Genomic DNA, 56,586 nt, shown 5'->3' with positions numbered 1-56,586 from the left:
CTCGGCATCTGCCACCGGTGGGGCATAGTCTTCGTAGCGCACCAGATTGACCGCCTGCTGGCGGTCCCAGGACTCGACCTTGAACGGGCCGGTGCCTGCCGGGGCGGCGCAATTCGCCGCCTGGTCGCGCTTGAGCCCTTCGGGGGACTGGATTGCCGTCCACGGCATGGACAGCGACTCGAGCAGCGCGTTATCCGGGGCGGAGAGCTCCAGCTGCGCGGTCAACTCGTCGACGATCTTGATTTCGGAGACCTTGCCGACGGCAAGATAACCGGTAGAGGACGCGGTATTCGGATCCTGCAGGTGCTCGATATTGGCCTTGATGGCTTCGGCGGTGAGCGCGGTGCCGTCGTGGAAGCTGATCCCCTCACGCAGCGTGATGGTACGGGTCAACCCGTCCTCGGAGACCTCGGACTTTTCGGCCAGCCACGGGATGATCTCACCCTTGGCGTCCTTGCTGAACAGCGATTCCATGAACTGCGAGGCCACCAGCGCCTGCGGATAGTTTCCTCCCACATGCGGGTCCAGGCAGTTCGGCTCGGCGTCACCCGAGGCGTAAACCAGCGTCCCGCCGGCGACGGGTTTCAGATCCTCGGTGGCCGAGGGATCGGAGGTGGTGGAGCAGCCTGCGATGAGGGCTCCGGCCAGCGGGAGAGCTAGTGCTCCGGTGAGCAGGCGGGTGGCGCGCTGTGTTCGTTGCATGAACGGTGAGTGACCTTTGAATAAGTGAGCGATGACGTAGACAACCTTAGTCAACCAAGGCCGAAAGGTCAGATCGTTTCCCTGCCAGAGGAAGCGAGAGCCGAGCCATCGACCTTGGCTGACCGGTTGGCCGGCGTGTTACTTTTCGCTGGCGACGGTGAAGCGGCGGTTGTTGTGCGCCGGGGTGTCGATTTCGTCGAGGATCGCTACCGCGAAGTCCTGGGTGGAAACGAAGTCGCCGGCAGGGGAGTTGGCGCCGAGCGTGTAGTTGCCGGTGCGGGTGCCCGGTGCGATCACCGGGGCAGGTGCTGCCAGGGTCCAGGTGATGCCCGACACCGAGGTGAACATGTCGTAGACCGCGCCGCAGGTGACCGCCTCTGCCTTGTATTCTTCTGGGAAGCCCGGGGTGTCGAACAGCCGCACCCCGTCGATCTCGGTGGCGCCGGCTCCGCCGACGACGACCAGGCGCGCCGGAATAAGGGTTTCGGTGATCTCCTCGAAGGCGTCAAGGTATTCCTGGTGGTCGCCACCGGTGCGCGATGGCGGCACGGAGATCACGACGACGTCGTGGTTCTTTCCCAGGTCGCGGTAGGCGGCGGTGTCGCTGAGCTCGGCAGTGGCCGCGCTGGTGCCTTCGACGGTTTTGCCGCTGCTGCTGACGGCGGTGACCTCGTGGCCACGGCGCAGCGCCTCGGCGGTGATCTGGCTGCCGACCATTCCGGTGGCCCCGTAAACTGCAATCTTCATGATGATCCTCTCGTAGCTGTGTTCTTCACCCTTATAGTATCCTTTAGATACCGACTACTTCAAAGGAACTTGGTTACCAAATGGATAGCGCCCTCACCTACAACGTGCTTGTGCAGGACTGTCCCTCACGTGAAATTATGCAACGTTTGGGGGATAAATGGACCCCTTTAGTGATGCTTACCTTAGCCCGGGGGCCGCTACGTTTCTCCGCGTTACGCCAGCAGATCGGTGCGGTGACGCCCAAGGTGCTGACCAGCACGCTGCGCATCCTGGAGCGCGATGGCCTGGTGGCTCGCACCGTCACGGCTCAGGTGCCGGTCCGGGTGGACTATGAATTGACCGATCTGGGTCGCAGTCTGCTCGAACCGATGGATGCCATCCGCATCTGGTCCGAGGCGCATGCGGCCAAGGTGCTGGCCGCCCGAGAAATTTTTGACGATAAGTAGGTCTTCTGCCGGCGCGAATTCTGCTGTTCGATGAGTTCCTTGATCGTGGCGGATTTCCCGCGAACAATGAGTGCGAAGAGCTCGATTCGCTGTGGCGCGAAGCGCCGCACTGTGGGAAGGAAGATCCATGACCAACCAGGCCGTATCCAGCCGACCAGCTTTCCTTGACCAGCTTCCGGCGCAACTTTTCATCGCCGGGAAATGGCGCGAGGGGCGCAGTTCTTCCGTTCTGGTCACCCGCAACCCGTTCGACGACGCGGTGCTGGCAGAAATCCGCCAGGCTTCCAGCGAGGATGTGGACGAGGCTTATGCGAGCGCGGCCCAAGCCCAACGCGACTGGGCTGCGCTCATTCCGGCAAAACGTGCTGCGGTGCTCACCAAGGCTGCGGACTATCTGCAAGCCAACTACGATGACCTGGTTGCGCTGCTAGTGGCCGAATCCGGTTCATCGGTGCTCAAGGCGAACGTGGAGGTTTCTGGCACGATCGCCGCAACGCGTGAGGCCGCCACCTTCCCGACCCGGGTGCACGGCCAGATCCTGCCTTCGAACAGCGTGGGCAAGGAAAACCGTGTTTATCGCGAACCGGTGGGCGTGGTGGGCGTGATTAGCCCGTGGAACTTCCCGATGCTGCTTTCCCAGCGCTCGGTGGCCCCTGCGCTGGCGCTGGGCAACTCGGTGGTACTCAAGCCGGCCAGCGATACCCCGCTGGTTGGCGCGCTGGTGCTGGCCAAGGCCTTCGAGGCGGCGGGAATCCCGCAGGGCGTGTTCAGCGTGGTTGTTGGATCGGGCACCGAAATTGGGGACCACTTTGTGGCGCACAGCGTTCCTTCGCTGATTTCCTTCACTGGGTCCACCCCGGTGGGGAAAAACGTCGGCAAGCTCGCCGTTTCGGGCAAGCATATGAAGCGGGTCGCGCTGGAACTTGGTGGCAACGCACCATTTGTGGTGCTCGCCGACGCCAACCTCGAACAAGCGGTCCGCGCCGCTGCCATGGGCAAGTTCCTGCATCAGGGGCAGATCTGCATGGCAATCAACCGGATCATCGTTCAAGGCCCGGTATACGACCAGTTCGTCGAGCAGTTCGCCGCCCATGCAGCCACCATCAAATACGGTGATGCGGCGGAGCCCGCAAATGTGGTGGGGCCAATTATCAACGACGCGCAGCTGGCCAGCGTGCAGGGAAAGATCGCGCAGGCTCGAAGCGAGGGGGCCCGCGAGGTGCTCTCCGGAGAGGTCGTCGGCCGCGTAGTGCCGCCGCATGTTTTCGCCGATGTCACCAGCGAGATGGAACTGTTCCGTGAGGAGATCTTCGGCCCGGTGGTTGGCATCATTAGGGCCGAAGACGAGGCGCACGCGCTCGAACTGGCGAACGACACCGAATTCGGATTATCCAGCGCGGTATTCACCACCGATATTGAAAAGGGTGTGCGCTTTGCCCGCGGGATCAAGGCGGGAATGACTCACATCAATGACATCACCGTGAATGATGAACCACATGTGATGTTCGGCGGGGAGAAGAACTCCGGGTTGGGCCGCTTTAACGGTGAGTGGGCTATCGAGGAATTCACCACCGACCATTGGATCGGGGTGCAGAGCACCGATAAGCAGTACCCCTTCTAGGGATTGCCAAGGATCCTTCGAATGGCCAAGGCGCCCCGGAGCGATGCCTCGTGCTCTCCGGGGCCTCGACGACCAGGCATATGCGCTCTGCAAGGAATCCGGTAGGCAATATCGGCGTGTGAGAATTCCCGGGGGAGCTTGTGGAAACCGGACTCCTGCCCAGTCGCCCGGGGGTTCGGGCAGTGCTGCTGCACCAGCCAAGGGGTACCGGGCCTGGTGCGGCTAGAGGGTGCGTTCCTTCTTGGAATCCGCGGCCGGTGGCATGCGCTGGGGCCGGACCGTGACGATGGGAGTTTGCGAGCTCATGGCGGCATCAACGGTTTCAAGTGCTGCGAGGTTGCGCAGAGTTGTGCGGGTGGGGGTCATCAAGCCCAGCTCGCCGCGCTCGTAGGCGGAGAACAGCACGGCGGGCTGGATCCATTCGGAGTTTGAGGCCTCGGTGGTCTGGTGCACGGGGGCCTGTCCGGGCTGCACCTGAGCCACGTAGAAAAAGGTGTCGAAGCGTTTGGGATTATCCGGAGGCGTGATCCAATTCGCCCAAGGACGCAGCTGGCTCACGTCCAAGCGCGCCCCGGTCTCTTCGAAGATCTCGCGGCGCGCGGCGGCCAGCAGGGTTGCCGCATCGAGGATGGCCTGCTCTTCTCCGTCTTCCCAGATGGAGGAGTCTTCCCAAAGCCATGCGTGCTCGATGGCCAGCGCTAACGGAATATTCCCCGCTTGCGCCTCGGCCAGATCTTGAGCATCGACCCGGCCGCCGGGGTAGACAACCATGCCAGCTGCGAAGTCCATGGTGGAAACCCGGTGTTGGATGAAGACCTCCAGGCCTTCGTTTCCCTCGCGGATCATCAGGACGCTTGCGGCACGTCGCGGCGTCACCGGCTGCATATTCGGGTCAGTAGAGGCGGAATCCATAAGTCCAAGTATGGCCGAGAACCGAGGCGGAACCGCGCACTGTGACAAATGGGGCGTTCGCTGGAACCGCTTTGGGCGGCGCGAGGCGAGTTCTTTGACCCACGGGCCATGCGTCGCATTTCGAGCGCAGTTCTCGGAATTCCCGCCCGCTGCTGGCATCCTAAACTCTTCGCAATGGCTGTAGTGTGGGTCACAAGTAGCGGTGGTCAGATAGGGGTTAGTGATGTTTGGACTAAATGAGGAGCAACGTGAGCTGGTGGAGGCAGTCCGCGAATTTGCTACGGAGAAAATCGCTCCGCATGCCCTCGAGTGGGACGAGAAGCAGCATTTCCCCGTCGATGTGCTCGCCGAAGCCGGCGAATTGGGGATGGGCGGCATCTACGTCAGCGAAGCCTATGGCGGGTCCGGGCTGAGCCGCAGCGACGCGGTGCTGATCTTCGAAGAACTATCCAAGGCTTGTCCCACCATTGCGGCCTATATCTCCATCCACAATATGGTGGTGTGGATGATCGACAGCTTCGGCACCGAGGCGCAACGAGCCCAGTGGCTGCCGGGCATGGTGGCGATGCAGGATCTGGGATCCTATTGCCTGACCGAACCCGGGACCGGATCGGACGCTGCGGCGCTGACTACCAGTGCGGTCCGGGACGGCGATGAATATGTGCTCAACGGGGTCAAGCAGTTCATCTCCGGCGCGGGTTCATCCGCGCTCTATCTGGTGATGGCCCGCACGGCCGATACGGGCGGGCGGGGGATCAGCGCTTTCTTGCTGCCCGCCGATGCGCCGGGATTGTCTTTCGGGGCCAAGGAAAAGAAGATGGGCTGGAATGCGCAACCTACCCGTCAGGTCATCATGCAAGACGTGCGGATCCCCGCCGGCAACCTGCTAGGTGCCGAAGGCGATGGTTTCTCCATAGCGATGCGCGGGCTCAATGGCGGCCGGCTGAATATCGGTGCCTGCTCGATCGGCGGCGGGCAGCTGGCCCTGGAGAAATCCGTGGCCTACCTCAAGGAGCGCGAGGCCTTTGGCGGTCCGCTCACGCGCCAGGAGGCGCTGGTCTTCAAGCTAGCCGATATGGATATGGAATTGGAAGCGGCGCGCACGCTGCTGCGCCGGGCAGCGGCAGCCCTGGACGCGCAAACTTCCGACGCGCTGCGGCTGTGCGCGATGGCGAAGAAGGTGGCTACCGATGCCGGGTTCAACGCGGCCAATACCGCGATCCAATTGCATGGCGGTTATGGCTACCTCAGCGAGTACGGGCTGGAAAAGATCGTCCGTGATCTGCGCGTGCATCAGATCCTGGAAGGCACAAATGAGATTATGCAGCTGATCGTGGGGCGCGGGCTGGTCGATTCCTAGGTCCTGAAATCACAGGCATCACCGGGTGCCGCCGCGCACGACGGCTTTGCAAAAGCGCACACCTTTTTACGGTTTCCGCGCATCGGATCCGTTGACTCCTTCGAGAGGTCGCCATAGTTTGGGATTGTAACCAGAATCGCGGTTCGGGTTTGGTGCAAACGCGCACCGCACAATCTGGCTTCGGGGCCAGCTGCTATTAGCGGCGCCCCACGAGGAAAGGCGTCACTCGTGAATCGAACCGGCAAGGTTTTGGCTGCGCTGTCCCTCGGCGGGGCACTGGCCTTGACGGCCTGCGCGCCCACCGCGGAAACCGGGAACACCGACGGGGGTGAGTCGGGAGCAGTCGAAGACTCGGTGAACGTTGGGATCATCTACTCCAAGACCGGCCCGCTTGCTGCCGAGGGAGACGCCTACTACGAAGGCCTGCAAGCGGGACTCGACTACGCCACCGATGGTACGGGCCAGCTGGGGAACTTCGAACTGAACATCACCTATCACGACGACGGCGGCGACCCGGACCAGGCAGCCGCGGTGGCCGGAGAGCTAATCGGCGAGGACTACAAGATTCTGGCCGGAACCGCCTCTTCGGATATCGCCCTGACACTTGCCGACCTGGCAGCCCGGGACAAGGTCCTCTACATTTCCGGCCCGGCCGTCTCGGATGCCATCTCCGGCGCCAACAAATACACCTTCCGCTCCGGAGGCCAGTCCATGCAGGACGCGGCCACCGCCGGCGCCTTCCTAAATGACTTGAACGGCAAGCAGATCACCGTTTTCGCCCAGGACAACACGTTCGGGCAGGGACATCTCGCAGCGGCAGAAGCAGCCCTTGGACTGCAGGGCGCCAACGTCAGCAACCTTCTCGTGCCCGAAGACGTCACCGATTTCGCAGCCTTCGCCCGGCAGCTGGTGGATGCCAAACCCGACCTCATCTACGCGGCCTGGGCCGGAGCATCCTCAGATTCTATGTGGCAGGCATTGGACCGGCAGGGCGCCTTCGACATTGCTCCCATCGTCACCGGGCTGGGCGAGGCAGCAACCTATGGTGCCTACGGTGGCGCGGGCGAGAAGATTTCCTTCTTCAGCCACTACTTCCCGGGCGCTGCAGGCACCGACGTCGAAAAAGAGATGATCTCCTCTATTGAGGATGCGGGCAAGGAAGTCGGTCAGTTCTCCCCGGATGGATTTGTGGCAGGGCAGATGATTGCCCGGGCCGTGGGCGAAGGCGGCAACGACGTGGAGCAGATGGTCACCGCCTTGGAGGGCTGGCGCTTCGAAGGACCTCAGGGCGAAACCACCGTGCGTGCCTCGGATCATGGACTGGTGCAGAACATGTACCGGGTGTCCTTGGCCAGGGAGGGCGAGAAATGGATACCGGAAGTGGTGGAGACCGTGCCGGGCGAGGACATCGCCCCGCCCGAGATCGTCAACTAGTCTTCGTGAGCCACGCAGCAGCCTGCTCGGAATCAGACCATCCGGCGGGTTGAATTCGGTTCTCCCGAAGCACTCCGTAGCCACGGCATGGACATCGCGGAAGGAGTGTTACCAGTTGAGCAAGTAGCGCGGTCCCGAGGTCCCCGATGAGGTGATTGAAGAAAAAGCGAATTTATTGTCCATGCGTTGGAGTCACTCAACGCACAACCGACCGTGGAGGGTTGAGCCAGATGACCGAAACAAAGACGAAGCACGGGCGGGTGCGCGGCGGATTGTCCGGACGTACCGCATTGGTCACCGGGGGTGCTTCGGGAATCGGGCTGGCCTGTGCCAGAAGGCTGGGCGCCCAAGGTGCAGTTGTCACCGTCGCGGATCTGAACGAGCAGGCAGCCAGCGCGGCGGCACAGGAGCTGGGCGGCAAGGCCTGGGCGGTTGATTTGGCTGATACGAAGACGCTGGAAGAGCTCAGCTTGGATACCGACATTCTGATCAATAATGCCGGGGTGCAACGCGTTGCGCCGATCCACGAGTATGATCCCGAGGCCTGGCGGCTTATTCACCGGCTGATGCTCGAATCGCCTTTCCTGCTCATCCGTGCGGCGTTGCCCGGAATGTATGCACGCGGTTTTGGGCGCATCATCAACGTCTCCAGCGTGCACGGCATTCGAGCCAGCGCATTCAAGAGCGCCTATGTGTCGGCCAAGCACGGGTTGGAAGGACTATCCAAGGTCACCGCGTTGGAGGGGGCCGAGCATGGGGTGACGAGCAACTGCGTCAACCCCGGCTACGTGCGCACCGCCCTGGTGGAGAAGCAGATCCAGGATCAGGCCCAGCTCCATGGCATCGCCCCGTCCGAGGTGGTGGAGAAGATCATGCTCACCGAAGCGGCGGTTAAGCGGCTGGTGGAGCCCTAGGAGGTGGCATCCTTGGTGTCCTGGCTGGCCCAGGATGAGGCGGGGATGGTCCCCGGCACCTCCTATGCCATGGACGGCGGGTGGAGCGCCCGGTGAGTGCCGCCAGCCGCCGTGCTCGAAACGATGGCTGGCCCACTACGCGGTCGGGACGCACCGCTGCGGCGGCGAATCCGAAGTGTTCTGATTTGTGGCTGAACACAGCAAAAAGCGAGGCCTTGCTCCCGTTCTCCGGGGAGCCGAGCCTCGCTTACTTGCTGCCTGGCGAGTGCTACTTTCGCACGAGCTCGGCAGTGGTACCCAGCTGCGCGGTTGGCACCCGGTAGGTTTCCTTGGCGGTCAGCGCCGAGATCGCCGCGATGAGCGCGATTCCCGCGGTGAAGAGGCTGATCTTGACCCAGCCGCCAGGTTCCAGGCCGCCCATGGCCGCCACGATGGACGGTGCGAAGCCGGCCATGAGGAAGCCGAGCTGGGTGCCGATGGCCAGGCCGGAGAAGCGCACCTTGGAGGAGAACATCTCGGCATAGAAGCTTGGCCAGACCGCGTTGGCCGCGGAGTAGGCGCAGGAGAAGACCACCAGGGACAGCACGAACTGCAGCACCGTGTTGTCGGTTTCCATGCTGCGCAGGTAGAACGGCATGGCTGCCGCCGAGGCGAGCGCACCGTAGATGAACACCGGCTTGCGGCCAATGGCATCGGCCAGCATGCCGAACAGCGGCTGGGTGAGCAGCGCGCCGATATTGCCGGCAACCACCAGCCACAGCGTGATCGAGGCATCGATATTGCCGATGTTCTTGCCGTAGGAGATGGCCAGGGTCCCGTACACGGTGGATACCGCGGCGATGAACGCGCACAGCACCACGCGCAAGACGTCTTTCCAGTGGAACTTCAGCAGGACCGCCAGCGGCAGCTTTGCAATGTTGTTGTTCTTCTTCGCCTCTTCGAATTCCGGGGTCTCGTGCAGCGAGCGGCGGATGAAGAAAGTGACCAGGACAACTACCGCGGAGAGCCAGAACGGGATGCGCCAGCCGATGCCGTACTTGATGTCATCGGGCAGTGCCACCACGGGAATGAAGATCAGGGCCGCGAGGATCTGTCCGCCCTGGGTGCCGGTCAGGGTCCAGGAAGTGAAGAAGCTGCGTCGGCGATCGGGTGCATGCTCCAGCGTCATCGAGGAGGCTCCGGCCTGCTCTCCGGCCGCCGAGAGGCCCTGGCAAAGTCGGGCGAGGACCAGCAGGATGGGGGAGAGCCAACCGACTTGGTCGAAGGTTGGCAGGCAGCCGATCGCGAAGGTCGAAGCGCCCATGAGCACCAGCGTGAACATCAGCACCTTCTGGCGTCCGATGCGGTCCCCGAAGTGGCCGAGGACGACCGCGCCAATCGGCCGGGCGATGTAGGCGAAGCCGAAGGTGGCCAGCGACATCACCGAGGCATTGGCATCCGCGTCGGGGAAGAAGATGTGCGGGAAGATCAGTGCGGCGGCGGAGCCGAAGATGAAGAAGTCGTAGTATTCAACTGCGCTTCCCATGAAACTGGCAACGGCCGCCTTGACGGGGGTGCGTTTCCCGGTGCCGGGCACCTCGGACGCCGACGGTTCACGTGTGGATGGCATCGGAAAACTCCTTTGTTTGCTGAAGGGCGAACGCTGAAATCAAAAACAGTGTGCGCTATCCGTACAGTTGTACGGAATGTGTACGTTGATATAGGGTAGATGCAAATCACAGCTGAGGCAATATCTGCGTCAAGCATGACGGAAAGTTGGGTAATTCGGTGAGTACTCTTGCTCAGTCATTTTTAGTCGGACTCATAGGTGACGGCGTCCTGCCCTCGCTGACCCCGCCCATGCACGAACGAGAAGCAGACGCCCACGCGGTGCGCTACCTGTACCGGCCGATCGACCTGACGGTGCTTGGCCGGCCCGCCGAAGACGTCGGCCAGCTGTTGAAGTCCGGTGCCGAGCTGGGATTCAACGCCTTCAACATTACCCACCCATGCAAACAGCTGGTCATCGGGCAGCTGGATGAAATCAGTGAAAATGCCCAGGCCATCGGCGCGGTCAACACGGTGCTCATCAAGGACGGAAAATTCCACGGCTACAACACCGATGCCTCCGGGTTCGGCTGGGCGCTGAACACCGGGCTTCCCGGGGCCAAGCTGGACAAGGTGCTGCAGCTCGGTGCCGGAGGTGCCGGCGCGGCCGTCGCTTTCGCCCTGCTCGACGCGGGAGTCAAAGAACTATTCCTGGTCGATCCGGATATCTCCCGGGCCAGCGAACGAGCCAAGGAACTGGCCCTCCACTTCCCGCAGGCCAGCATCACTCCGGCCAGCGCCGAAGAGGCGCCGGCGCTACTGGCACAGGTCGATGGGCTGCTCAACGCCAGTCCCATCGGAATGCATCACCACCCGGGGCTGCCACTTGATATTTCCGGGCTCCGCTCCCGGCATTGGGTTGCCGACTGCGTCTATCGTCCGGTGGATACCGAACTGATCACCGCGGCCCGCGACCTCGGCTGCGAGGTGCTGGACGGCGGACATATGGCCGTTGGCCAGGCGGTGGACGCCTTTGGCATCATCACCGGGCTGACCCCAGACGCGGCACGGATGCGCGCCCACCTGCTAGAGATGCTGGATGCGGGATTCTAATGCGCACCTCGATCGCCACGGTGTGCCTCTCGGGCACGCTGGAAGAAAAGATGCTTGCCTGCGCCAAGGCAGGTTTTGACGGAATCGAGATCTTCGAGCAGGATCTCACCGTCAGCCCGATGTCTCCCGAGGAGGTCAAGGCGCTTGCCCACCGGTTGGGCCTGACCCTGGATCTGTTCCAGCCCTTCCGTGACTTCGAAGGCGTGGAAGAAGAGCTGCTGCTGGCAAATCTGCGCCGCGCCGAAGCGAAGTTCGAGCTCATGCAACGGTTGGGCATGGATCTCATGCTGCTCTGCTCGAACGTGGGAACGGCGACCATCGATGATGACGGACTGTTTGCCGAGCAGATTCGCCGGTTGGCGGATGTGGCCGCACGCTACGGGGTGCGCATCGCCTACGAGGCGCTGGCCTGGGGCAAATATGTGGACACCTACCAGCATTCGTGGGAGATCGTGAAGCTGGTGGACCGCGAAAATGTGGGACTGTGCATCGACAGTTTCCATATTCTTTCCCGCGGGGACGATCCGGCGCAGATCGCCCAGATCCCGGGGGAGAAGATCTTCTTCGTCCAGCTTGCGGACGCCCCGGTGCTGACCATGGATATCTTGTCCTGGTCCCGCCACTACCGCGTGTTCCCCGGTGAGGGCGGCTTCGAGCTGGATGCGTTCCTGGGCCACCTGGTGCGTTCGGGGTACTCCGGAATTGTTTCCCTCGAAATCTTCAATGATGTGTTCAGGCAATCGAATGTCGAGCGGACGGCCGTGGACGGGCTGCGTTCGCTGATCTGGCTGCAGGCCCGCACGGCCGCACTGCTCGGCGCTACTGCGCAGGACTACCCGCTGGAACTTGATGCACTGCCCGGAGTCCAGCAAGCCATCGGATTCGACTTCGCCGAGATCCGCACCGAAGACCCGGAACTGATCGCCGGAATGCTCGCCCAACTGGGGTTCGCGTTCCTCGGCCAGCATCGGCGCAAGCCGGTGCAGCTCTGGCGCGCCGGAAACGCAAGGATCATCGTCAACTCGCAACGCAGCCGCGGCGTGACCGCAACCGTATCCGGCCTCGGCGTGCAGGTCCCGGACCCGGACGCCGGGCGTGCGCGCGCAACCGACTTGCTGGCCAAGCCGGTGCTGCGGCACCACACCAGCGACGAACAGGAGCTCGCGGGCTTCAGGGCCCCGGATGCCACCGAAGTGTTCTTCGGATCGGTTTCCGGGACAAGCATATGGGAAACCGAATTCGGCGCGCACCGCCACTCACCGGAGGAAGCGCAGCACGGCGGTATCACCGGGATCGATCATATAAACCTCGCCCAGCCGTGGCAGGCTTTTGACGAATCGGTGCTGTTCTACACCAGCGTGCTGAATTTGCAGGCACGGCCTGGAACCGAGGTGCCGAGCCCCATGGGCCTGGTCCGCTCCCAGGTGCTGCGCACCGACGATGGCTGCGTGCGCCTGGCACTGAATATTGTGCCCAAGGGGCTCGAAGCGGCGATCGAAAGCCACCATGAATACCCCGAGCACGTTGCCTTGCATACCGATGACGTGGTGGTCTTGGCGCGCCGGGCACAGCGGGCCGGCATGGAATTCCTGCAAGTCCCGGCCAATTACTATGAGGATCTAGCCGCTCGCTTCAGCATTGATGAGCGGTCGCTGGCCACGCTGAAGGAACTGAACCTGCTGTACGACAGGGATGAGCACGGAGAATTCCTGCATTTCTACACGGCCACGGTCGGCAACATGTTCTTCGAGGTGCTGGAACGCCGTGACGGCTACGATGGCTATGGGGCTCCTAACGCCCCGGTTCGCCTCGCAGCGCAATTCGAACACAACCGTTTCGACCGGCACTAGGCATGTGGGCGGCAAGATAACCGAGTGAAAATGGGGACCCCTATCGTGGCGGAGCAGCCTGACTATTATGTTAAGTCAGCAGAGAAGACCTTGGCGGTGCTTCTTGCATTCAAAGGCGAAAGTTCGGCCCTGACGGTCTCCCAGGTGGCAGCGGCTACCGATCAGACGCGTGCCTCTGCCCGCAGGTTCCTGCTCACCCTCGCTGACCTGGGATATCTCGCGGTCGTTGGGAATACCTACCGGCAGACTCCACGAGTTCTGGATGTCGGGGCCTCCTACCTTTCGAGCCTCACCTTGCCGCGGGCCGCGATTTCGCACCTGCAGCGATTGGCACGCGAGCTGGATGAAACCACCTCCCTATGCGTCCTCGAAGGCCAAGACATCTTGTACGTGGAGCGGGTCTCGGCTCCGCGCCTGCATCAGATGAACGTCTCGATTGGGAACCGGCTCCCGGCCTGGGCCACCTCGATGGGTCGCGTGCTGATCGCGAACCTGACCGCCGGAGAACGCGAAGATTTCTTGCAGGGCATTGAACTGCGCTCCTACACCGAGCATACGGTGGGCAGCCTGGAGGAGTTGCGTGCGGAGCTGGATCGAGTAGCCGAGCAGGGCTGGTCGCTGGTCAACCAGGAACTTGACGAAGGGCTGCGTGGGCTGGCGGTGCCGGTGCGCCGCGGGAATCAGCTGCTCGGAGCGCTGAACGTGTCGGTGCAGTCGGGCCGTGCCGACGCGGCAAAGATTTCCGAATCCATGCTCCCGGCCTTATATCGGACGGCGAAGGATATTGCAGGCGACTTCGGAGGCCGGGTGGACTAGCCACGTTCACTGGCATCAGCCGTCGGCAAATATTCTGGGCAATGGGCAATGGGCAATGGGCAATGGGCATCCGTAGCCGCGCTGGAAGCCCAATGCGATCTGCCCGGGGCAGCGGGACGGACCGCGGGCCTATGCGGGCGGGTAGAGTACGGTTCCACCAGCAGCAACACAGACGATGATCAGCGTGCCGACCAAGCCCAGGAGCAAGGCTTGGCCACCGGATTTCACGATGCTGCGAAGGTGCACACCAAGGCCGAGCGCAAACATCGCGGCTGCGAGCAGCAGCGTCTGTACGCTCTGCGCAATCGCGAGGACGGAATCTGGGATCAGCCCGGTGGTGCGCAACAGCATGGCAGCGATAAATCCCAGGACGAACAGTGGCACGAGCGGAGGATTCTTGCCGCTTTCCACCGAGTGCCTGCGGCGCATGTAAATGCCGAGCCCGGCGATGATCGGAGCCAGCAGGGCAACGCGTGCGAGCTTTACGGTCACTGCCACCGCTAGGGCCGCGGCACTCACCGAACCGCCCGCGGCTACAACCTGGGCTACCTCATGCGTTGAAGCGCCGATTAGCATTCCGGTGCTGCGATCGTCCAGACCCAGCACGGTTCCGAGCAGTGGCATGGCAGGAATCATCAGCGTTCCGAAAAGCACGACCAAGCCAATTGCGGTGGCCACTTGAGCCTGCTTGGCCCGTGTCACGTTCTCGGCCGCCGCAACGGCAGCAGCGCCGCAAATTGAAAAACCGGTGGCGATCAGCAGGCGTTGCGGTAGATCCATGCCCATCTTCCCGCCAACCCACAGTGTCAGCGCAAAGGTGACGGAGACGGAGAGGAAAACTACCAGCAGGACTCCCGGGCCCAGGCCGAGAATCGTCCCGAGCGAGAGCTGCAAACCCAGCAGCACGATACCCAATCGCAGGAGTTGTTTTGAGGCGATGCCTACGCCCGGATCCAGCACCTGCGGTACCGGTGCGACATTGCGCCATACCGCGCCGAGGATGATCGCCAGCAAGAGAGCGCTGAGCCCGCTGAGGAATTGGCTGAGGAATATGCACAGCAAGCCGGCGGCGAGGCAGACCGCGAGCCCAGGGAGCACCATCCGGAGTTTGCTTGCCCCCGATGACTGTGGGGAGGAGCCTGTGGCAGGTTGCTGCGCATTCATCCCTGGGGCCTGACTGTTCTTTGGCATATATTCAACTTCTCACGCGAGCCTTGCGGCCGGTATTCCTTGATTCGCTATCACGGGCATATGATCATGATATGGATCAGCATTCGAATGTCATGCAGGATATCGCCCAATGGATCCAGATCTCATCGCTGACCTTGCTGGTAGGCATCGCGGATCACGGCAGCCTCAGCGCCGGGGCGCGGGCTACCGGGATTGCGCAGCCCAACGCCACACGGGCGCTGAAAACACTCGAGCGCCGCCTGGGCTATCCGCTGGTCATTCGAAAAACTACCGGCTCAACGCTGACAGCCGAGGGCGTGCTCACGGTGCAGTGGGCCCGTGAGGTGCTCATCTCGCTGGAAAACCTGGCTGCCGGAGCCCGCACGCTCGCCACGCCGGGAGAATCCGAGCTCGCATTCGGCGCCAGCATGACCGTGGCCGAATACCTCGCGCCAACGTGGATCGGCACGCTGCACCGGAAGTTTTCAAAGGTCAAGCCGCGGATGCGGATCATGAACTCGCAAGATGTCATCTTGGCGGTTCAAAACGGAGAAATGAACTTCGGCTTTGTCGAGACACCAGAAGTTCCGCGGTCTCTGCGCTATCACAAGGTATGGAGCGATGAAATGGTGGTCGTCACCGCGCCATCGCACCCATGGGCGCAACGCACAACGCCACTCGGTCTCCATGAGCTGCAGAGCACGCCGCTGATCGAACGCGAGGATGGCTCTGGTACGCGGGCGTTTCTGGACTATATCGCCCACGTTGAACGTCCCGAACCGATCGCTGAGTTTAACAGCAACTCAACGATCTGCCAGTGCGTGGCCGCGGGCATGGGGCCGGCGGTACTGAGCCAGCTCGCCGTCGATAGTCAGCTGAGACTTGGAAATCTGGTCGAGATCCCCTTCGACGGGCCGAGCTTGCTCCGTGAATTTCGTGCGATATGGGTACGTAGCCACTCGCTGAGCCCCACGGAGCAAGCCTTGCTGGACATCGCCAGCGCCTAGCGTCCCGGCGGATCCAGAGCTACTTCTGCAGCTTCGAAATCTCGGTTTCCAGCAGTGCCGACAGACGACGCACGCCCTCGGTGATCGTCTGTTCATCCACTGCGCAGAACGCCAAGCGTAGCTTGTGGTGCGCCGATTCCGAGGAGCTAAACGCGGCACCGGGAATGAAGATTACGCCGGCTTTCACGCCTTCCTGCAACAGCTCATAGGTATCGATCCCGGCCGGAAGGGTCAGCCAGATGAAGAACCCGCCCTCGGGGTGCGTATGGGTGATTCCCGCCGGAAGATATTTGGCCAGGGCTTCGAGCATTGCATCGCGCCGCGAACGGTAGAGCTCGTTGTAAGTCTGGATCTGCCCGCGCCAGTCATGTTCTTCGAGATAGGCGCTGATGATCATCTGATTGAGTGTTGGCGGGCACAGCGCCACCGCCTCGCCAGCCAGGTAGAAACGGCGGAACAGGTGGGTTGGTACCGCGGCCCAGCCGATGCGCAGCCCGGGGGAGAGGATCTTGGAGAAGGAGCCCATATAAATGACGTTCTGCTCATCCAGGCTGCGCAGGGTTGGGGCGGCTTCGCCTTCATAGCGCAGCATCCCGTAAGGATTGTCTTCAAGGATCAGCACGCCTTCTTCGCGGCAGATGTCCACGATTTCCGGGCGCCTCTCGGCCGCCAAGGTGATGCCAGAAGGGTTGTTGAAGTTCGGGATGGTGTAGAGGAATTTGATCTTTTCGCCGGCAGCGCGCAATTCTTGGATCTTCGTCCGTAGCGCGTCCGGAACCAATCCGTTTTCGTCGGTGAGCACCGGGGCTGCCTTCACCTGATAGGCCTCAAAGGTGTTCAGCGCTCCCACATAGGTGGGGTCTTCGCACAGTACCGTGTCGCCGGGGTTGCAGAAGACCTTGCAGGCCATATCCTGCGCCGACTGCGAACCGTTGGTGATGACAACGTCTTCCACCGAAACGTTGGCAATTCCCTCGGCTTCCATGACTTCTAGAATCTGCGACCGCAATTCTGGAGTGCCCAGTCCCGAGCCGTACTGCAATGCGACATGGCCCTGTTCGGTGATGATCCGCTTGGAGATTTCGCCAATCTTTTCAAGCGGCAGCACCTGGAGGTAAGGGTTGCCGCCGGCTAGCGAAACCAGCGAAGGATCCAACGACAGCTCGAAGACGTCACGTACCGCGGACTGCTTGATCCCGGCAGCCCTCTCGGAGAAGAGCGTTTCGTGCGTCGTGCGCAGTGCGTCGACTGACTGATTCGTTGACATGGTCCTCCTCGACCGGCGTCTGCCCGTGGATAACGGGAAGAACAATCCCGCATGCGATGGCTTGCGGGCAAAGTTTTCTATTAGACTACTTTGGTATTCCAGCAGGAAATTTACCAGATGACAAGAAGCGGTGCCTTATCTTTGGCGCTATTCCTTGTTTTCGGACCCCGCTGCCGGGCGCTGATCCAGCCAAGCTTGGACGGCGCTAGGTCGAATGCGACGGTGCGTTCCGCGATACTCCACCGGAATAATGCCCGAATCAGCCAATTTGCGTAGATAGGAATTCGAGATTCCGGCCATCTGCGCGGCCTGCGAGGTGTTGAGCAATAACTCGGTGGTCCCGATACTGACGGCCTCACCTGCCGCGAATCGACTAAGCACCTCAAGCAGCGCGTCATGGGCGTCCTTGGGTAGCTGCAGTGCCGTGCCATTGACGAAGACCGTGGTGTCGCTGGACTCCGCTAGGGCGCGATGCAGCCGCTGCGTAGTTTTCTCATCCAGCGCTTCAAAGGTGCGAACCCGGCCAAGGGCGGAAGTAGGTGATGCCATGTATTCATCTTGCCCGAGGAAACGTCAAGATGCATAGATTTCGGTAAAGGACTGGGTCGCTGGAACTTCGGGCGAATATTAACCGAATGCGACGAACGGGGGTTGTGCCACGTTCAACGGTTCCCGTATGGTGGAAAACGTAGGTCTAAAGAAAGTACTGACCAACCATCATTCGGCACACCGCGACGGAGCGTTTCGCCTTACCTGGCAACGACGCCGCGGGAATTGTGTATATGGAAGCCTGATGTCCACCTTAAATGCGTTGGTTCGGGTTCCTTTGCGGTCGGATGAATGGTCATGCGCGTTCCTACGCTATGCCACAAGTTTCGTGGGTACTGCGTTTTCGTCATTCAGAACTTTCTTGAAAGTAGAGTATTTCAATGTCTATTGAAGCCAGCAAAGACCTAAAGACCATCACCGACGAAGAGATCTTCAACGCCCATCTCGGCGGCAAGCTCACCGTCCAGTCGAAGATGCCGCTGAATTCGAAGCGCGATCTTTCCATTGCCTATACCCCGGGCGTAGCCAAGGTTTCCCAGGCGATTGCCGATGACCCAGCCAAGCACACCACCCATACCTGGGCCTCACGCATGGTCGCCGTTGTTTCGGACGGCACCGCCGTCCTCGGCCTCGGCGATATCGGTGCCGCCGCATCGCTTCCAGTAATGGAAGGCAAGAGCGCATTGTTCAAGGAATTCGGCGGCTTGGATTCGATCCCACTGGTGCTGAACACCACCGACGTAGATGAAATCGTCGAAACCGTGATTCGCCTTCGCCCAAGCTTCGGCGCGGTCAACCTCGAAGACATTTCGGCGCCACGCTGCTTCGAAATTGAAAAGCGTCTGATCGAAGCCCTGGATTGCCCGGTCATGCACGATGACCAGCACGGCACCGCTGTGGTGGTGCTGGCGGCCCTGATCGGTGCTGCTCGCCAGACCAAGCGCGAAATCAGCTCGCTGAAGGTTGTAGTTTCGGGGGCCGGGTCGGCCGGTGTCGCGGTTACCAACCTGTTGCTGCAGGCAGGTGTCGATGATGTGATCGTGCTCGATTCGCGCGGCACCATCCACCGTGACCGCGATGACCTGAACTCGGTCAAGGCGGAACTGGCGGCACGCACCAACCGTGAAGACATCATGGGCGGCCTCGCCGAGGCATTGGACGGAGCCGACGTTGTAGTCGGGCTGTCCTCCTCGCAGTTTGATGAGGCCGCGGTGGCCAAGATGAACGAGAACGCCATCATCTTCGCCCTGTCGAACCCAACCCCGGAGATCATGCCGGAGGTCGCCAAGCGCTACGCGGCCGTGGTGGCCACCGGACGCAGCGACTTCCCGAACCAGATCAACAATGTGCTGGCCTTCCCCGGGATTTTCCGTGGTGCCTTGGATTCGGGCGCAAAGAAGATCACCGAGGCGATGAAGGTAGCCGCGGCTCACGCGATCGCCGATCTGGTCGGCGAGGACCTGGCCGCAGATTACATCGTTCCTTCGGCGATCGATGACCGTGTAATGCCGGCCGTTGCCGCCGCAGTGGCCGCGGAAGCGAAGAACGCGCAGTAAGCCAGCTGTTCAACGCGGCGCACCTGCTCAGACCGAAAAGGCGAGAGCAGGTGCGCTGCGTCGATTAAGGCTAGTTATCGCTGGTCGGATCGTGGTGAATCCCGCGCCAGGAGCAGCCCTTGAGGATGGACACCATCTAGCTCACCCATAGGTGGCTTGTTCCATCGGCGGGAGAGACCCCTTGTTCGAAAGACTAGGCCTGTTCGGATTCGCTGCTGGCACCGGGAGACTACGTAAAGCCGAACCAAACGGTGACTGGAGGCCCGAAAACGAGCCGGAGGCGGCATGCGCAGCATCCTGTGGGTCATCGAGGTTGGCCAACCGGACTCGGGAGATGCGCCAACGATGCGCATCCAATGAGTGCTCCTTCTCGGCACGAAACCGTTCAGGAGTTTCTTGCACGGCAACGGAAACTCGTTCCCGCGCACCGAGTCTGTGGGAACCAGCGGATCGGATATAGATGCTCACGCTAGCTGATCGGACCACCGTCCGAGTACATCACCGAATAGTGGGAAATGTCCTTGCCTGTGGAATGCCAGATGGTCAGGCTGGCCACTCCCGGGTCGTAGTTGGTGATTTCGGGGCCGGCACCTTGTTTCACAGAACCTGCCTTGACGCAGACGGCGGTGATGACCATGCCCTCGGGGGCCATGATGGTTGTCGTTGCGCCGCCGGAACCGTTGATATGCCCGGTGTCCCAACTTGGGCATACTGCGCCAGCCGGCGGGGCCGCGCCAGCCGGCGGGGCCGCGCTGGCCGGTGCGACCGCGCCTAGTGCGGAAAGTGCGGTCACTGCGGCCACTGCGAGTAATCGTTTCATTGTTCACTCCTGTATCGGTAGCGAGTTGGTGGCCGTGGACCGAAGGCCCCTGGCCTCTGCGTGCCGGTTGGCGAAGCTCGGAGCGCCTGCCTCGAGGCGTGGCGCAGGAATTCCCTACGCGTTTCCCAACTTCCACTCAGCACGTGACAGGCGGGCAGTGCCACAAGGTGCCCGCGAATACGCAATGAATTGCTAGGCCCTAAGCTAGACGGAAAAATACTCGCTTGGTGCGTATGCCGGACACGTGATTCGCTGCTTTTCTCGGAGAGGGACTACTTGATCATGGTGCGAAGCGAGGTGCGCTGGCCGCCCCGGCACATATGCAGCGCCAGGGAGATGCCGGCCAGCCGCCGCTGTGGTTCGCGTAGCCGGTAGTTGTGCTTGGGATCAGCCGCTTAGCCAGTGAACGGTGCACTCGAATTCGAAGCGGGATGCTGGCGGTCGAAAGCTGTTCGGCGATGGAGCCGAAGTTATCCACAAATTTCGTGTTTGTGATTGCCAAGCTCGGCTTCGGATCAACACTTGAGGTGTCAATAGGACGAAGCCCAGGGAGACTAGTCATGTGCCTGCAATGTGATGGATTTTCAAATGAAGAGGTCGAACTGTAAATCACGAATACGATTCGCATGTATGGCAATGCGGTGCAATTCATCGAAAACCCCGACCCCACTAAGACCTTTGGTTACACCGTTGGACTGACCGCACACGGACACCCGGAATTCTTGGTGCGAGGTTTGGATATGGCGACAACCTGCGGGCTGCTGAATCCATTGGCCCATCGGGTCATTAAAACCGGTGAGATCTTCGGGCACCAGCACACTGCGCACTACCTCGGGCAGCAGCTGCTCTATTTTATGCGCATGCCCGACGCTGGCAGGCACCTGTTGGAAGCCGCTGCGCGGTACGGTTCCGCGATGACGGCATTGGAAATTCGCATCATCGATTCCTGGCCGCCGCCACCTGAAATGTTGGCCGAGGCCGCCCGGAGAGGAAGCGAGGGTGCCGGCTCCAGCATGCCATGGTGGGCTCGACCCTCATCAAACTAACGGGAGTTCGCAGCCCTGTATCCATCGGCGAGCAGGTTCTCTTCGGCGACCTTTTCTGCGTGTGCGGCGCGCAATTTCTGGTGTTCCTGAGAGCGTCGCATCTTCACATAGAAGACTCCGACTGCGAGGAACCATAACGGCGTGGCTAGGAGCGCCATGAGGGTGTCGGCTTGAGTGGTCAAGGCCCAGAGGACGAAAGCGAAAAAGGCCAGCACCATGTAGGGCGCGCCCAACCCTCCGGGCACCTTGAAGTTCGACCGGTCATGAAGCTGTGGCCGACGCTTTCGGAAGGCTAAATAGCTGAACAGGATGATCGACCAGACGAACATGAAACACAGCGCAGAAACGGTGGTGACCAGCGTGAACGCCTGCGCGATGGAATCACCTGCATAGAGCAATACGACTGCGGCCAATAAGAACACGCACGAGAAAAGCAATGCATTGCGTGGAACCTGGGATTTGGAAAGACTGCCGAAGCGCTTCGGTGCGTCTCCTGCCTTCGCTAGTGAATACACCATGCGGGACGTGGAATAGATCCCTGAATTCGCGCTGGACGCGGCAGCGGTGAGCACCACGAAATTCACCACGCCAGCGGCCCCGGCTAGGCCTGCGAGGGCGAACATCCCCACGAAGGGGGAGGCCTCGGCGGAGAACCTTGTCCATGGGGTGACCGACATCAGCACGGCCAAGGCACCGACGTAAAACAGGATGACACGCAGCGGGATCGAATTGATGGCCCGTGGGAGGTTGATTTCCGGATCCTTGGTTTCCGCTGCGGCGGTTCCCACGAGTTCGATTCCGACGAAAGCGAAGACCGCAATCTGAAATCCTGCAACAAAACCCATGGTTCCGTGTGGGAACATCCCGCCATGCGACCACAGGTGCGTAAATGATGCGGTGTCGCCAGTCGAGGAGGTAAAGCCTGTAACAATCATGACAAGCCCCACAACGATCAACGCCAGAATCGCGATGATCTTGACCAGCGAGAACCAGAATTCGGTTTCGCCAAAGGCCTTCACGCTGGGCAAGTTCAGTCCCACGAGCAGCAGAATGCAGATGAGCGCAGGGATCCACAGCGGCAGATCAGACCACCAGAAGGCTATGTATTGTGCGATCGCGACCACATCGGCGATCCCGGTCGCCACCCAGCAGAACCAGTAGGTCCATCCGGTGAAGAACGCCGTCCAAGGCCCGAGCAGGTCCCCGGCGAAGTCAGAAAAGGTCTTATATTCCAGATTGCTCAGCAGGATCTCGCCCATGGCGCGCATGACGAAGAACAGCATGAATCCAATGATCATATAGACAAAGATGACCGAGGGCCCCGCTGCGGAGATAGTTTTCCCCGACCCCATGAAAAGCCCTGTGCCGATCGCGCCGCTGATGGCCAGTAGTTGAATGTGGCGGCTTGAAAGACCGCGTTCGAGCGTCTCGCCGTTTTCGTTCATGGTGAGTTTCGTCGGCTGCTGTGCCACGCGGTGCTTCTTTCGTGAGCTGCTCTCCCGTGCAGAGAGGAACGTATTTGGGGGACTGAAAATAGCCCGCAGGGAAAAGGTTAATTGGTCTGACCACAGCAAGTGATATTCGGCGTCATATTTGGGCGGTGTTGCAAGTAATACTTGCGGATGAGTGTCGGTGGAAGGCCGGCCAAAAAAGTGAGTAGGCTTGTATTTATGGCTTTCCGAAATCGTCGCGCTGCGGCTCTCCCAGCAAAATTATCCCGTTCGTGGCTTCTGGTTAACGCCGCCAAAGAAGAAGACTTCGGACCCGGCCTAGCTTGCGAAGCGGACTCGGTAATTTTCGACATGGAAGCAGCCGTTCCGGACGACAAAAAAGCCTTTGCCCGCGACAACGTGGTGCGCGCTCTATCCAACGGCATGACCGCCTGGGTGCGCGTGAACGGCACCGACACGGACTTCTGGGCCGATGATCTAGCTGCTCTCGCGGAAACTCCAGGCCTACGAGGTGTCATGCTGGCCATGACCGAAAAACCCGAGCAGGTCACCTACACCGCGATGCGCCTGCGCGCAGGCACACCGGTGCTCGCGCTGATCGAAACGGCCGTAGGCATCGAAAACGCCACGAACATTGCCTCGGCTCCGGGCACCTTCCGACTGGCCTTCGGCGTGAACGATTTCCGCAAGGACACCGGCGTTTCCGATGATCCGCTTGCCTTGGCTTATGCCCGAGGAAAGCTGGTCATTGCCTCCCGTGTGGGTAAGCTGCCCGGTGCAATCGACGGCCCGCCACCTGCCGGTGCGGACGCCGCGAAGGTCACTGAAGATACCCTGGTGACCGCATCGATGGGCATGACCGGAAAACTCTCGCTGTCCCCGGATCATGTCGATGGCATCAATGCCGCGCTGGCCCCAAGCGAAGACGAGCTGTCTTGGGCCATGGAACTGCTCGAAGCCCACGCGGCCGGTGCCTCGGTGGGCGATGGCTCCTACCTGCCGCGACTGGCTCGCGCACAGAAGATCGCGGACCTGGCCGACTCCTACGGCCTGTGGAACGCATAGTCTCCACCTACTGATCAAACGCATTTGGCTGGTCCCGCAACGGTGGGGCCAGCCATTTGCGTATGCGTTGAGCAGCTAAAAAAGACTGCCGCCGCATTGGCCCTTTCGGGCCGATGCGGCGGCAGTCCTCGTAGTGCGCGGTGCGGTTGCCTAGCGCCGGGGCTCCGGACCATCCTGAACTTCGTGTGCTCCGCGATGGTGCGAGGAGCCAACCACGTTGCCGGCCTTCCACTCGGCCCAGCCTGGGCGATGAGCCATGAAGTCCTCGATCTGGTCCTTGTTGGCTTCCAGCTTCGGGTCATTCTTCAGGTACCAGCGGGTTTCGCGGGCCACCATGCCGGAGAGGATCAGCAGGCCGATGAGGTTTGGCAGCGCCATGAGGCCGTTCATCATATCGGAGAAGTTCCAGACGGCGGTCAGCTCGGTGGTGCAGCCCACGTAGACGACCAGCGAGAAGATCACGCGGAATGGCATGACGCCCTTGCGGCCGATGAGGCGCTCGATGTTGCGCTCACCGTAGTAGCACCAGCCCAAGATGGTGGAGAAGGCGAACATGACCAAGCCGAGGGTCACGATCCAGTGGCCCCATTCGCCCGGCAGGCCGTTGGTGAATGCTTCACCGGTCATCAGCGAGGCGGCGATTTGTTCGCCGGTTGCCTCATCGATCAGCTTCCAGGTGCCGGTGGTGATGATGACCAGGCCGGTGCAGGTGACCACGATGATCGTGTCGATAAAGGTCTGGGTCATGGAAACCAGGCCCTGGCGAACCGGGTGCGTGGTCTGCGCCGCGGCTGCGGCGATTGCTGCCGAGCCCATGCCGGATTCGTTGGAGAAGATGCCGCGAGCCACACCGAACTGGATGGCGATGATGATGGCCGAACCGACGAATCCGCCGACCGCCGAAGAGCCGGTGAAGGCGTCGGTGAAGATCTGGCCGAAGGCAGCTGGGATGCCGCTGACGTTGGAGATCAAGATGAAGATCGCTGCGGCCACGTAGAACACGATCATGACCGGAACGAATGCCGCGGTGACCCTGCCGATGGACTTGATGCCGCCGACCAGAACTGCGATCGACAGGATTGTGAGAACCACGCCGGTGACCCATGGGATCACGTTGAAGGAGTTCTCCAAGTTGGCTGCAATCGAGTTGCCCTGGGTCATATTTCCGATGCCGAAGCTGGCTAGGGTCGCCGCAACTGCGAAGAAGAGCGCCAGGAACTTGCCGAATGGCCCCTTGATGCCGCGTTCCAGGTAGTTCTGCGGACCGCCGGACTTTTCACCAGCCGTGTCGGTGCCGCGGAATCGGACACCCAAGTAGGCTTCGGTGTACTTCGAAGCCATGCCGAGCAGGCCGGTGACCCACATCCAGAACAACGCACCGGGGCCACCGATGCCGATGGCCGTGGCAACGCCGACGATGTTGCCCGTACCGACTGTGGCTGCCAGTGCGGTGGTGAGCGCCTGGAACTGCGAGACGTCGCCATCGGCGCCCGGGTCCTTGCGCCTGAAAATTCCTAGCCTGAGCGCCGGGATGAGTTTGATGAACTGCAATCCGCCGAGGCGAATGGTGAGGTAGAGACCGGTGCCCAAGAGCAACGGGATGAGGACAAACGGTCCCCAAATGACCGAGGAGATATCTCCGAAGAGCGTTCCCAATGAGTCCATGAGTTCTAGATCCTTCGATGCGAGTGAGAAGCGATGATGACTGCCATCGTAGGTGACATTCCCAGTCATCCTACGTGATGGTGAGAGTCAAGTCACAAACACTGATTCGTGTCGCAAGCGAGGTTGAGGCGGTTCCCCGAGCCGGTGGATGCGGCTCGGGAAACTGGAAGCCAGAAAGTCCTAGGCTGAGGTGAACTTGACCGCCGAGGTGCCGAGCCCCTCGATGCTCGTTTCCAAGATGTCACCGGCCTTGAGCCATGGGCGTCGCCCATGTTCGTCGCGGCGTCCCAAGGCAACGCCTGCCGGGGTGCCGGTGAGGATTAGGTCCCCGGGGTGCAACTCGTTGATCACCGACAGGTAGGAGACGAGCTCGGCCGCGGAGAACACCAGATCATCGGTCGAGTCTTCCTGGACTACCGCGCCATTGACCTTCGTGGTGATTTTGGCTCCCGGGGTGAACTCTTCGGAGGTGACCAACCATGGACCCACCGGAGTCGACTTATCCCAGGCCTTGCCCTGCAGCCATTCGGTGGTTCGTCCCTGGAAGCCGCGCATGGAGACATCGTTGGAGACCGCGTAGCCGGCGATATGATTCTCCGCGTCTTCGATCGAGATCCGGCGTCCGGGTCTGCCGATGACGATGGCCAGCTCACCCTCATAGTCCATCCGGTAATCTTCGGCAGGAATTTCGACGGTGTCATTTGCTCCGCAGAGTGTGGAGGCGAACTTCGCGAAGACCGTGGGGAACTCAGGTTCTTCCGCTCCCACCTCGGCGATGTGGTTGCGGTAGTTCAGCCCAATGCAGTACACCTTGGCGGGGGTTGGGATCAGTGCGGCATAGTCTGCCTCGCCTTCGGCGATCGAATCGCCTACCAATGCCCGGGCGACGACTTCTTGCTGCGTTGCATTATCGAGGCGCAAGAATTTTTGAACGTTGGCGAGATTTTCCAGATAGTAAAGACGGCCCTCTTCGATGACGGCCGCTGTCGTCAGGCCCGGTTCGGTGGTCAGTCGCACGGTAGCTAGTTTCATGTTCCTATCTCACTACATCCGCACCGTCTTGGCTAGCCTGCTGAGGGGGCTAAATAGGCCAAAACGACACTCATATTCAGCCAAGTCAAGCAAAGGTTTATCAAAATGATACCAAGGCAGTGGCGCAGCTCCACGTAAACTTGGGAGAAAAGCTGAGGCGAGGAACCTCCTCCAAGTCAGTGGTTGAAACGAAACTAAAGTGAAGCGGGTCTTAATGTGGGTGACTTTTTCGGCGAGCGATATCGCCAAATTCTATTCGCCTCTTGGCAGCATTTGTGGTTGGTAGCCCAGTGCCTAGTCCTGGCGACGATCATTGCCGTGCTGATCGCCGTATTGGTGTATCGCAGTAAATCTTTATCCGGAGTGGCCAACGGAATCAGCGCCATCGGGCTGACCATCCCGTCTTTCGCACTGATCGGTCTGCTGATTGTGCCTTTCGGCTTCGGCGTCTTGCCGGCGGTGATCGTGGTGACATTCTTCGCCGCCCTACCGATCCTGCGCAATGCCATTGTGGGGCTGAACAACATCGAGCCCACCGTCGTCGAATCGGCGAAGGGCATCGGGATGAGCCGCATGAAAACGCTGATCTCCGTTGAACTGCCTATGGCCTGGCCGGTGATCCTCACCGGGGTCCGCATCTCGGCGCAGATGGTGATGGGCGTGGCGGCAGTGGTGTCCTACGCGCTGGGCCCAGGACTCGGCGGCTACATCTTCTCCGGCCTTTCCCGTCTAGGTGGCGCAAACTCCCTTGAATCCGTCATCACCGGCGTGGTCGGGGTCGTCATTCTGGCGCTCATTCTTGATTTGATCTTGCTCGGCATTGGCCGACTGACTACCCCGCGAGGTATCCGTGTCTGAAAATAAAGTCGAAACCAGTAACGAAAATAGCGTCACCGGGGCATCGATCATGCTTCAGGAGGTCACCAAGACCTACCCGGGCCAGAAGAAATCTGCGGTCGGTGGGCTCACCCTTGAGATCCCCGCCGGTTCGATCGTGATGTTTGTCGGCCCTTCGGGCTGCGGCAAAACTACCACGCTGAAAATGATCAACCGGTTGATCGAACCGACCTCCGGCGAGATCGTGATCAACGGCGAAGACGTCACCGACATGGATGGCGACGAGCTGCGTCGCCGCATCGGATATGTCATTCAGGCCGGAGGGCTGTTTCCGCATATGACCGTGGCGACAAATATCGCGATGGTGCCGAAGATGCTTGGCTGGTCCAAGGAGAAGATTGCCGCGCGCGTCGACGAGCTGCTGGAGTTGGTCTCACTGGACCCGGAGCTGTACCGCAACCGCTTCCCGAAGGAGCTCTCCGGGGGCCAGCAGCAACGCGTGGGCGTGGCCCGTGCACTGGCAGCAGACCCTCCGGTATTGCTGATGGACGAGCCCTTCGGTGCGGTCGACCCGATTACCCGTCAGCGTCTGCAAGATGAGCTGCTCAACATTCAGTCGGAAGTCCAGAAGACCATCGTTTGCGTGACCCACGACTTCGACGAAGCCGTGAAGCTGGGGGACTGGATCGCGATCTTCAATGAAGGCGCACAGCTGGAACAGTACGATTCCCCCGAGCGCATCCTGGCCAACCCCGCCAGCGAATTCGTGGAGAACTTCATTGGATCCGGTGCCGGCTTGAAGCAGTTGACGCTGACCCGCGTGCACGAGGTGGAACTGTCCGAAGCCATCACCACCACCGCCGGGAAGAACGCTTCCGAGGTGCTTTCGCAGCTGCAAGGCGCCGGACGGAAATATGCGGTGGTCCTGGATTCGCGCGGCCGCCCGTTGCGTCGGCTCACCCGGCGCCAACTCTCCCGTGCGGAGATTATCGATGGCACCTATGATCCGGATTTGCCGGTTGTCGGCGAGCAGGCGACCTTGAACGATGCGCTGGACACCATGCTGGTGGCAAGCACCGAATCTGCGTTGGTGACCGGGCGTCGCGATGTGCTTCGGGGCATCATCACGGTGCAGACGGTGATGGAAGCGATCTCTGCGAGCAACGCCAACCTGGACGATGACCACGATGCACCGGTAGGCCTGAACTCCGGCGCCATCAATGTGGCAGACATCCAGACGGACCGCGGTCAAACCGGCGGTGAATCTTCATGAATGCCGAAAAACGAGGGCTGATCTACCAGCTCCTTGGCATCGCCGCGGCCTTCGGCATCCTGGTGATCTGGTTGGTCACCGCGAACCTCACGGAAACCGAACGGCAGACGCTGGATCCGGCAACCATTTGGGGCTATACGCTGGATCACCTGAAAATCACGGTGATCTCAGCGGTGATCGTGCTGATCATTGCGATTCCGCTGGGCATCATCTTGACCCGTCCAGCGTTTCGCAAGGCGGCGCCCGGGGTGCGTGCCGTCGCCAACTTCGGCCAGGCGGCCCCGGCCATCGGCGTGGTCGTGCTGTTGGCCTTCTGGCTTGGATTCGGTCCGAATACGGCCATCGTGTCCTTGGTGATCTATGCGATCCTCCCGGTCCTTTCAAACACCATTGTGGGCTTGCAACAGGTCGATGAACGACTGGTGGAAGCCGGGCGCGGCATTGGCATGAGCCAGATGGCGGTCTTGTTCAAGGTCGAGCTTCCACTCGCGGTCCCGGTGATGCTCTCCGGCATCCGCACCGCCTTGGTGCTGCTGGTAGGAACCGCCACCTTGGCCACCTTCATTAACGGTGGAGGATTGGGAATTCTGATTACCACCGGGGTGAACCTGAATCTGAACGTGGTGCTGATTGCAGGTTCGCTGCTGGTGGCCTTGCTGGCATTGACCATCGACTGGCTTGGACGAGTCGTGGAACAGGTCGCCCGGCCGAAAGGACTCTCATGAATCGGAAATTGAAACTTGGAGCCCTATCCTTCGCGGCCCTTTTAGGCCTGACAGGCTGCGGGCTGAGCCCCTCCACCGGCACGGTGCCCGATGCCAGCCCGGGAATCATTGAAGAAATTCCAGATCTGGCCGATGACGCCAAGGTCACCGTCACCTCGAAGGCATTCACCGAGCAATTGATCTTGGGAAAAATCTCGGTGATTGCCTTGGATGTTGCCGGTTATGACGTCACGGATCTGACAAATGTGCCCGGATCCCAACCGGCACGCGAGCTGTTGCTCTCCGGGGACGCCAGCGCCTTGTGGGAATACACGGGTACCGCATGGCTGACCTATCTGGGCTATGAAGAACCGGTAGCCGGTGCCGAAGAGCAGTGGGAAGCGGTGCGCGAGGAAGATGTGGCCAACGGCATCGTCTGGGGAGAACCGGCGCCGCTGAACAACACCTACGCCATGGCCATGAACCGGAAGGTGGCTGATCGCTTGGGCATCACCAAGCTTTCGGAAATGTCCAAACTTGATTCGGACGAGCTGACCTTCTGTGTCGACCCGGAGTTCAACTCGCGCCGTGATGGGTTGACCCCGATGCTCGAGCACTACGGGATCGACCGCGGCAGCCAAGTCAAGGAAGAGAACATCGGTTTGTACGACGTGGGCGCCATCTACCAGGCAACCGCCGAGGGCGCTTGCAACTTCGGTGAGGTGTTCACAACCGACGGTCGCATCAGGGCGCTGGATCTTACGGTGCTGGAAGACGACAAGCAGTACTTCCCGAGCTATAACGCGGCGCCAGCGTTCAACGCCGAATTCTTGCAGGAAAATCCCGGGGTCAAAGACGTGATGGCGCAGATTGCGCCAATGCTGACCGATGAGGTGCTGCTGGAACTGAACTACCAGGTGGATGTTGAGGGGCGCGAGCCCGCCGATGTCGCCTATGAATGGATGCTGAACGAAGGTCTTATTAGCGCACCTTAGTGAAGCAACCGGCGTGATGGCCGTTCCAAGGATAGGTTCCTTGGAACGGCCATTTGCGGTTAATGACCCAGGCAAAACTTGCGCAGTGTTCACCCGCAGTTGGTTCGCCCGGTGGCCTTGCGCCGAGATACTGGATTAGTTAGCGTCCGGGGGCGCAAGATAGTTGTGTCGGTCCGGATGGTTTCTAGGAACCGTCGCGGGTACCGAACTTGCCGTCGACTTCGTCGGCAGACTTGGTGGCTTCGGCGGTAGTGGGGGACTCTTCCTGCCAGATCTCTTCCAGATCCGCGGCTAGTTCGGCTTCCTGCGCTTTTTTATTAGGTGCGTTCGGATCACTGGTCATGCGCCCAGTCTAGCCAGAATTACTGGGATCGGAGAGGGCTGAGTAGAAAAATTTTTGGAAATTAAATTACTAGTCAGAGCTGAAATGGCCCACCTTCTTTGAAATCGAGGAAAAGTTTGTTGCGCGACATGGTTGACGCTTCAACTTAAATAGTGCAATACTGGTACCAGCAAAACAAATTGAAACGTCAACTACAGTGTTGGCGATGACGACAAGGAACTGAAAATGACTGTATCTGCAACTTCACCACTGACCGTCGGCGCCTGGACCCTGGACGCTTCGCACTCGGAAATCGGATTCTCGGTTCGCCACGCAGGTGTTTCCAAAGTTCGCGGCAGCTTCCAGGATTTCGAGGCAACCTTGAACGTTGGCCAGAGCCTGGAAGAGTCCTCGATCGAAGCTACCGTTCAGATCGCTTCGGTCAACACCAAGGATGCAAACCGTGACGGTCACCTGACAAGCGCGGACTTCTTCAATGCCGAGGAATTCCCGGTTATGACCTTCAAGTCCACCGGCACCAAGGGCGACGCTGAAGACTTCGTTCTCGTTGGCGACCTGACCATCCGCGGCGTCACCAAGCAGGTTGAGTTCGCAGCTGAGCTCGGCGGCCAGGTGGTAGACGCCTTCGGCGCAACCCGTGCAGGCTTCTTCGCCTCCACCACCATCTCCCGCAAGGAATTCGGCATTACCTGGAACGCGGCTCTCGAAGCAGGCGGCGTTCTGGTCAGCGACAAGGTCAAGATCGAAATCGACGCTTCTTTCGTCCTGCCAACCGCAGAGTAAGCTCCCGAAGCCATCTATGGGGGATGGCGAAGGGCCGATACAGGCAGAGACCTGGCGATGCGCGAAAGCGCATCGCCAGGTCTCTGTCGTTAACCGTGCTAGGCGGACGGTGCGCAGCGATTACGAGAATTCGGAGTACATGGCATCGGTTCCGGCAAAGGTGACCGCCATGACGATCATCAAAATTATGTAGAGCAACCCGATAATTCCGAATATGGTCCCGATCCAGCCGGTCACCTTGCCGACCGTGGCGTCGGTGTTGAATTCCCGTTCGGCCCTTTTGGCCTTCGAAATGGCGATTGGCCCCAAGATGATGCCTACGACGAATAGCGAAATGATGCCCAAGATCATCGATGTCTGCGCCAACTGGGAACCTTGGGCATGCTGCTGCGGATAAGCGTATCCGGGGTAGCCCGGTGCTGCACCAAATTGCTGGTTCTGGCCAGGGGTCTGGTACGGGTACTGCGGCTGCTGGCCGGGATTTCCTGAGGTGTAGGGATTATTCGGTTCGTTATTCGGGGTGCTCATGAGTGGTCCTTATTTATTTGAGAGAAAATGATTATCGTGTTTCTGCAGTCTTCACTGCTCTGGCATGCCTGAGCCGTAAATCGAGAACGGAAGTATGAAGAGGACCAGGAGGAAGTATCCTACGACCGCTAGCAGCTGCAGCGCTCCCAGGATCAAGCCGATCATCCCGGTGACTTTACCGACGGTAGCTTGAACCCCGTAGGCACGTTCGGCTTCGTTTCCTTTGATAATGGCGATCGGACCGAGGATCACGCCCACGACGAAAAGCGAGAGAATCCCGAGAATCATTGAAGTTTGCGACAAGGCAACGCCAGGATGCGGCGGAGGGTAGTGTCCGTTGAACTGGGTAGCAGGATCTTGGTAACTGGGCTGCGGCCCATACTGCGGCTGTGACATTTTGCCTCTGCCTCCTATGTAGTGCACTTCTAATGCTAAGCCCGCGTCATGCATTAACACACTCTGGTGGCGAATTTCTATACTTAGAGATCATGACTTGGGCTTCGTTCTTGGCATACCTCGGCGTATGCGTAATGGTCACTCTCTCACCAGGGCCAGATACCTTCTTGGTCCTTCGCTTTTCGCTGGTACGCCAGCTCCACGGTGTCGTCGCGGCTCTCGGCATGGTGACAGCCATTTTCGCCTGGGCCACGCTGGCCGGTGCGGGTGCCGCATCGTTGATGCAGCGCTACCCCGTCATCGAATCGATCATTGCAATGCTTGGCGGTCTGTACCTGATGTACTTGGGGCTATCCGGGTTCCTGAAATCTCGCGCCGTCGCCAAAGCCGATAGCGCCATTGCGCGCACCGAAACGCGAGCCGGCGCTCGGATGCGGGGTCAAACCTTGCGCCGATCTTTTGTTGCTGGTGTGCTTTCGGCAGCGCTGAATCCGAAATTAGGATTGTTGTTTCTGGCGATGATGCCAAGCTTTATCCCCAAGGAATCGAGTACCCTGCTGTGGGGAATGGGCTTGGGTGCAATCTTTGCGGCGGTTGGATTTCTATATCTATTGATATTGAGCGCAGTGGCATCCAAGGCCATGCAGTGGTTCAAGAAGCCAGAGATCACTCTTCGCTTGGAATGGACGGCCTGTGCAGCGCTTTTCCTTATGGGCATTGGAGTGCTGCTGAGCGCTTTCCTTTAGGCGAGCTGCCTTGCTAGCCAGCGGGCATGCAGCCAGGTCGCTGAGACAACCAAGACGATACTGAGCCAAAAGCCGATACCGAATATGCGCGAGAAGTTTCCCTGCTCAGCAAGGTCGGCCGTGAGGTAGGTAGCCGCCGAGGCCCCGAAAAACAGCGAGAACACAAACAGCGAAACAGTTGTGGCCCGCGCTTGCGGTGCTACTTCGGTGGCCCAGCCTTGCATGGACGAATGCATGACCGCGTTGGCTACCCCGAGCAGGAACGCGGTACAGGTGAAAGCCGCAGGCGACGGAGCAAAAGCCGAAGGCGCAAAGCTCGCCCAAAGGACTGCGCCACCGATGCCGATGAGCCACGTACGGGAAAACCGCGACACGAGCAAGCGCATGAGCCGCGCACCGAAAATCACTCCACCCGCGAATCCGCAACCAAGCAGGCCCGAGATCCAAATGCCGACGCCAGCATCTTGCAAGGCGGGAACTACATAGGCAAGCATCCCCATCAACAGCCCACCTTCGAGGAATACCACCGCGTACAGGAGCACATTCTCTGCGCTGAAGGCCGCCTTGAAGTTCCGAGCGGTGGCTTCCCGAAGCGGTTCGGCCACCCGGCGTAGGGTTGCCAGCGCCGCTATCGCGCCTAGGGCGGGAAGAAGAAACACCAGGCGCCAATCCACGAACGTGGCAAGGGCCCCAGCCACAAGCGTGGCCAAGGTAGTTCCCAGCGAAGAATAAATTTGCAGATCTGACAGACCACGGGCCTTAGCCAAGCCAACTCGAGTATCACCGAGCAGGGTCAGCAGGGTCGGATACAGCGCACCAAACATGAAACCCGTAAATGACCGGGCGATCAATAGGGGGAAGAACCCGGTGAATACGCTGCTCGCAATCGCGCCAAGCACCACTCCGAACAGCGCGCACCGCAACACGGTTAGTCGACCAAGCCTATCGCTGGCCAAGCCCCACAGCGGTTGTCCCAAGGCGTAAAGCAGGGAATACCCCGCCACGAGTTCGACGGCTTGAGACAGCGTAAGCGCAGTCGCCAATGACAGTGCCAGAAACATTGGCGGGGTGGCATAACGATCGAAAAATGACAGGAACCCAACGAAGCGCAGGGCAGAGTCGGGCACCTGCTTGGCTGCTGCGGCCGGTGGTTTGCTCAAAGCTATTTCCTATCTTCAACCCAATACCTATAACCACCCTATGTAACCAGAGATGCGCCGTACTGTTCGCGGGTATGACCTAGTGCGGCTGGACAGCTAAGCGAAGTCCCGGAACTAGGCGTCGAGCAATTCTCTGCCCGGTGCTGAGCCCGGGCAGGGATCCATGGAGCCGCACCGGTGAGGACCCGCCGGGCATGAATTGGTCGAACTGAAATCGCGGTCCGGTGCCGCTGTCCGTCCGGCGTATCGCTATTGCCGGAAGTAGCACTGGAACTATTTGCAGAATTTAGTGGTTTTTAATGTTCTTTTGTGTATACACTAATTAGGAATCAACGTTCAGACGTCGAATTCGACTCCGCTTCGTGTGGTCTTCACGCGGTCGGAACTGCTGAATTCAAGAATTCCGAAAGGTCACCAGATATGACTACTCCAGTCCAGGGAAAATCCACTAACGTTGCTGACGTTATCGTCGTCGGCGGAGGCAACGCGGCCTTCACCGCCGCACACGCTGCGGTCACGCGCGGCCGCAAGGTCCTGCTGTTGGAAAAAGCTCCGAAGGATCAGTTCGGCGGAAACAGCTACTACACCGCCGGCGCCACCCGCATCGCGCATAACGGTCTGGAAGACCTGCAGGACTTCATCGAATTCGACGAGCGCCACAAGCTCTCCGAGGTTCCTCCCTACTCCGCGGAAGACTACGCGGGCGACATGGCGAAGGTCACCGAGGGGCGCAATGACAAGGAACTGACCGAGGTTCTTGTCACCGAAGCAGCACCGGGCTTGCGTTGGCTGAAGTCCCTGGGGCTGAAGTACCGCCTGATGTACGAGCGCCAAGCGTACTCCCGCGAAGATGGCACCTTCCTCTTCTGGGGCGGGCTGCATGTCGGAAACGTGGACGGCGGCGAAGGGTTGATGAAGGATCACCTTGCGGTGGCCGAAAAGCTTGGCACCGAGGTCCGCTTCGAGCAGGACGTCTTCGCGCTGATCGTTGAAGACGGCACGGTCAAGGGTGTCAAGGTCCGCCAGAGCGACGGCAGCGTGCAGGAACTGCGCGCCGAGTCGGTCGTCCTGGGCGCCGGTGGCTTCGAAGCCAACCCTGAGCTGCGCAAGGAGCACTTGGGTGAGGGCTGGGAGAACGCGAAGGTCCGCGGCACCCCATACAACCACGGTGCAATGATCCAGGCAGGACTGGAGATCGGCATTGCCAAGGGCGGCGACTGGAGCACCTGCCACTCGGTGCAGTGGGACGCATTCACCGCGAAGAACGAATCGAACCGCGAACTGACCAACCGCCTGACCCGCCAGTCCTACCCGCTGGGAATCATCGTCAACAACCTTGGCGAGCGCTTCCTCGACGAAGGTGCGGACTTCCGCAACCTGACCTACGCCAAGTACGGCCGCGAAATCTTGAAGCAGCCGGATTCTGTCGCCTACCAGATCTTCGATGCAAACTTGCGTCCGATGCTGCGCAGTGAAGAATATGAGATGCCTGGCATCTCCGAAGTCGTTGCCGATACCGTCGAGGAACTGGCCCAGAAGATCAACGTCGACGCCGCCTCGCTGGCCAAGACCATCACCGAATACAACGGTGCCATCGACACCAGCATCCCGTTCGATCCGAACGTGCTGGATGGCCGCGCCTCGAAGGTCACCCCGGTGAAGAGCAACTGGGCCACCCCGTTGGCCACCGGTCCGTTCTACGCCTACCCGGTCACCTGCGGCATCACCTTCACCTTCGGTGGGCTCAAGGGCGACACCGAGGGCCGCGCGCTGAACGAAGAAGGCCAGCCGGTACCGGGCCTGTTCGTCTGCGGCGAGATGCTCGGTGGACTGTTCTCGGCGAACTACCCAGGTGGTTCGGGTCTTGCCGCCGGTGTCGTGTTTGGCCGCCGAGCCGGTAATCTGGCCTAAGGCAAGGTGCAGTTCCCTCGTACGCGGTGCCGCGTACGAGGGAACTGCAGATCACTACTATTGGACGCAGAACGGCGGGGCATGGCGAAGATCGATTCGGAAACGATTCACGCGCAGTTGAAGGAAGACCTGCTGCGCGGTGCCTTCGCGCCCGGAGATCCGCTGCGTGAGGTCGCGCTGGCCGAACGCTTCGGCGTCTCGCGCACCCCGGTGCGCGAGGCGCTCACCCGGTTGCTGCATGAGGGGCTGCTCGAACGCCGAGCCCGCGGATTGTTCGTGCGCGAAATTGACCCGGAGCAGATCATGCAGGTTTACGACCTGCGCATCATGCTCGAAGGGCAGGCCGCTGCGGAGGCCGCGCGGAGCCGGACCGACCCGGACCTGGTCAGGCTCGAAGCGCTCGTTGAACGGGATCGCGCGCTGGTCGATCCCGATGATTCAACGCGTTTGCTGACAAATATCGAGTTCCACCGCTCGCTCTGGCGTGCAGCGCACAATCCGGTGCTCGAAGACCTGCTGGAGCGCTTGGCAACGCATCAACTGCACGCCCCAACCTCGACGCTTTCGGTGGGATCGCGCTGGGCCGACTCCCTCGATGAGCACCAGCGCATCGTGGAGCTGATTAGCGAGCGCCGCTCGGACCAAGCGCAGGAGCAAGTCCGGGCGCATATGTCGACGGCCAAATCGATGCGCTTGAAAATGTTCTCGCACCTCTAGGAGATTCGCCCATAAATCCCGCCACTGGCGGGATTTTTTAGGTTTAACGTACCCTCTCGGGATAGCGCGAGCGCGCTAGCTGCCAGATGCCGCCAGCGGTGGAACCACGGCACAGAGCACCCGGCGAGGCATAGCTTGGATCTGGTTACCGGACAGGAGAATGCTTCGGCATGGCCCGCCGAGCCGCCCAACAAAATGGCAGTGGCAACAACAGCCGGCGCCGATTAATAGACTCGTGGCCGGATCCCCTTGGAATTTTAGGAACGGGATCCGGCCACGATGGCTTTAGTGAATGTGTTTGCTACAGCCCGCGCACCAGCAGCACGTCCAGGGTGCGTGGACCGTGCACGCCCTCCACTCGCTCCAGCTCGATGTCGCTGGTGGCCGACGGCCCGGAGATCCAGGTCAACGGGCGGGTGATGGTCAGCCGGGGCATTGCTTCGGGGAGCAGCTGCACGATGCTGGACACCGGAACGATGCACAGATGATGGTCCGGGACCAATGAAATCGCGCGGCGCCCCTGATTCGGCTCGCCGTCGAGGATGATGGTTCCGGACTCGGCGATGGTCACCTGCGAGGAGGTCACCACGGCGCTGGTCTCATCCAGTTCGGCAACCGTAAGCCGTGACCCTGGGGCATCGGCAATCTGGGCGACCCCCTGCGGCAGGTCAGCCAGCCACTGCTGATCCAGCCCATGCGGGAAGACGACCGAATTAGCGTCCTTCAGTTTCGCGGCAACAAACTCGGGAATCTGCGCGTTGTCGATGACCTCTACGCCCGCCTTGTAATCGACCAGCCGGTCTACCAGCATCTCGATGAGCTCTTCCTCGGACATCTGCGAGGAGGTACGGTACTCGCGGGGAGTTTCCTCGGCTACCGGCGCATCTGACAGCGCCGAACGGATGCGGCCGAGGATTTCTTCTTTGGCGCTCACTTGGACTCCTTTTCGTCGCTCCACCAGTCGCGGAAGGACTTGTTCGGTGGGGCAGGGATATCGCGGCTCTGCGTCCAGCCGGCCGCGATGCCCGGAAGCTTCTTGATCTTCTTGTCCTTGCCGGCCATCAGGCGGCCCAGCGGCAGAGCCTTTTCAAGCAGCCCCAGGTTCTTGCCCTTGCCCAGCGCCCAGGAACCACCCTTCATCAGCAGGTCCATTTGGGTGGGGATCTTATGCGTCTCGCGTTTGGCATCCACGTCTTCGCCGCGCAGGTGCACGAGGATCTCGGGGATATTGATCTTCACCGGGCACGCGTCGTAGCAGGCGCCGCACAGCGAGGAAGCATAGGGCAACGAACCGTTGTCCTCTGCCTCGATGCCGGTCATCAGCGGGGAAAGAATCGCGCCAATCGGGCCGGGGTAGGTCGAACCGTAGGCGTGCCCGCCGGTGCGTTCGTACACCGGGCACACATTCATGCAGGCCGAGCAGCGGATGCAGTTCAGCGCGGTGCGGCCAAATCGGTCCGACAGGGCGCGGGTGCGACCGTTATCCAGCAGCACGATGTGCACATTCTGCGGTCCGTCGTCGGCGCTGGCCCCGGTCCACAGCGAGGTGTACGGGTTCATGCGCTCGCCGGTGGAGGAACGTGGAAGCAGCTGCATGAAGACTTCGAGGTCCTCCCACTTCGGCAGGACCTTCTCGATGCCCATGACGGTAATCAGGGTTTCGGGAAGGGTCAGGCACATGCGGCCGTTGCCCTCGGATTCCACGACGCCTAGGGTGCCGGTATCTGCCAGGGCGAAATTCGCACCGGAGATCGCCACCTTGGCGGCCAGGAACTTCTTGCGCAGATGCGAACGGGCTGCCTCGGCCAGCTTGGCCGGCTCATCGGTGAGCTCCGGGTCCACCGAAGGCATTTCCTTCAAGAAGATATCGCGCACCTCGGTGCGGTTCTTGTGGATGGCCGGAACCAGAATATGGCTTGGCTTGTCGTTGCCCAGCTGAACAATGAGTTCGGCGAGGTCTGTTTCGAAGGCCTCGATGCCCTGGGTCTCAAGATATTCATTCAAGCCAATTTCCTGGGTGGCCATGGACTTGACCTTGACCACCTCGGTGGAGCCGGTTTCCTTGACCAGCCCGGTGACGATCTTATTGGCCTCGGTCGCATCCCGTGCCCAGTGGACGGTGCCGCCACGGGCGGTGAAGTTCTTCTCGAACTGAAGCAGCAGCTCTTCGACATTTGCCATCGCGTTGTTCTTGATGGCCGAGCCGGCATCGCGCAGCTCTTCCCAGTCGGAAAGTTCACCGACAACCTTCACCCGCTTGTCGCGAATGGTGTGGGTGGCATGGCGCAGGTTCTTGCGCATCTGGGTGTTGCCCAGCTCGCGGTGCGCGGCCTGGGGGAATGGCTCTTCTTCGAAAAGGTTGCCATGTCCCGCCGCTGGCATGCCGAGGAATACCTGAGTCACAGGGTCACCGTCTCTTCCATGGTGCTGGCCAGGATATCGGCCAGGTGCAGGGTCTTTGGTTTGGCTCCGGTGCGTGAAAGTCCGCCTCCGATGTGCATCAGGCAGGAGGCGTCGCCCCCGGCGCAGGCCGAAGCACCGGTGGAGCAGATGTTCTTCATCTTGTCTTCGAGCATGGCGGTGGATACGTCGGCGTTTTTCAGCGAGAAGGTCCCGCCGAAGCCGCAGCACTGATCCGCTTCGGGAAGTTCCTCGACGGTAATGCCTCCCACGGTTTTCAGCAGGTCCAGCTGGCGGTCGCCAAGCCCCAGCGAGCGCTTGCCGTGGCAAGAAGGATGATAGGTGATGGTGTCCGGGAAATAGCTGCCCAGCTGCTCGGCGGCGTTGCTCACGCCGAGCACGTCAACCAGGAGCTGCGAGAGCTCATAGGTGCGCTTGCCGACGGCAACCGCTCGTTCCTTCAACTCGGGCTTGCCGAGCCGCTCTGCGAGGTACGGGTGCTGGTGCTTAACGGAGGCAACGCAGGAACCCGAGGGAGCTACCGCGACGTCGTAGTCGTCGGTGTCAAAGGCATTGATGTGGTTTTCGACCACGGGCAGGGCTTCAGGCATGTATCCGGAATTGATGTGCATTTGCCCACAGCAGGCCTGGGCCTTGGGGAAAATGACTTCATGGCCCAAGCGTTCCAAGATTTTGACGGTCGACTTGGCGGTTTCGGGGTACATGGCATCCACGATGCATGTGGCAAAGAGAGCAATCCGCATAGTAAATAACTCTTTCGAAGTGTGGTCTGACCATACTATGTGTTCATCTTTGGATAAGTCAAGATTTGTTGTGATCGTACTCACCTTGTAATCTAGGTGGTCGGACCACGTATGGTCAGACCAACTTCGAGTAAGGACGCCCACACCGTGTTTACACCCTCCACAGATCCAGTTGCGGGAAGTGTAGCGATCTCAGCACTTGTTGCCTTGATCCCTCTTCTTACCTTCTTTGTTTTGCTGGCAGTAATCAAGACCAAAGCACATATAGCCGGGCTAGGCTCGCTGGCAGTCGCCATCATCATCGCGATCTTTGGTTGGCATATGCCGGTTGGCATGGCGTTGAACTCCGGGGTGATGGGCATGGTCTTCGGTGCCTTCCCGATCGTCTGGATCGTGGTGATGGCCATCTTCCTCTACCAGGTGACGGTGAAGTCCGGACGCTTCGAGGATCTGCGCCGGGTCTTTGATGTGATTGGTGGTGGCGACGTCCGCATCCAGGCCGTGCTGATCGCCTTCTGCTTCGGTGGGCTGCTCGAAGCACTGGCAGGTTTCGGCGCTCCGGTGGCAATTACCGCAACCATGCTGCTGGCTTTGGGTCTGGCTCCATTGCGTGCGGCCTGTGCCGTCTTGATCGCCAACACTGCCCCGGTTGCCTTCGGCGCAGTTGCCATCCCGATCACCACCGCCGGTGCCCTGACCGGAATCCCGGCCACCGAAATCGGCGCGGTTGTGGGCCACCAGTCACCACTGCTGGCCCTCTTTGTCCCGTCGATTCTGGTCCTGGTTATCGACGGCTGGCGTGGTATGCGCCAGACTCTTCCGGCGACCCTGACCATCGGCATTTCCTTCGGTGTGGCCCAGTGGCTTTGCTCGACCTACTTCTCCTACGAGCTGACCGATATTGTGGCCTCGCTCGTCGGCTTGGCCGCCGCAGTGATTCTGCTTCGCTTCTGGACTCCAAAGGGTGCCGACGAGGCGCGAGCGCGGGTGCTGACCCCGGAGGCTGCTGCCGAGCCGGTGGAGCATAACAAGAAGCTGCACGCCAACAACACCTGGATGGCTTTGTTCCCGTACCTGCTGGTGATCGTGATCTTCGGTATTGCCAAACTGTGGAAGCTGGGCGTTGATATTCCGGCGTGGCTGGCCAGCACCGATATCAAGTTCGGCTGGCCAGGATTGCATGGCAGCGTGGTCGACGCAGCGGGCGAGGCGGTAGCCTCGACGATTTACAACTTCTCCTGGCTGTCCTCCCCGGGCACACTGCTGTTGATCACCGGTGTGATCGTTGCATTCGTCTACTCGCGCAACACCGGCAACGGCAAATACGCCATGACCTTCGGCGAAGGCCTGGCAGAAGTCGGCAAAACCATGTACAGCATGCGTTACGCGGCCCTGACCATCCTCTCGGTGCTCGGCCTGGCCTATGTGATGAACCTGTCCGGCCAGACCATCACCGTGGGTACCTGGCTCGCCGGTGCCGGCGGCGCCTTCGCTTTCCTTTCCCCGATCCTGGGCTGGATCGGCACCGCCGTGACCGGTTCGGATACCTCCGCCAACGCGCTGTTCGCCAAGCTGCAGCAGACCGCCGGCGTCAACGCCGGCATCGACCCGACCTTGCTGGTCGCAGCGAACACCTCCGGTGGCGTGGTCGGCAAGCTCATCTCCCCGCAGAACCTGGCAATTGCCGCCACCGCGGTAAAGATGGAAGGCCAGGAATCGGTGATCCTCAAGAAAGTTGCCGGCTGGTCCGTAGGCATGCTGCTGGTACTGTGTACCCTGGTTTACCTACAGTCCACGCCGATTTTGTCGTGGATGCTTCCGTAATCTAGTTCAAGGCTAAAATGGTCTTCTGATGTCTATTACTCCAGCCCCGCGTGCGTACCAGGTCGTCCTTGAGTCAATCGAGGCAGACCTCCGTTCCGGAAAACTCGCCATAGGGGACCAGCTCCCCGGCGAGCGTGCGCTCGCGGAGCAGCATCAGATTTCCAGGGCATCGGTTCGCGATGCCATCCGCGTGCTGGATGTGCTGGGCTTGGTCAGAACCTCGACGGGTTCCGGCCCGAACTCCGGCGCTGTCATCATCTCCAACCCGTCCGCGGGTATTTCTCAAGCTTTGCGCATGCACTTGGCCGCGAAAGGCATCAACGTTCGCGAAATAGTTGAATCCCGAATCTTGATGGAAACCTGGGCCGCCCAGATGAATCCGCGAAATCCGGCGCATGCCCAGCAGGTCATTGACCGCACCGCGGTGTTGATCATGCGCATGGATGACCCGCAGCTTTCCCGCGACGCGTTCCACCGGATCGATGCCGAATTCCACGTGTTGCTGGCCTCCATGGCGGGAAATTCGGTGGTGGAGACCATGATGGAATCCTTGCGAAACTCGATTAGCCACTACGTCTCCGAATCAATTCCTGATGACGAGTCGTGGCAGCCGATCGTGCGCGTGCTCCGCCGCCAGCACAAGGCCATTCACCACGCTTTCGCCACCAACCAGCGTGAACGTGCAGCGCAGTTGTTGGAAGAACACATCACCTGGTTCTATTCGCAGACGCGCTAGGGCAAAAGGATCAACCCGGTAGCTATCCCTCAAGGGGAAAGCTACCGGGTTTGCTTGTCGAAGTTTCAATGAATGGCACGGCATGAATTCCAGCGGAATTCGGCGTTGCATCAGTGGCCGAGGGTACGAGGTATTTTGTCGGGCAAGCAAATAGACTTGAGCTACCGCTTCCCTTGGACCTGAGCTGCAACGAATGGTGGACATGGAATACACGCTGTCTTTTCCCGAGCTGAACCGGTATTTCGCTGCCCGAACGATGATGGAGGGCAGCCTCATCCATTCGTCGGGTGAGGTGAACCCGTACCGCTGGGTGCAGACCGGCGGGATGAGTCGTGTCCACGCCGACGTGGCCGACGCCGATGCGTTCATCCAGCTGGAACTGAATAATGGAAAAGTCCACTATGTTTTTAACTGCTCGGCCAAGGAACTGGACGGACCGTGCAAGCACATCGCCGCGCTGGGGCTGTACCTGACGCGCAACCCGGATGAAGAACTGACGGTCAGCGACGACTCCAGCCTCAACCCCCATGACGGGTCGAGCCCGCGGCCGATTCCGCACTGGCAACGATCCTTGCAAGCACTCTTGCCCGTGGCGGAACCCGAGGCCGATATCCTGGCGCTGGGCATGCTGGTCTCGGTAGTTCATGAACGATATCGGCATGCCGAGTCCTATGACATCAAAGTGCGCCCGGCCCAACCGGGTAGCCGCTCGCCCTGGGTGCAAAGCGGCGTCTCATGGGCGAATCTGCAACATGACAAGCGTTTCGATGAGACTCAACGCAAGGCGATGATGGAGTTGCACGCTCTGACGCTGCGACAGGGCGAAGCCTACTATTACAATCATTGGGGCAACGATTGGGTAACCCTCAACGCCCTGCCCGGTGAAGAGCTGGCGCACTGTCTGAAAAGCATCCGCGACTCGGGTGTCGCGATCGTGGCCGCCAAGACGAAGGAACCCCTCGACTTCCCGCAATCACCTGCGACGGGTTTTGTCGATTTCAGGCAAGGCCCCACCGGGCTTACCCTGGATCCCAAGATTTCGGCTCCGGAGGGATTCCCGAAATCCATGATCGCGTTGGGCAGGCCACCGGCCGCGGCCGTGTTCTCTGACGGGGCACCGGACAAGGGCGGCTCCTTGCACCTTGCCTGCTTCGAACCGGCGATTACCAACGAGCTCATAGATCTTATCCGCAATGGTCCGGTGGAAATTCCGGCGGATCAGATATCCGATTTCAACCAATCGTTCTTGTCCCGGTTGCGTCTCGTTGCGCCGCTGAGCAGCACCGATGGAAGTTTCGACGTACCGGAACCGGCGCGGCCAATGCTGCGGCTCGAACTGCGGCATTCGCGCAACGAACTGACCGGAGATTTCTCCTGGCAGTATGCCGATGCGGGGGTACGCCAGCGGAAAACCGAACGACTGATCGTGCGCAGCATCCTGGACAAAGTCGGTTCCGAGCACCCTCTGGTGCAGACGAACACGGGAAGCTTCGCAGCACTGCGCCTGGACACCAGCGAGAGCATCGATTTTGTGCTTGATACCTTGCCATTGCTGCGTGAGCACCCCGATGTGCACGTCGACGAGCAGACCGCAGTCCCCGAGTACCGAGTCGCCGAGGGGCAAGCCGTGGTAAGCATCGGGGCCGGCGAATCGAGCAACGATTGGTTCGACCTGGACGTCGATATCAAGCTTGCCGACCAGAATATTCCCTTTGTCGAGCTATTCAGCGCGCTCAGCGCCGGGGATGACTACCTGGTGCTGGAAGACGCTCGGGTGGTTCCCATCGATGGCGAAGAGTTCCATGTCTTGCGCCAGCTCATTGCGGAAGCCGGTGAACTGGCGCAAAGCACATCCTCGGGAGTGCGAATGCACCGGTTGAGCATTGACTGGTGGCAAGAACTGGTAGCGCTGGGCATTATCGAAGCTCAGGAAAATGAGTGGCTCACCGCGATGGCGAAACTGACCGGGGCGGATGGTCCGGAGCCGGTGCAGGTCACCGAATCCTTCACCGCCACCTTGCGCGACTATCAGCAGCAAGGGCTCAACTGGTTGGATTTCTTGCGCCGCCATCAGTTGGGCGGTGTGCTCGCGGACGACATGGGACTGGGTAAGACGGTTCAGTTGCTCGCCGCACTGGACAAAGCCCGTCACGAGGATCCGGAGGCCAAATATCTGGTGGTCGCGCCTACCTCGGTGGTAGGCAACTGGGCGAGCGAGGCGGCCAAATTCACGCCGCAGCTTCGCACCACCGCGCTGGGCGAGACAAGCACCAAGCGCCGCTCGAGCGTGGCAGAAGCAATCGGCGATGCGCAGCTGGTGATCACCAGCTACGCAATTTTCCGGCTGGATTTCGAGCGCTTTGAAGCGATGGGCTTTTCGGTGCTGATTCTGGACGAAGCGCAAATGGTCAAGAACCACGCTTCCAAGGGATATAAGCAGGTGCGCCAGATTCAAGTGCCGTGCAAGTTTGTGGTCACCGGCACTCCGGTGGAAAACAACCTCTTGGAACTCTGGGCGCTGACTTCACTAGCCGCGCCCGGCCTGCTCGGTGGGCTCAAGGCCTTCAAGGACAGCTATTCCAAGCCCATCGCTTCGGGGGATGGCTCGCGAATGCAACGGCTGAAGAGCAGGTTGCGTCCGTTTGTCCTGCGCAGGACCAAGGAACAGGTGGCCAAGGACCTTCCGGCGAAGACCGAACAGGTCATTTACGTGGATCTGGAATCGGCGCACCGCAAAGCCTACGACCGGCGTTTCCAGCGTGTTCGCCAGGAAGTGCTGGGTCTGGTGCAAGACGTGGATTCCAACCGGTTCAAGATTTTGCAGTCGCTGACCTTGCTTCGCCAGCTTGCCTTGGATCCCTCGCTTGTCGATGAAGGGACCGGCCCAAGCGCGAAACTTGAACTGCTGCATTCGCTGCTGGAAGACGCGGTGGCCGAAGGCCATAAGATCTTGGTCTTTAGCCAGTTCACCTCGTTCTTGTCCAAGGCACGCGGCGTTGCCCTGCACCTTGGCTTTGAAACCGGCTACCTGGACGGAAGCACCAGCGGGGCAAAGCGCCGAGAGCTCATCGAGGATTTTGGGCTCGGCAAATTCCCGGTCTTCTTCATCTCGCTCAAGTCCGGAGGGTTCGGCATTAACCTCACCGCAGCGGACTACTGCATTTTGCTGGATCCGTGGTGGAATCCCGCGGCCGAAGCCCAGGCTATCGACAGGGCGCACCGCATCGGTCAGGATAAGCCGGTGTATGTGTACCGGTTGGTTGCGAAGGACACCATTGAAGACAAGGTCCTGGCTTTGCAGGCAAGGAAGACCCAGCTCTTCAACGAGGTGCTGGGGGATTCGGACCAAATGGCGGCGGCAGCATCCCTGAATACCGAGGATTTCATGGCGCTTCTCGAGTAACCGGGATTATTGGGGATCTTCGATTTCCTCATTCATACGGTGCAGCAGGTCGGCGAAACGTCGCACATCCGTTTCGTCCCATTCGGACAAGCGGCGGTGAAGCCGCTCGCGCAGGGTATTCCCGCTGACTTTCCAGGCCTCGCGCGCTTTTCCGGTGACCGAAACCAGCTGGGCTCGGCCATCGTTTGGATCCGAAGTACGTGTAATGAGCCCCATGGTCTCAAGCTGCTTGACCATTCGAGAAATGGTGGCCTTGTCCAGTTCGAGGTGTTCGGCGAGGACACCTTGCTGCTGTGCATCGTGGTGAATCAAGAAGGACAGAATCCGGTAGCCCGGTGCCTGCAGCTCCGGATGGATCGCTCTGGCGCGTTCGCGGATTGTTTGGCGGGCGCGAAGCAGGGTGGTGGTGAACTCTTTTTCCACCTCGGAAAGCAGCTTTTCATCGTGCATGGTTACCATTCTAGGTATCTCCGGCCCGGTCATCGACTTTTAGCTCGCAAATAAGACCATGGTGCGGTTGCAGACACCGTGCGCAGGATGCGTTTCGCGGCGGGGTGGTGCCATGGATAACAACGCTAATTACTTGAAGCTTCAATAAACTTGAGTGTATCCTTGTCTCATGACGCAGCCAGCAGAACTCCCTCCAGTCCTATTCCTTAGCCACGGCGCACCGCCATTGGCCGATGATGCCCGATGGACCAGCGAATTAGCTGACTGGTCAGGCGCCATCGAAAAGCCCAAGGACATTCTGATGATCTCCGCGCACTGGGAAAATGCTCCGGTGACGCTGAGTGCCACGCAGCAGAAAAACGAACTTGTCTATGACTTCTGGGGCTTTCCGCAGAAGTACTATGACGTACGCTATGACGCGCCTATGGCTCCAGGCCTGGCTGCCGAGGTTGAGCGGCTGACCGCAATACATGGCCACCACGTGGAACGCGATGAGACTCGCGGGCTCGACCATGGAGCCTATGTGCCGTTGAAGGAAATGTTTCCGGATGCCGACGTTCCGGTGGTGCAAATGTCGATGCCGACCTTGGATCCAGCTGGCTTGTTCGAACTCGGAAAGTCACTGGCCCCGTTACGCGACCGCGGAACGTTGATTGTCGGGTCGGGGTTCACCACCCACAATCTGCGTTGGTTCAATCCTGCCGCGGGAGCCGATTCCACTCCGCCGGCGGCCTCTAGCGAATTCGACCACTGGGCCGAAGAGGCGATGGCGCGCGGAGATGTGGACTCTATCCTAGATTTCATGCACAAGGCGCCGGCGGCACGCGAGGCTCATCCTCGCTCCGAGCACTGGGCGCCGCTGTACGTATCCCTCGGTGCCGCCTATGCATCCGGCGGTATCGACGCGAAGACGGCAATCGACGGCTTCTGGTACGGGCTGTCCAAGCGCTCCTGGACGCTGACCTAAGACTCTGCAAGGCCCCAAGTAGCAAAATAACGATCCCGCGGCCCCTTTGGACCGCGGGATCGTTTTTGGTGCCAGATCAAAGGTGGCGTGACGAGCGGTTTGTGCGCCGTTTCTGTGACGGCAGGCCAATTCGGCTGGAAATATTGAGGCTAAATGTAACTGGATCCAGAGAGGCGGAGCTTGGGGTCCGCAGGTTTTCTGGTGAGGTCAGAACTTCAATGCCCCTTCCCCTCGCGGTCCTCTCGGCGGCTGTGGCACAATCCATTGCGTGACTACCCTCACAATTTATGTGAGAATAGGTTATGCTCTTATGGTCAGACCATAGTGGTCTGACCATAAGGTGATTGGTTTCTCGCACTAAGTGAAGCTGCCTGGACGCAGACTGGAACTCTGCGGAAGTATGGTCAGAGAGGATCAGAAATATGGACAACTTAGCTGTGCTCGCGTTGCTCGCGCTGGCGCCGATATTAGTGGTTGGAGTGTTGCTCGCAGGCTTCCGCTGGCCCGCGAAATTCGCGATGCCGGTCGGATATGTCGTTGCGGTGCTGGTAGCACTGTTCGTCTGGAAAATGGACTTCAGCGGTGTGCTTGCAGCCTCGATTGAGGGGCTCGTCGTCGCGGCAACCATGCTCTACATTGTGTTCGGCGCTCTGCTGTTGCTCGCGACGCTTACAGTTGGTGGCGCAATGTCCACCATCAGGGCTGGCTTCAACAACATTTCTCCTGACCGTCGCGTCCAAGCGGTGATCATCGGCTGGCTATTTGGCAGCTTCATCGAAGGGGCCTCGGGCTTCGGTACTCCCGCCGCCGTGGTCGCACCGTTGCTGCTGGCCTTGGGCTTCCCGGCTATGGCCGCGGTGATGGTGGGCCTGATCATCCAGAGCACGCCGGTGAGTTTCGGCGCGGTGGGCACCCCGATCCTGATTGGTGTCCAGCAGGGGCTCGGTGGCGATCCTGCGGTGGCAGAACGCATCAGCGTGCTGGGCGTGACCATGCCGGAGTTCGTGGGCTCAATCGGACTGCAAGTCGCAATAATCCACGCCATCGTCGGCTTGCTCATTCCCTTGATCATGGTCTGCATGCTCACCGGATTCTTCGGACCGGAACGCCGCTTCCGGGACGGTCTGGCCGTATGGCCCTTCGCCATCTACGCATCCCTCGCCATGACGGTCCCCTCCGTACTTACTGCCCGCTTCCTCGGTCCTGAATTCCCTTCGCTATTCGGCGGGCTGATCGGCCTCGCACTGGTCATGTTTACCTCCAGCCGTGGATTCCTGATGCCCAAGGAAGTCTTCGACTTCGGGCCCAAGGAGACCTGGTCCGAGCGTTGGATGGGCTCCCTCGAATCGGCCAAGGCCGTTGACCTTACCGGGCGCATGGGCGTGCTGCGCGCCTGGGCGCCCTATATTCTGATGGGCACTCTATTGGTCGCGACTCGAGTGATCCCGGATCTTAAAGCATTCCTGACGGGACTGGCGATTCCAGTAGCGGACATTCTCGGCACCGGAATTAGCACCAGTATCCAACCGTTCTACCTTCCCGGCTTCGTGCTTATCCTCGCTTCCGTCTTTGCCTTCGTCTTGCATAAGATGAACGGCGCCCAAATTGCGCGCGCATTCAAGGTGTCGGCAGGGCAGCTCTTTGGCACCGCCGTTGCATTGCTCTTCGCCGTTCCGCTGGTGCGCATCCTGATCCAATCGGGACCGGAACTGAATAATTCGGGGCTCTCCAGCATTCCGGTGACGTTGGCCGAAGGGGCCGCGGCGATTTCCGGGGGCTTCTGGCCGCTTATCGCGCCGTGGATCGGTGCGCTGGGAGCATTCGTGGCAGGCTCCAATACGATTTCGAACCTGACCTTCTCGCAGTTCCAATTTTCCACAGGGGCTCAGATCGGGGTTCCTCCGGAGTCCATTGTGGCGGCACAGGCCATCGGTGGTGCTGGTGGAAATCCAATTTCCATCCATAACATCGTGGCCGCCTCGGCGACTGTTGGATTGCTAGGGCGCGAAGGTGACTTGCTTCGCAAGACGATCCTCGTCACGATCTACTATTGCTTGGCTGGCGGCACACTTTCCTTCCTGTTCATTCACGGGTTGGGGCTGAATGCTGGCACAATCATGTTGGCGGTGCTGCTGATAGCCATCGCGCTGATTGTCCGGTGGATGCTCAAGCAAAAGCCATATGCCGCAGGCAAGCATCCCGGCGCCCATTCGCCGAAGTTCTCAGAATAGAAAAAGCGGAGCCCAGGCAAGCCGGCAATCATGCGGGCTTGCCTGGGCTCGCTCGTGTGCTCTGGGTTTTGCGAATCGACCGCGAACGGCGAGGCAGGAGGCTGCACGCTTTGTCGCTCCCCTTGGACAGGCATGAAAACGGCTGAAGCGCACTTTTCATCCGTGTCCAGCCCAGCCCAGCCCAGCCTAGCCCAGCAGGAACGTTGCCAGCAGTACTACCGGGATGGTGAGCAAGGTGCTGGTCAGCACCACTTCTCGGGGCACAGCAACTGGCAGTTTGAACTGCTGGGAGAATAGCAGGACGTTTTGCGCGGTGGGCAGCGCCGCCATGATCACCACGCCGAGAAGCTCGATTCCAGCCAGGCCAAAGACGAATCGGGCCACGAGCCAGGCGAGCACCGGCATGAAAATCACCTTGAACGCGGTCGCCAGATAGATTTCGCCTCGCAGGTCCTTATCGGACAGCGGACGCTGGCCGTACAACGCCATGCCGAAGGCCATTAGCAAGAGGGGGATCGACGCGTCGCCGAGCATTTGCACCGGAGCGTGAATGACTTCGGGCAGCCGCAAGCCAAAGAACGAGAAGACCGCGCCGAGCAAGGTAGCAATGGTGACCGGATTGGCGATGGATTTGAGGATCGTCTTCGCGAGCGGCATATTGCCTGTGTCGCCGCGCGGAGCTCGGGAGACCACCGCAAACATGCACAGGTAGACCGGTGCAATGATCAGCAGCTGCGCAATGAGCACCGAGACCACAGGGTTGGTGCTCCCCACCGCGTACAGGGCCAGCGGCACCCCGATATTTCCGGCGTTTACGTAGCTCGTGGACATGGCCGCGGCGGGCAGGCGATGGGCCGGAGTCTTAAAAACCAGCCTTGCGACCATCGCATACAGCGCACCGGTCAGTACCGCGGTGATCAATGCTATCGGGGTGAATACTCCGATAACCGCATGCAGGTCCGTGCTTGCCAGCAGGGTGAACATCAGCGCGGGGTTGGTGATGTAGAAGATGAGTGGGGTCAGCCCCTGGGCAATTGCCACGCGTTTTCGCGGCAAGGCTATCGAGGTCACCAGGCCGATACCGATGAGGATCAGGACAATGGCAAATCCTTGCAATACTCCTTGCATGTTGCCCTTTCTCGCCCAAAGATGGTGCTGCCAGGTCCGAGGTTATTCACGGCCATGGACGGTAGGGATAAGTATGAAATTATCCCCACCGTCCATGGCACATTATTCAGATTCTACTGCTGCCCGCTAGCGAACCAGGGCGGGACTCTTCGCATCGAAGGTCCAGCCGGGGATCAGATATTGCATGGAGACCGCATCATCGCGTGAGCCCAGTCCGTGTTCGAGATACAGCTCGTGAGCTTCTTGCACCCGATCCATATTCAGCGCGACACCTAAACCTGCGCGCTGCGGAACCTTGATTTCGCCATCTCGAATCAGCAGCGAATCCTCGGTGAGTCCCTGGCCATCCTGCCAAATCCAGTGCGTATCCAGGGCAGTGATCTCGCCCGGCGCCGCGGCGCCGACCTGAGTGAACATGGCTAACGAAATATCGAAGTGGTTATTCGAATGCGACCCCCAAGTCAATCCGAATTCGTCGCAGAGCTGGGCGACGCGCACCGAACCGGACATGGTCCAGAAATGCGGGTCGGCTAGCGGGATATCCACCGCGTTGGTGCGCACCGCGTGAGCCATTTCCCGCCAGTCGGTGGCGATCATGTTCGTGGCGGTTTGCAGTCCGGTGGCCCGGCGGAACTCGCTCATCACCTCGCGTCCCGAGAAGCGCCCCTCCGGACCGCATGGGTCCTCGGCGTAGGCCACGACGCCGGCCATGCGCTTGCCCAAGCGGATCGCGTCCTTCAACAGCCATCCGCCATTGGGATCCAAGGTGATTCGAGCCTCGGGGAAACGCTGCTTCAGAGCGATGACGGCATCGACTTCGGCGTCACCATCCTGAACTCCTCCCTTCAGCTTGAAGTCCTTGAAACCGTAGCGTTGCTGGGCCGCCTCGGCCAAGCGGACAATGGCTTCGGGAGTCATGGCCTCTTCCCGGCGCACGCGCCCCCAGGCATCTGCGCCCTGTGGTTCGCGCAGGTACGGAAGGTCGGTCTGATCCGGGTTGCCCACATAGAACAGGTAGCCAAGCATTGGTACCGCATCGCGCTGCTGCCCGTCCCCTAGCAGCTCGGCCACCGGCACACCGAGGAACTGGCCATGCAGATCCAGCAAAGCGGATTCGAGGGCCGTCACCGCGTGCACGGTGGTGCGCAGGTCAAAGGTCTGCGCACCGCGTCCGCCGGAATCCCGGTCCGCGAAACGGGCAGCGACCTGGCGCAGCAGCGTACGGTATTTCGCGACCGGAGCACCGGTAAGCAGTACCCCGGCTTCCTCGATGGTTGACCGGATCGCTTCGCCGCCGGGAACCTCGCCCAGGCCGGTGCGGCCCTCGGAGTCGGTGATGATGGCGATATTGCGGGTAAAGAACGGGCCATGGGCGCCGGAGAGATTCAACAGCATCGAATCATGTCCGGCGACAGGAATGACCTGAATCGAGGCGATAGTTGGCTGGCTGCTCATCGACTACTCTCCGGTGGTTGTCAGGGTGCCGTCAATGCGTCGGGTCAGGTTCCAAGGGTTGTCCTTGGCGATCGGCCGTGGCAGCAGGGCATTGGGGAAATTCTGGTAGGCGACCGGGCGCAAGAAACGTTCGATGGCCAGCGTACCTACCGAGGTGGTCTGCGGATCGGAGGTGGCTGGGAACGGCCCGCCGTGCACCATTGCGTGGCCCACCTCAACGCCCGTTGGCCAGCCGTTGACCAGGATACGGCCAACCTTGGTTTCCAAGGTCGGGAGTACCGCGGCAGCGGTCTCGTGGTCAGCATCGGTGAGCTGCAAGGTCGCGGTGAGCTGGCCTTCCAACTTTGACAGCGCGGTGACCAGTTCGGCAGCAGAATCGTAGCGAATCACTAGCGAAGCCGCACCAAAGATTTCATCCTGAAGCACCGGATTTTCCAGCAGCTGTTCTACCGAGGAGGAGTAGATGGCAGGTGCCGGTGCATTCTGACCGGCTCCTTCGGTACCGCGACCCAACAGCTCGACGCCCGGCTGGCCGCCTAAGGCCTCGACACCCTGTATCCAGGAGTTGTAGATGCCCTCGGTCAGCATTGTCTGCCCCGCGGTATTCGGAGCCTGGCTGCTGATGGCCTGCGCAAAGGCGTCACCGCCAGCGCCGGTAGGCACGAAGACCAATCCAGGTGCGGTGCACAGCTGACCCGAGGAACCGGAGACAGAACCCAGGTAGGCTTTTGCCTGCGCGGCTGGATCTTCGGACAGCGCACCGGCAAAGAAGATCACTGGGTTGATGGAGCTCATCTCGGCGTAGACCGGAATCGGCTCTGGACGTGCGGCCGCGGTAGCCATTAGTGCCGTGCCGCCCGAACGCGAACCGGTAAATCCAACTGCCTTGATCACCGGATCCGCTACGAGGGCCTGGCCGATGGTCGCGCCCGGACCATAAACCAGCGAGAAGACGCCCGGGTGCAGGCCGAAGTCCGCAACGGCCTTGCTGATTGCCCGACCGACAATCTCGCTAGTGCCAGGATGAGCGTTGTGTGCCTTGAAAATAACCGGGCAGCCAGCGGCCAGCGCCGAGGCGGTGTCTCCGCCCGCGGTGGAGAATGCCAGCGGGAAGTTGGAGGCGCCGAAGACCGCAACCGGTCCCACGGCAATCTTGCGCTGGCGAATGTCAACGCGCGGGAGCGGGGCGCGATCGGGCAGTGCCGGATCAACGCGGACCCCATGCTGGTCGCCTTGGCGGATCACCTTAGCGAACAGCCGCAGCTGCCCGGTGGTGCGCCCGCGCTCGCCGGTCAGGCGCGCCTCGGGAAGCCCGGTTTCCGCCATGGCGCGTGCCACCAGCTCGGCACCCACGGCTTCGATGTTCTCGGCAATCGCATCCAGAAAATCCGCGTGCTTCGCGGGCTCCAGCGAGCGGAAGGATTCGAAAGCCTCGGCCGCCGCCGCGGTGGCGATCTTCAGCTGATCCAGATCGATAAGCGAGTAAGCCGGCTCCAGCGGTTCATTGGTGGCAGGGTTGTAGCCGTGTACGGCGCGGCCGTTGCCGGTGGTAGCAGCACCCGCAAGGATTGATTGCCCGCTCAAATTCTGAGTATTGGTGGTCATGTTTACTCCTGATTCGACGTGTTGATTTGCCGGTGATGTACGCGGCTTGGCTTAGTGGGTGGCCTCGGCGGGCACAATGCCTGCCTGCTGGATCAGTGCGCTCAGATCCGCAAGGTCCTGCTCGGTGAGGTTCTGCAGCGGTGGGCGGACCGAACCCGAGTCGCGGCCGATGGCCTTCAACCCGCCCTTGACGATGGAGACACCGTAGCCCTTGACGCGGTCGCGGATATCCAGGTACGGCAATACGAATCGGTTGAGCTTTTCATTGACTGCCACGCGATCCTGGGCGCGCACGTCCTTGTAGAAGTCCAGGGCGAATTCCGGGACGAAGTTGTACATCGCCGAGGAGTAGGTGCTCATGCCCAGCTGCAGCAGTGGCAGCGCAAAAGTCTCGGCGGTGGGCAGGCCGCCGAGGTAGAACAAGCGGTCACCGTTCTTGGCATAGACCTTGGTCAGGTGCTCAATGTCCCCGTTGGCGTCCTTGAAGCCGATGAAGTTCTCGTGGTTCTCTGCCAGTCGGGCCACGGTGTCCGCCGAGTAGACGGCGTTGGCGCGGTTGTACACGATCACGCCGGTTTTGGTTGCGGAGCAGATCGAGGAGACATGCTGGTACAGGCCTTCCTGGTCGCACTCGGTCAGGTATGGAGGCAGCAGCAGCAACCCCTCGGCGCCTGCAGCTTCGGCGTCCTGGGCGTTCTGGATGGCTTGCTTGGTCGAACCGCCGGCCGAGGCGAGCACCGGAACTCGTGAGCCCGCTTCTTCCACAGCCATGCGAACAACCCTGGCCGCTTCCTCTGAGGTCAGGGCAAAGCCTTCGCCGGTGCCGCCGGCCGCGAACAGGCCTGCGACCTCGAAGCTCGACTGCCAATCCAGATGGCGGCGGTAGGTTGGCTCGTCGATTTCAAGGTCAGCATCAAACGCGGTGACCGGGAAGGAAAGCAGTCCGTCTTTGAGCTTGTCGGCGAGTTCGGCGGGAGTGTACTGAGCCATGGGGGATGGTCCTTTTCTTGATCCGTCGCAAGGTGCATCGACGGAAGGTGGGTGGATTGAATCCGTTGTCCCCAGCGTATGGAGCAAGCATGATGCCTGTCCAAGCCCATATTTATATTGTTTGATACCCTACGAGCATCATTAGCCGTGGAGTGATCCGCGCACAATCTCCACCAGGCGTTCGAGGGCCGGGTTGCGGGAGGTCTTGCTCCAGATGGCGTGCAATTGCACGGGATCGTCGGTGACCTCTCCTAGCCGCAGGTAGCTGACCCCGTGCACGCCCAGCAGCTTGGCGCTTTCCGGAACAATCGCGATACCGCGCCCGGCGGAGACCAAGGCGATCATGGTGAGGATCTGGCTGACGGTATGGCGCACGTTCTTGTGCTCGACATCCAGCCGGCGGACCACCAGATCGTAGAAGTAGCGCGCCTTGGTCGAAGAGTGCATGATCAATGGTTCTTCGCGGAGGTCATCAAAAATGAGTTCTCGCTGCAGCAGGTCAAGCCGATGCCCCGTAGGCACCGCGGCGAACAGGCCTTCGGAGAAGAGCAAGGTGGATTCGAAGAGCTTCTCGTCAAAGGGCGGCCGGGCGAGCCCCAGGTCCAGATCCCCGTCGAGCAGGGCGCCTACCTGCTCGCTAGTAACCATTTCCACGAGATCCAGATGGACCTCGGGCATTTGTTCGGTGATTTCGGCCAGCAGCGGACCTAAGAGGCTAAAGCCCGATGCGGCGGTAAACCCGATGCGAAGTTCACCGAGCTGGCCCGCTGCAATGCGCCGCGCGTTATCCGGCGCCCGTTCGGCGGCAACCACAAGCCGCCGGGCATCGGCGAGGAATGCGTGGCCGGCAGCGGTGAGTGACACTCGGCGGTTATCTCGTTCGAGCAGCTCAACTCCGACGGATCTTTCCAGTTTTTGAATCTGCCGACTCAGCGGAGGTTGCGTCATATTGAGACGTTCAGCGGCCCGTCCGAAATGCAGCTCTTCTGCTACCGCAACGAAGCTGCGGGCCTGATCCAGAGTGAACACTTGATACCTTTCGGGAATCATTCCATGCATAGTTGACCTTGGACATGCATCATATCTGTTTTCTAGGCTGTACCGGAGACCTAAATGGTGAGCTGACTCACGAGATCGGCTTTATTAGGACTCATACACTCGAAACCATAGGAGATCTTCCCGTGAAAAATCGCATGACCCGACGCACTCTCCTCTCAATCTCCGCAGCCGGCGCGGCTCTGGCTCTGACCGCATGTGGCGGCAACGTGGGCGGCGGCAGCTCTTCATCCGCTGAGTTCCCAAGCGGACCGGTAACGCTCACCGTGGGCCAGGCTCCTGGCGGTTCCACCGACCTGATTGCCCGCGCCGCCGCCGAAGGCATGGCCGAATCACTAGGCGTTGCTATGCCCGTCGTGAATAAGCCCGGTGCCAACGGCGCCTTGGCTACTCAGGAAGTAGCGGCCTTGGATGCCGATGGCCAGAACCTGATCCTGCTCAACGCGTCGCTGATCACCATCACTCCGCTGGCGGTTTCGGAAGAAGAAGCGGTCTCCCTCGACGACTTGGATGTCCTCATGGGGCTTTCCCAGGACGACTATGTGATGGTCGCCAGCACCGACTCGGGCGTGAAGAATCTGGATGATATTAAGAACAGCGACAAGAAGCTCTCCTTCGGCACCACGGGCGTTGGCACCGGTTCGCAGCTGGCCCAGGCGCTGCTCTTGGCACAGGCCGGCATCGAGGGAACCACGGTTCCCTTTGATTCGGGCTCCCCGGCTTTGACAGCAGTTATGGGCGATCAAGTTCAGGTTTCCACAGTTCAGCTCGGCGAAGCCAAGCCGCAGATCGACGCAGGTACCGTCACTCCAATCGTGGTCTTTTCCAAGGAGCGCAACGAATTCCTTCCGGATGTACCAACCGCCATCGAATCAGGTTATGAGGTGCCGGTGTCCCAGTACCGCGCCATCGCGGCACCGAAGGGCCTGGACGATGAGGCGAAGGAAACGCTCGTCGCCTCGATCAAGGACGCAGTGGGCACCGATAGCTACAAGAGTTTCAACGAACAGAACATGCTCTCCCCTCACGAGATTTCGGGCGAAGAGGTTGTCTCCGAATGGAACGAACTGGCTACCAAGTACAAGGATCTGACCGAAGAGCACGGCATCTCGCT

The 56,586-nt window shown here is 60.4% G+C and carries 50 protein-coding genes and 1 pseudogene (2 of these 51 cut by a window edge); 26 read left to right on the top strand and 25 right to left on the bottom strand.

Translation table 11 applies throughout. The annotated features are described in order from the left end of the window. Together ACT3UA_RS06675 and ACT3UA_RS06670 are read right to left on the bottom strand one after the other, a co-directional pair. Positions 1-702: the 5' end (the start) of an ABC transporter substrate-binding protein gene (locus ACT3UA_RS06675; protein WP_096286834.1), read on the bottom strand. Its footprint begins 957 nt before the window's first position; the window shows 702 of its 1,659 coding nt (coding positions 1-702); the start codon lies at positions 700-702; the stop codon falls past the left edge of the window. A gap of 138 nt (positions 703-840) precedes the next feature. Further along, complete coding sequence (locus ACT3UA_RS06670) at positions 841-1,449, bottom strand: NAD(P)-dependent oxidoreductase (RefSeq protein ID WP_096286832.1); 609 nt, start codon at positions 1,447-1,449, stop codon at positions 841-843. A gap of 80 nt (positions 1,450-1,529) precedes the next feature. Here ACT3UA_RS06670 and ACT3UA_RS06665 point away from each other — a divergent pair, with 80 nt between their 5' ends. Continuing rightward, entirely contained in the window at positions 1,530-1,895 is a 366-nt protein-coding gene (locus ACT3UA_RS06665; RefSeq protein WP_096286830.1) for a winged helix-turn-helix transcriptional regulator, read from the top strand. Between the two features lie 127 nt (positions 1,896-2,022). Continuing rightward, on the top strand, positions 2,023-3,516 hold the full coding sequence (locus ACT3UA_RS06660; RefSeq protein WP_096286828.1) for an aldehyde dehydrogenase family protein: 1,494 nt from the start codon (positions 2,023-2,025) through the stop codon (positions 3,514-3,516). Positions 3,517-3,738: 222 nt separating this feature from the next. Here ACT3UA_RS06660 and ACT3UA_RS06655 read toward each other — a convergent pair whose 3' ends face one another. Beyond that, a complete protein-coding gene (locus ACT3UA_RS06655; RefSeq protein WP_444615718.1) occupies positions 3,739-4,428 on the bottom strand; it encodes an NUDIX hydrolase in 690 nt (229 codons plus the stop codon). Between the two features lie 223 nt (positions 4,429-4,651). Between ACT3UA_RS06655 and ACT3UA_RS06650 the strand changes: the two genes are divergently transcribed. From ACT3UA_RS06650 to ACT3UA_RS06640, 3 genes and pseudogenes are all read left to right on the top strand, one after another. Further along, positions 4,652-5,788, top strand: coding sequence for an acyl-CoA dehydrogenase family protein (locus tag ACT3UA_RS06650; RefSeq protein WP_096286824.1), 1,137 nt, complete (start codon positions 4,652-4,654; stop codon positions 5,786-5,788). 228 nt (positions 5,789-6,016) lie between these two features. Then, positions 6,017-7,222 carry an ABC transporter substrate-binding protein gene (locus tag ACT3UA_RS06645; RefSeq protein WP_255248451.1) on the top strand — a complete coding sequence of 402 codons (1,206 nt, stop codon included), beginning with the start codon at positions 6,017-6,019 and terminating at the stop codon, positions 7,220-7,222. Positions 7,223-7,452: 230 nt separating this feature from the next. After that, positions 7,453-8,232, top strand: a pseudogene (locus tag ACT3UA_RS06640) (3-hydroxybutyrate dehydrogenase). A gap of 172 nt (positions 8,233-8,404) precedes the next feature. Here the strand turns inward: ACT3UA_RS06640 and ACT3UA_RS06635 are convergent. Then, the gene (locus ACT3UA_RS06635; RefSeq protein ID WP_096286822.1) at positions 8,405-9,745 is read right to left on the bottom strand and encodes an MFS transporter; all 1,341 of its coding nucleotides are present in this window, start codon (positions 9,743-9,745) and stop codon (positions 8,405-8,407) included. A 158-nt stretch (positions 9,746-9,903) separates the two neighbouring features. Between ACT3UA_RS06635 and ACT3UA_RS06630 the strand changes: the two genes are divergently transcribed. Genes ACT3UA_RS06630 through ACT3UA_RS06620 form a run of 3 tightly spaced genes read left to right on the top strand, consistent with a single transcriptional unit; the run spans position 9,904 to position 13,442 of the window. Then, entirely contained in the window at positions 9,904-10,776 is an 873-nt protein-coding gene (locus ACT3UA_RS06630) for a shikimate dehydrogenase (RefSeq protein WP_096286820.1), read from the top strand. Continuing rightward, positions 10,776-12,626 carry a bifunctional sugar phosphate isomerase/epimerase/4-hydroxyphenylpyruvate dioxygenase family protein gene (locus ACT3UA_RS06625; RefSeq protein ID WP_096286818.1) on the top strand — a complete coding sequence of 617 codons (1,851 nt, stop codon included), beginning with the start codon at positions 10,776-10,778 and terminating at the stop codon, positions 12,624-12,626. Before ACT3UA_RS06630 ends, ACT3UA_RS06625 begins: the two co-directional genes overlap by 1 nt. Before the next feature lie 45 nt (positions 12,627-12,671). Beyond that, positions 12,672-13,442 (top strand): IclR family transcriptional regulator domain-containing protein, encoded by a 771-nt coding sequence (locus ACT3UA_RS06620; protein ID WP_096286920.1) that lies wholly within the window; start codon positions 12,672-12,674, stop codon positions 13,440-13,442. 129 nt (positions 13,443-13,571) lie between these two features. Here the strand turns inward: ACT3UA_RS06620 and ACT3UA_RS06615 are convergent, their stop codons facing one another. After that, a complete protein-coding gene (locus tag ACT3UA_RS06615; RefSeq protein WP_255248450.1) occupies positions 13,572-14,633 on the bottom strand; it encodes a YeiH family protein in 1,062 nt (353 codons plus the stop codon). A 71-nt stretch (positions 14,634-14,704) separates the two neighbouring features. Between ACT3UA_RS06615 and ACT3UA_RS06610 the strand changes: the two genes are divergently transcribed. Next, a complete protein-coding gene (locus ACT3UA_RS06610) occupies positions 14,705-15,619 on the top strand; it encodes a LysR family transcriptional regulator (RefSeq protein WP_096286814.1) in 915 nt (304 codons plus the stop codon). Positions 15,620-15,638: 19 nt separating this feature from the next. Here ACT3UA_RS06610 and ACT3UA_RS06605 read toward each other — a convergent pair whose 3' ends face one another. Continuing rightward, complete coding sequence (locus ACT3UA_RS06605; protein ID WP_096286811.1) at positions 15,639-16,886, bottom strand: aminotransferase-like domain-containing protein; 1,248 nt, start codon at positions 16,884-16,886, stop codon at positions 15,639-15,641. A gap of 147 nt (positions 16,887-17,033) precedes the next feature. After that, a complete protein-coding gene (locus ACT3UA_RS06600; RefSeq protein WP_096286809.1) occupies positions 17,034-17,435 on the bottom strand; it encodes a helix-turn-helix domain-containing protein in 402 nt (133 codons plus the stop codon). A 380-nt stretch (positions 17,436-17,815) separates the two neighbouring features. On the opposite strand from ACT3UA_RS06600, the gene ACT3UA_RS06595 reads away from it, so the two are divergent. Further along, positions 17,816-18,991 (top strand): NAD(P)-dependent malic enzyme, encoded by a 1,176-nt coding sequence (locus tag ACT3UA_RS06595; RefSeq protein WP_096286807.1) that lies wholly within the window; start codon positions 17,816-17,818, stop codon positions 18,989-18,991. A gap of 469 nt (positions 18,992-19,460) precedes the next feature. On the opposite strand, the gene ACT3UA_RS06590 is transcribed toward ACT3UA_RS06595, so the two are convergent. Both ACT3UA_RS06590 and ACT3UA_RS06585 read right to left on the bottom strand, forming a co-directional pair. Then, positions 19,461-19,811: a hypothetical protein gene (locus ACT3UA_RS06590; protein ID WP_141393440.1), complete on the bottom strand. Its 351-nt coding sequence runs from the start codon at positions 19,809-19,811 to the stop codon at positions 19,461-19,463. A gap of 280 nt (positions 19,812-20,091) precedes the next feature. Further along, a complete protein-coding gene (locus tag ACT3UA_RS06585) occupies positions 20,092-20,313 on the bottom strand; it encodes a hypothetical protein (RefSeq protein ID WP_141393439.1) in 222 nt (73 codons plus the stop codon). 124 nt (positions 20,314-20,437) lie between these two features. On the opposite strand from ACT3UA_RS06585, the gene ACT3UA_RS06580 reads away from it, so the two are divergent. Continuing rightward, the gene (locus ACT3UA_RS06580; protein WP_096283201.1) at positions 20,438-20,857 is read left to right on the top strand and encodes a DUF4262 domain-containing protein; all 420 of its coding nucleotides are present in this window, start codon (positions 20,438-20,440) and stop codon (positions 20,855-20,857) included. Here ACT3UA_RS06580 and ACT3UA_RS06575 read toward each other — a convergent pair. Then, positions 20,854-22,302 (bottom strand): amino acid permease, encoded by a 1,449-nt coding sequence (locus ACT3UA_RS06575; protein ID WP_096283211.1) that lies wholly within the window; start codon positions 22,300-22,302, stop codon positions 20,854-20,856. The genes ACT3UA_RS06580 and ACT3UA_RS06575 overlap by 4 nt on opposite strands. A gap of 225 nt (positions 22,303-22,527) precedes the next feature. On the opposite strand from ACT3UA_RS06575, the gene ACT3UA_RS06570 reads away from it, so the two are divergent. Next, positions 22,528-23,373: an HpcH/HpaI aldolase/citrate lyase family protein gene (locus ACT3UA_RS06570; RefSeq protein WP_096283200.1), complete on the top strand. Its 846-nt coding sequence runs from the start codon at positions 22,528-22,530 to the stop codon at positions 23,371-23,373. 150 nt (positions 23,374-23,523) lie between these two features. On the opposite strand, the gene ACT3UA_RS06565 is transcribed toward ACT3UA_RS06570, so the two are convergent. Both ACT3UA_RS06565 and ACT3UA_RS06560 read right to left on the bottom strand, forming a co-directional pair. Then, positions 23,524-25,038, bottom strand: a complete 1,515-nt coding sequence (locus ACT3UA_RS06565; RefSeq protein ID WP_096283199.1) for an alanine/glycine:cation symporter family protein — start codon at positions 25,036-25,038, stop codon at positions 23,524-23,526. 180 nt (positions 25,039-25,218) lie between these two features. Beyond that, positions 25,219-26,070 (bottom strand): fumarylacetoacetate hydrolase family protein, encoded by an 852-nt coding sequence (locus tag ACT3UA_RS06560; RefSeq protein WP_444615717.1) that lies wholly within the window; start codon positions 26,068-26,070, stop codon positions 25,219-25,221. A 216-nt stretch (positions 26,071-26,286) separates the two neighbouring features. On the opposite strand from ACT3UA_RS06560, the gene ACT3UA_RS06555 reads away from it, so the two are divergent. Genes ACT3UA_RS06555 through ACT3UA_RS06540 form a run of 4 tightly spaced genes read left to right on the top strand, consistent with a single transcriptional unit; the run spans position 26,287 to position 29,879 of the window. After that, positions 26,287-26,928, top strand: coding sequence for an ABC transporter permease (locus ACT3UA_RS06555; RefSeq protein ID WP_105569603.1), 642 nt, complete (start codon positions 26,287-26,289; stop codon positions 26,926-26,928). A gap of 49 nt (positions 26,929-26,977) precedes the next feature. Beyond that, entirely contained in the window at positions 26,978-28,180 is a 1,203-nt protein-coding gene (locus tag ACT3UA_RS06550) for an ABC transporter ATP-binding protein (protein ID WP_105552854.1), read from the top strand. Beyond that, entirely contained in the window at positions 28,177-28,905 is a 729-nt protein-coding gene (locus tag ACT3UA_RS06545; RefSeq protein ID WP_105552855.1) for an ABC transporter permease, read from the top strand. Before ACT3UA_RS06550 ends, ACT3UA_RS06545 begins: the two co-directional genes overlap by 4 nt. Beyond that, the gene (locus ACT3UA_RS06540; RefSeq protein ID WP_444615716.1) at positions 28,902-29,879 is read left to right on the top strand and encodes a glycine betaine ABC transporter substrate-binding protein; all 978 of its coding nucleotides are present in this window, start codon (positions 28,902-28,904) and stop codon (positions 29,877-29,879) included. The genes ACT3UA_RS06545 and ACT3UA_RS06540 overlap by 4 nt, the downstream gene beginning before the upstream one ends. A 184-nt stretch (positions 29,880-30,063) precedes the next feature. On the opposite strand, the gene ACT3UA_RS06535 is transcribed toward ACT3UA_RS06540, so the two are convergent. Further along, complete coding sequence (locus ACT3UA_RS06535) at positions 30,064-30,222, bottom strand: hypothetical protein (protein ID WP_181148386.1); 159 nt, start codon at positions 30,220-30,222, stop codon at positions 30,064-30,066. Positions 30,223-30,447: 225 nt separating this feature from the next. Between ACT3UA_RS06535 and ACT3UA_RS06530 the strand changes: the two genes are divergently transcribed. Next, entirely contained in the window at positions 30,448-31,005 is a 558-nt protein-coding gene (locus ACT3UA_RS06530; RefSeq protein ID WP_105552857.1) for a YceI family protein, read from the top strand. 120 nt (positions 31,006-31,125) lie between these two features. On the opposite strand, the gene ACT3UA_RS06525 is transcribed toward ACT3UA_RS06530, so the two are convergent. Next, the gene (locus ACT3UA_RS06525) at positions 31,126-31,533 is read right to left on the bottom strand and encodes a DUF4190 domain-containing protein (RefSeq protein WP_105650269.1); all 408 of its coding nucleotides are present in this window, start codon (positions 31,531-31,533) and stop codon (positions 31,126-31,128) included. A 51-nt stretch (positions 31,534-31,584) separates the two neighbouring features. Next, positions 31,585-31,929, bottom strand: a complete 345-nt coding sequence (locus ACT3UA_RS06520; RefSeq protein ID WP_105552859.1) for a hypothetical protein — start codon at positions 31,927-31,929, stop codon at positions 31,585-31,587. Between the two features lie 32 nt (positions 31,930-31,961). Here ACT3UA_RS06520 and ACT3UA_RS06515 point away from each other — a divergent pair, with 32 nt between their 5' ends. After that, a complete protein-coding gene (locus tag ACT3UA_RS06515) occupies positions 31,962-32,675 on the top strand; it encodes a LysE family translocator (protein WP_105679027.1) in 714 nt (237 codons plus the stop codon). On the opposite strand, the gene ACT3UA_RS06510 is transcribed toward ACT3UA_RS06515, so the two are convergent. After that, positions 32,672-33,835 (bottom strand): MFS transporter, encoded by a 1,164-nt coding sequence (locus ACT3UA_RS06510; protein ID WP_444615715.1) that lies wholly within the window; start codon positions 33,833-33,835, stop codon positions 32,672-32,674. The genes ACT3UA_RS06515 and ACT3UA_RS06510 overlap by 4 nt on opposite strands. Before the next feature lie 420 nt (positions 33,836-34,255). On the opposite strand from ACT3UA_RS06510, the gene tcuA reads away from it, so the two are divergent. Beyond that, on the top strand, positions 34,256-35,746 hold the full coding sequence (tcuA, locus tag ACT3UA_RS06505; protein WP_444615714.1) for an FAD-dependent tricarballylate dehydrogenase TcuA: 1,491 nt from the start codon (positions 34,256-34,258) through the stop codon (positions 35,744-35,746). Positions 35,747-35,827: 81 nt separating this feature from the next. Further along, positions 35,828-36,463, top strand: a complete 636-nt coding sequence (locus tag ACT3UA_RS06500) for a GntR family transcriptional regulator (protein WP_444615713.1) — start codon at positions 35,828-35,830, stop codon at positions 36,461-36,463. Positions 36,464-36,764: 301 nt separating this feature from the next. On the opposite strand, the gene ACT3UA_RS06495 is transcribed toward ACT3UA_RS06500, so the two are convergent. From ACT3UA_RS06495 to ACT3UA_RS06485, 3 genes are read right to left on the bottom strand one after another with little or no spacing between them, the layout of a single operon-like run. Beyond that, positions 36,765-37,397, bottom strand: a complete 633-nt coding sequence (locus ACT3UA_RS06495) for a LutC/YkgG family protein (RefSeq protein ID WP_096283188.1) — start codon at positions 37,395-37,397, stop codon at positions 36,765-36,767. Next, positions 37,394-38,845 (bottom strand): LutB/LldF family L-lactate oxidation iron-sulfur protein, encoded by a 1,452-nt coding sequence (locus ACT3UA_RS06490; RefSeq protein ID WP_444615721.1) that lies wholly within the window; start codon positions 38,843-38,845, stop codon positions 37,394-37,396. The genes ACT3UA_RS06495 and ACT3UA_RS06490 overlap by 4 nt, the downstream gene beginning before the upstream one ends. A 17-nt stretch (positions 38,846-38,862) precedes the next feature. Beyond that, on the bottom strand, positions 38,863-39,627 hold the full coding sequence (locus tag ACT3UA_RS06485) for a (Fe-S)-binding protein (RefSeq protein ID WP_096283187.1): 765 nt from the start codon (positions 39,625-39,627) through the stop codon (positions 38,863-38,865). Positions 39,628-39,738: 111 nt separating this feature from the next. Here ACT3UA_RS06485 and ACT3UA_RS06480 point away from each other — a divergent pair, with 111 nt between their 5' ends. The 3 genes from ACT3UA_RS06480 (at position 39,739) to ACT3UA_RS06470 (ending at position 45,590) form a co-directional block, all read left to right on the top strand. Continuing rightward, a complete protein-coding gene (locus ACT3UA_RS06480; protein ID WP_096283186.1) occupies positions 39,739-41,451 on the top strand; it encodes an L-lactate permease in 1,713 nt (570 codons plus the stop codon). A gap of 28 nt (positions 41,452-41,479) precedes the next feature. Next, the gene (locus tag ACT3UA_RS06475) at positions 41,480-42,187 is read left to right on the top strand and encodes a FadR/GntR family transcriptional regulator (RefSeq protein ID WP_096283185.1); all 708 of its coding nucleotides are present in this window, start codon (positions 41,480-41,482) and stop codon (positions 42,185-42,187) included. A gap of 202 nt (positions 42,188-42,389) precedes the next feature. Further along, entirely contained in the window at positions 42,390-45,590 is a 3,201-nt protein-coding gene (locus ACT3UA_RS06470; protein ID WP_444615712.1) for a DEAD/DEAH box helicase, read from the top strand. A 6-nt stretch (positions 45,591-45,596) separates the two neighbouring features. On the opposite strand, the gene ACT3UA_RS06465 is transcribed toward ACT3UA_RS06470, so the two are convergent. Then, the gene (locus tag ACT3UA_RS06465; RefSeq protein WP_176484056.1) at positions 45,597-46,040 is read right to left on the bottom strand and encodes a MarR family winged helix-turn-helix transcriptional regulator; all 444 of its coding nucleotides are present in this window, start codon (positions 46,038-46,040) and stop codon (positions 45,597-45,599) included. A 169-nt stretch (positions 46,041-46,209) separates the two neighbouring features. On the opposite strand from ACT3UA_RS06465, the gene ACT3UA_RS06460 reads away from it, so the two are divergent. Further along, positions 46,210-47,007 carry a dioxygenase family protein gene (locus tag ACT3UA_RS06460; protein WP_444615711.1) on the top strand — a complete coding sequence of 266 codons (798 nt, stop codon included), beginning with the start codon at positions 46,210-46,212 and terminating at the stop codon, positions 47,005-47,007. 422 nt (positions 47,008-47,429) lie between these two features. Next, positions 47,430-49,238: an L-lactate permease gene (locus ACT3UA_RS06455; protein WP_096283181.1), complete on the top strand. Its 1,809-nt coding sequence runs from the start codon at positions 47,430-47,432 to the stop codon at positions 49,236-49,238. A 186-nt stretch (positions 49,239-49,424) separates the two neighbouring features. Here ACT3UA_RS06455 and ACT3UA_RS06450 read toward each other — a convergent pair whose 3' ends face one another. The 5 genes from ACT3UA_RS06450 to ACT3UA_RS06430 all read right to left on the bottom strand — a co-directional run bounded on the left by ACT3UA_RS06450 (position 49,425) and on the right by ACT3UA_RS06430 (position 55,445). Beyond that, positions 49,425-50,366, bottom strand: coding sequence for an AEC family transporter (locus ACT3UA_RS06450; RefSeq protein ID WP_096283180.1), 942 nt, complete (start codon positions 50,364-50,366; stop codon positions 49,425-49,427). Between the two features lie 126 nt (positions 50,367-50,492). Then, positions 50,493-51,821 (bottom strand): enolase C-terminal domain-like protein, encoded by a 1,329-nt coding sequence (locus ACT3UA_RS06445; protein ID WP_096283179.1) that lies wholly within the window; start codon positions 51,819-51,821, stop codon positions 50,493-50,495. A 3-nt stretch (positions 51,822-51,824) separates the two neighbouring features. Continuing rightward, positions 51,825-53,426, bottom strand: coding sequence for an aldehyde dehydrogenase (NADP(+)) (locus ACT3UA_RS06440; RefSeq protein ID WP_444615710.1), 1,602 nt, complete (start codon positions 53,424-53,426; stop codon positions 51,825-51,827). Between the two features lie 51 nt (positions 53,427-53,477). Beyond that, positions 53,478-54,416 carry a 5-dehydro-4-deoxyglucarate dehydratase gene (gene kdgD / locus ACT3UA_RS06435; RefSeq protein WP_096283177.1) on the bottom strand — a complete coding sequence of 313 codons (939 nt, stop codon included), beginning with the start codon at positions 54,414-54,416 and terminating at the stop codon, positions 53,478-53,480. Positions 54,417-54,557: 141 nt separating this feature from the next. Continuing rightward, positions 54,558-55,445: a LysR family transcriptional regulator gene (locus tag ACT3UA_RS06430; RefSeq protein ID WP_096283176.1), complete on the bottom strand. Its 888-nt coding sequence runs from the start codon at positions 55,443-55,445 to the stop codon at positions 54,558-54,560. 152 nt (positions 55,446-55,597) lie between these two features. Here ACT3UA_RS06430 and ACT3UA_RS06425 point away from each other — a divergent pair, with 152 nt between their 5' ends. After that, positions 55,598-56,586 carry the 5' portion of a tripartite tricarboxylate transporter substrate binding protein gene (locus ACT3UA_RS06425; RefSeq protein ID WP_255248317.1) on the top strand. 13 nt of this gene lie beyond the right edge of the window, so only the first 989 of its 1,002 coding nucleotides appear in the window; its start codon is at positions 55,598-55,600; its stop codon lies beyond the right edge, outside the window.

It is taken from the genome of Glutamicibacter sp. 363, from assembly GCF_052379505.1.
Taxonomy (GTDB): Bacteria; Actinomycetota; Actinomycetes; order Actinomycetales; family Micrococcaceae; genus Glutamicibacter.
The sequence above is the reverse complement of the archived record's forward strand: the minus strand, read 5'-3'. Positions and strand labels throughout refer to the sequence as shown.

Excerpts from the sequence above, each read along its gene's own strand:
- ACT3UA_RS06670 (WP_096286832.1), bottom strand. The coding sequence starts at position 1,449 with ATGAAGATTGCAGTTTACGGGGCCACCGGAATGGTCGGCAGCCAGATC.
- ACT3UA_RS06665 (WP_096286830.1), top strand. The coding sequence starts at position 1,530 with ATGGATAGCGCCCTCACCTACAACGTGCTTGTGCAGGACTGTCCCTCA.
- ACT3UA_RS06660 (WP_096286828.1), top strand. The coding sequence starts at position 2,023 with ATGACCAACCAGGCCGTATCCAGCCGACCAGCTTTCCTTGACCAGCTT.
- ACT3UA_RS06655 (WP_444615718.1), bottom strand. The coding sequence starts at position 4,428 with ATGGATTCCGCCTCTACTGACCCGAATATGCAGCCGGTGACGCCGCGA.
- ACT3UA_RS06650 (WP_096286824.1), top strand. The coding sequence starts at position 4,652 with ATGTTTGGACTAAATGAGGAGCAACGTGAGCTGGTGGAGGCAGTCCGC.
- ACT3UA_RS06635 (WP_096286822.1), bottom strand. The coding sequence starts at position 9,745 with ATGCCATCCACACGTGAACCGTCGGCGTCCGAGGTGCCCGGCACCGGG.
- ACT3UA_RS06625 (WP_096286818.1), top strand. The coding sequence starts at position 10,776 with ATGCGCACCTCGATCGCCACGGTGTGCCTCTCGGGCACGCTGGAAGAA.
- ACT3UA_RS06615 (WP_255248450.1), bottom strand. The coding sequence starts at position 14,633 with ATGCCAAAGAACAGTCAGGCCCCAGGGATGAATGCGCAGCAACCTGCC.
- ACT3UA_RS06610 (WP_096286814.1), top strand. The coding sequence starts at position 14,705 with ATGGATCAGCATTCGAATGTCATGCAGGATATCGCCCAATGGATCCAG.
- ACT3UA_RS06605 (WP_096286811.1), bottom strand. The coding sequence starts at position 16,886 with ATGTCAACGAATCAGTCAGTCGACGCACTGCGCACGACGCACGAAACG.
- ACT3UA_RS06600 (WP_096286809.1), bottom strand. The coding sequence starts at position 17,435 with ATGGCATCACCTACTTCCGCCCTTGGCCGGGTTCGCACCTTTGAAGCG.
- ACT3UA_RS06595 (WP_096286807.1), top strand. The coding sequence starts at position 17,816 with ATGTCTATTGAAGCCAGCAAAGACCTAAAGACCATCACCGACGAAGAG.
- ACT3UA_RS06590 (WP_141393440.1), bottom strand. The coding sequence starts at position 19,811 with ATGAAACGATTACTCGCAGTGGCCGCAGTGACCGCACTTTCCGCACTA.
- ACT3UA_RS06580 (WP_096283201.1), top strand. The coding sequence starts at position 20,438 with ATGTATGGCAATGCGGTGCAATTCATCGAAAACCCCGACCCCACTAAG.
- ACT3UA_RS06575 (WP_096283211.1), bottom strand. The coding sequence starts at position 22,302 with ATGAACGAAAACGGCGAGACGCTCGAACGCGGTCTTTCAAGCCGCCAC.
- ACT3UA_RS06570 (WP_096283200.1), top strand. The coding sequence starts at position 22,528 with ATGGCTTTCCGAAATCGTCGCGCTGCGGCTCTCCCAGCAAAATTATCC.
- ACT3UA_RS06565 (WP_096283199.1), bottom strand. The coding sequence starts at position 25,038 with ATGGACTCATTGGGAACGCTCTTCGGAGATATCTCCTCGGTCATTTGG.
- ACT3UA_RS06560 (WP_444615717.1), bottom strand. The coding sequence starts at position 26,070 with ATGAAACTAGCTACCGTGCGACTGACCACCGAACCGGGCCTGACGACA.
- ACT3UA_RS06550 (WP_105552854.1), top strand. The coding sequence starts at position 26,978 with ATGCTTCAGGAGGTCACCAAGACCTACCCGGGCCAGAAGAAATCTGCG.
- ACT3UA_RS06545 (WP_105552855.1), top strand. The coding sequence starts at position 28,177 with ATGAATGCCGAAAAACGAGGGCTGATCTACCAGCTCCTTGGCATCGCC.
- ACT3UA_RS06540 (WP_444615716.1), top strand. The coding sequence starts at position 28,902 with ATGAATCGGAAATTGAAACTTGGAGCCCTATCCTTCGCGGCCCTTTTA.
- ACT3UA_RS06535 (WP_181148386.1), bottom strand. The coding sequence starts at position 30,222 with ATGACCAGTGATCCGAACGCACCTAATAAAAAAGCGCAGGAAGCCGAA.
- ACT3UA_RS06530 (WP_105552857.1), top strand. The coding sequence starts at position 30,448 with ATGACTGTATCTGCAACTTCACCACTGACCGTCGGCGCCTGGACCCTG.
- ACT3UA_RS06525 (WP_105650269.1), bottom strand. The coding sequence starts at position 31,533 with ATGAGCACCCCGAATAACGAACCGAATAATCCCTACACCTCAGGAAAT.
- ACT3UA_RS06520 (WP_105552859.1), bottom strand. The coding sequence starts at position 31,929 with ATGTCACAGCCGCAGTATGGGCCGCAGCCCAGTTACCAAGATCCTGCT.
- ACT3UA_RS06515 (WP_105679027.1), top strand. The coding sequence starts at position 31,962 with ATGCTAAGCCCGCGTCATGCATTAACACACTCTGGTGGCGAATTTCTA.
- tcuA (WP_444615714.1), top strand. The coding sequence starts at position 34,256 with ATGACTACTCCAGTCCAGGGAAAATCCACTAACGTTGCTGACGTTATC.
- ACT3UA_RS06500 (WP_444615713.1), top strand. The coding sequence starts at position 35,828 with ATGGCGAAGATCGATTCGGAAACGATTCACGCGCAGTTGAAGGAAGAC.
- ACT3UA_RS06490 (WP_444615721.1), bottom strand. The coding sequence starts at position 38,845 with ATGCCAGCGGCGGGACATGGCAACCTTTTCGAAGAAGAGCCATTCCCC.
- ACT3UA_RS06485 (WP_096283187.1), bottom strand. The coding sequence starts at position 39,627 with ATGCGGATTGCTCTCTTTGCCACATGCATCGTGGATGCCATGTACCCC.
- ACT3UA_RS06480 (WP_096283186.1), top strand. The coding sequence starts at position 39,739 with ATGGTCAGACCAACTTCGAGTAAGGACGCCCACACCGTGTTTACACCC.
- ACT3UA_RS06475 (WP_096283185.1), top strand. The coding sequence starts at position 41,480 with ATGTCTATTACTCCAGCCCCGCGTGCGTACCAGGTCGTCCTTGAGTCA.
- ACT3UA_RS06470 (WP_444615712.1), top strand. The coding sequence starts at position 42,390 with ATGGAATACACGCTGTCTTTTCCCGAGCTGAACCGGTATTTCGCTGCC.
- ACT3UA_RS06465 (WP_176484056.1), bottom strand. The coding sequence starts at position 46,040 with ATGCACGATGAAAAGCTGCTTTCCGAGGTGGAAAAAGAGTTCACCACC.
- ACT3UA_RS06460 (WP_444615711.1), top strand. The coding sequence starts at position 46,210 with ATGACGCAGCCAGCAGAACTCCCTCCAGTCCTATTCCTTAGCCACGGC.
- ACT3UA_RS06455 (WP_096283181.1), top strand. The coding sequence starts at position 47,430 with ATGGACAACTTAGCTGTGCTCGCGTTGCTCGCGCTGGCGCCGATATTA.
- ACT3UA_RS06450 (WP_096283180.1), bottom strand. The coding sequence starts at position 50,366 with ATGCAAGGAGTATTGCAAGGATTTGCCATTGTCCTGATCCTCATCGGT.
- ACT3UA_RS06445 (WP_096283179.1), bottom strand. The coding sequence starts at position 51,821 with ATGAGCAGCCAGCCAACTATCGCCTCGATTCAGGTCATTCCTGTCGCC.
- ACT3UA_RS06440 (WP_444615710.1), bottom strand. The coding sequence starts at position 53,426 with ATGACCACCAATACTCAGAATTTGAGCGGGCAATCAATCCTTGCGGGT.
- kdgD (WP_096283177.1), bottom strand. The coding sequence starts at position 54,416 with ATGGCTCAGTACACTCCCGCCGAACTCGCCGACAAGCTCAAAGACGGA.